At 63.8% G+C, this 57671-nt stretch carries 47 protein-coding genes, 1 tRNA gene and 1 riboswitch (1 of these 49 running past the window's edge); of the genes, 27 read left to right on the forward strand and 21 right to left on the reverse strand.

The window, feature by feature from the left end:
• From QD228_RS01490 to QD228_RS01510, 5 genes are all read right to left on the reverse strand, one after another.
• Window positions 1-360, reverse strand: the 5' portion of a protein-coding gene (locus QD228_RS01490) for a hypothetical protein (RefSeq protein ID WP_279874199.1). Its footprint begins 6 nt before the window's first position; 360 of the gene's 366 nt are visible here — the first part of the coding sequence; the start codon lies at window positions 358-360; the stop codon falls past the left edge of the window.
• Between the two features lie 35 nt (window positions 361-395).
• Complete coding sequence (folX, locus tag QD228_RS01495) at window positions 396-821, reverse strand: dihydroneopterin triphosphate 2'-epimerase (RefSeq protein WP_279874201.1); 426 nt, start codon at window positions 819-821, stop codon at window positions 396-398.
• Between the two features lie 86 nt (window positions 822-907).
• Window positions 908-1459, reverse strand: coding sequence for a GTP cyclohydrolase I FolE (folE, locus tag QD228_RS01500; RefSeq protein WP_077371842.1), 552 nt, complete (start codon window positions 1457-1459; stop codon window positions 908-910).
• Between the two features lie 269 nt (window positions 1460-1728).
• Window positions 1729-2826, reverse strand: coding sequence for a serine/threonine protein kinase (locus QD228_RS01505; RefSeq protein ID WP_279855147.1), 1098 nt, complete (start codon window positions 2824-2826; stop codon window positions 1729-1731).
• A 101-nt stretch (window positions 2827-2927) separates the two neighbouring features.
• On the reverse strand, window positions 2928-3545 hold the full coding sequence (locus QD228_RS01510) for a ComF family protein (protein ID WP_279874202.1): 618 nt from the start codon (window positions 3543-3545) through the stop codon (window positions 2928-2930).
• Window positions 3546-3873: 328 nt separating this feature from the next.
• On the opposite strand from QD228_RS01510, the gene bioB reads away from it, so the two are divergent.
• The 6 genes from bioB to QD228_RS01540 all read left to right on the forward strand — a co-directional run bounded on the left by bioB (window position 3874) and on the right by QD228_RS01540 (window position 9054).
• Window positions 3874-5052: a biotin synthase BioB gene (bioB, locus tag QD228_RS01515; protein WP_279874204.1), complete on the forward strand. Its 1179-nt coding sequence runs from the start codon at window positions 3874-3876 to the stop codon at window positions 5050-5052.
• An 18-nt stretch (window positions 5053-5070) separates the two neighbouring features.
• Window positions 5071-6402, forward strand: coding sequence for an 8-amino-7-oxononanoate synthase (locus QD228_RS01520; RefSeq protein ID WP_279874206.1), 1332 nt, complete (start codon window positions 5071-5073; stop codon window positions 6400-6402).
• Window positions 6399-7220, forward strand: a complete 822-nt coding sequence (locus QD228_RS01525; protein ID WP_279874208.1) for a hypothetical protein — start codon at window positions 6399-6401, stop codon at window positions 7218-7220. The genes QD228_RS01520 and QD228_RS01525 overlap by 4 nt, the downstream gene beginning before the upstream one ends.
• Before the next feature lies 1 nt (window position 7221).
• The gene (locus tag QD228_RS01530) at window positions 7222-8049 is read left to right on the forward strand and encodes a methyltransferase domain-containing protein (protein ID WP_279874210.1); all 828 of its coding nucleotides are present in this window, start codon (window positions 7222-7224) and stop codon (window positions 8047-8049) included.
• Between the two features lie 38 nt (window positions 8050-8087).
• On the forward strand, window positions 8088-8879 hold the full coding sequence (gene bioD / locus QD228_RS01535) for a dethiobiotin synthase (RefSeq protein WP_279874212.1): 792 nt from the start codon (window positions 8088-8090) through the stop codon (window positions 8877-8879).
• A 90-nt stretch (window positions 8880-8969) separates the two neighbouring features.
• Window positions 8970-9054 (forward strand) — tRNA-Leu (locus tag QD228_RS01540).
• Between the two features lie 392 nt (window positions 9055-9446).
• Here QD228_RS01540 and QD228_RS01545 read toward each other — a convergent pair.
• Window positions 9447-9713 carry a hypothetical protein gene (locus tag QD228_RS01545; protein ID WP_136938304.1) on the reverse strand — a complete coding sequence of 89 codons (267 nt, stop codon included), beginning with the start codon at window positions 9711-9713 and terminating at the stop codon, window positions 9447-9449.
• 332 nt (window positions 9714-10045) lie between these two features.
• A complete protein-coding gene (locus QD228_RS01550; protein WP_077371819.1) occupies window positions 10046-10372 on the reverse strand; it encodes a YnfA family protein in 327 nt (108 codons plus the stop codon).
• Window positions 10373-10588: 216 nt separating this feature from the next.
• Between QD228_RS01550 and QD228_RS01555 the strand changes: the two genes are divergently transcribed.
• Together QD228_RS01555 and QD228_RS01560 are read left to right on the forward strand one after the other, a co-directional pair.
• Window positions 10589-11041, forward strand: coding sequence for a hypothetical protein (locus tag QD228_RS01555; protein WP_077371816.1), 453 nt, complete (start codon window positions 10589-10591; stop codon window positions 11039-11041).
• A 232-nt stretch (window positions 11042-11273) separates the two neighbouring features.
• Window positions 11274-11819: an Mpo1-like protein gene (locus tag QD228_RS01560; RefSeq protein WP_205632710.1), complete on the forward strand. Its 546-nt coding sequence runs from the start codon at window positions 11274-11276 to the stop codon at window positions 11817-11819.
• A gap of 161 nt (window positions 11820-11980) precedes the next feature.
• Here QD228_RS01560 and QD228_RS01565 read toward each other — a convergent pair whose 3' ends face one another.
• From QD228_RS01565 to QD228_RS01585, 5 genes are all read right to left on the reverse strand, one after another.
• Entirely contained in the window at window positions 11981-13810 is a 1830-nt protein-coding gene (locus QD228_RS01565) for an acyl-CoA dehydrogenase C-terminal domain-containing protein (RefSeq protein WP_279874214.1), read from the reverse strand.
• 320 nt (window positions 13811-14130) lie between these two features.
• Window positions 14131-15336 carry a uroporphyrinogen-III C-methyltransferase gene (gene cobA / locus QD228_RS01570; protein ID WP_308477990.1) on the reverse strand — a complete coding sequence of 402 codons (1206 nt, stop codon included), beginning with the start codon at window positions 15334-15336 and terminating at the stop codon, window positions 14131-14133.
• Between the two features lie 196 nt (window positions 15337-15532).
• The gene (gene serS, locus QD228_RS01575) at window positions 15533-16810 is read right to left on the reverse strand and encodes a serine--tRNA ligase (protein ID WP_279874215.1); all 1278 of its coding nucleotides are present in this window, start codon (window positions 16808-16810) and stop codon (window positions 15533-15535) included.
• 135 nt (window positions 16811-16945) lie between these two features.
• Entirely contained in the window at window positions 16946-17323 is a 378-nt protein-coding gene (crcB, locus tag QD228_RS01580) for a fluoride efflux transporter CrcB (RefSeq protein ID WP_084209182.1), read from the reverse strand.
• Window positions 17324-17529: 206 nt separating this feature from the next.
• Window positions 17530-18387, reverse strand: a complete 858-nt coding sequence (locus QD228_RS01585) for a hypothetical protein (protein ID WP_077371804.1) — start codon at window positions 18385-18387, stop codon at window positions 17530-17532.
• A gap of 350 nt (window positions 18388-18737) precedes the next feature.
• Here QD228_RS01585 and QD228_RS01590 point away from each other — a divergent pair, with 350 nt between their 5' ends.
• The 5 genes from QD228_RS01590 to cobO all read left to right on the forward strand — a co-directional run bounded on the left by QD228_RS01590 (window position 18738) and on the right by cobO (window position 28758).
• Window positions 18738-21959, forward strand: coding sequence for an FAD-binding and (Fe-S)-binding domain-containing protein (locus tag QD228_RS01590; protein ID WP_279874217.1), 3222 nt, complete (start codon window positions 18738-18740; stop codon window positions 21957-21959).
• A gap of 209 nt (window positions 21960-22168) precedes the next feature.
• Window positions 22169-24136: a sodium:proton antiporter gene (locus QD228_RS01595; RefSeq protein WP_279874219.1), complete on the forward strand. Its 1968-nt coding sequence runs from the start codon at window positions 22169-22171 to the stop codon at window positions 24134-24136.
• A 282-nt stretch (window positions 24137-24418) separates the two neighbouring features.
• Entirely contained in the window at window positions 24419-25660 is a 1242-nt protein-coding gene (locus QD228_RS01600) for a NupC/NupG family nucleoside CNT transporter (RefSeq protein WP_077371796.1), read from the forward strand.
• A 158-nt stretch (window positions 25661-25818) separates the two neighbouring features.
• A riboswitch (cobalamin riboswitch) is annotated at window positions 25819-26060 on the forward strand.
• 131 nt (window positions 26061-26191) lie between these two features.
• Window positions 26192-28075 (forward strand): TonB-dependent receptor, encoded by a 1884-nt coding sequence (locus QD228_RS01605; protein WP_279874221.1) that lies wholly within the window; start codon window positions 26192-26194, stop codon window positions 28073-28075.
• An 83-nt stretch (window positions 28076-28158) separates the two neighbouring features.
• The gene (gene cobO, locus QD228_RS01610) at window positions 28159-28758 is read left to right on the forward strand and encodes a cob(I)yrinic acid a,c-diamide adenosyltransferase (RefSeq protein ID WP_077371790.1); all 600 of its coding nucleotides are present in this window, start codon (window positions 28159-28161) and stop codon (window positions 28756-28758) included.
• 15 nt (window positions 28759-28773) lie between these two features.
• Here cobO and QD228_RS01615 read toward each other — a convergent pair whose 3' ends face one another.
• A complete protein-coding gene (locus QD228_RS01615; RefSeq protein ID WP_279874223.1) occupies window positions 28774-29634 on the reverse strand; it encodes an ABC transporter substrate-binding protein in 861 nt (286 codons plus the stop codon).
• A gap of 257 nt (window positions 29635-29891) precedes the next feature.
• Between QD228_RS01615 and QD228_RS01620 the strand changes: the two genes are divergently transcribed.
• Window positions 29892-30719, forward strand: a complete 828-nt coding sequence (locus tag QD228_RS01620; protein ID WP_279874225.1) for an SIMPL domain-containing protein — start codon at window positions 29892-29894, stop codon at window positions 30717-30719.
• A 131-nt stretch (window positions 30720-30850) separates the two neighbouring features.
• Here the strand turns inward: QD228_RS01620 and pyrF are convergent, their stop codons facing one another.
• A complete protein-coding gene (gene pyrF, locus QD228_RS01625) occupies window positions 30851-31558 on the reverse strand; it encodes an orotidine-5'-phosphate decarboxylase (RefSeq protein WP_084209187.1) in 708 nt (235 codons plus the stop codon).
• 293 nt (window positions 31559-31851) lie between these two features.
• On the opposite strand from pyrF, the gene QD228_RS01630 reads away from it, so the two are divergent.
• The gene (locus QD228_RS01630) at window positions 31852-32223 is read left to right on the forward strand and encodes a helix-hairpin-helix domain-containing protein (protein WP_279874227.1); all 372 of its coding nucleotides are present in this window, start codon (window positions 31852-31854) and stop codon (window positions 32221-32223) included.
• A 764-nt stretch (window positions 32224-32987) separates the two neighbouring features.
• Here QD228_RS01630 and QD228_RS01635 read toward each other — a convergent pair.
• Together QD228_RS01635 and rfaH are read right to left on the reverse strand one after the other, a co-directional pair.
• Window positions 32988-33494, reverse strand: a complete 507-nt coding sequence (locus tag QD228_RS01635) for a peptidylprolyl isomerase (RefSeq protein WP_077371771.1) — start codon at window positions 33492-33494, stop codon at window positions 32988-32990.
• A 67-nt stretch (window positions 33495-33561) separates the two neighbouring features.
• Window positions 33562-34089 carry a transcription/translation regulatory transformer protein RfaH gene (rfaH, locus tag QD228_RS01640; RefSeq protein ID WP_077371768.1) on the reverse strand — a complete coding sequence of 176 codons (528 nt, stop codon included), beginning with the start codon at window positions 34087-34089 and terminating at the stop codon, window positions 33562-33564.
• 265 nt (window positions 34090-34354) lie between these two features.
• On the opposite strand from rfaH, the gene QD228_RS01645 reads away from it, so the two are divergent.
• From QD228_RS01645 to QD228_RS01685, 9 genes are all read left to right on the forward strand, one after another.
• Complete coding sequence (locus tag QD228_RS01645) at window positions 34355-35560, forward strand: AmpG family muropeptide MFS transporter (RefSeq protein WP_103751364.1); 1206 nt, start codon at window positions 34355-34357, stop codon at window positions 35558-35560.
• A gap of 272 nt (window positions 35561-35832) precedes the next feature.
• Window positions 35833-36189: an STAS domain-containing protein gene (locus tag QD228_RS01650; RefSeq protein ID WP_176502807.1), complete on the forward strand. Its 357-nt coding sequence runs from the start codon at window positions 35833-35835 to the stop codon at window positions 36187-36189.
• Window positions 36190-36254: 65 nt separating this feature from the next.
• Window positions 36255-37361, forward strand: coding sequence for a polysaccharide biosynthesis/export family protein (locus QD228_RS01655; RefSeq protein ID WP_279874231.1), 1107 nt, complete (start codon window positions 36255-36257; stop codon window positions 37359-37361).
• A gap of 58 nt (window positions 37362-37419) precedes the next feature.
• On the forward strand, window positions 37420-38874 hold the full coding sequence (locus QD228_RS01660; protein ID WP_176502809.1) for a hypothetical protein: 1455 nt from the start codon (window positions 37420-37422) through the stop codon (window positions 38872-38874).
• 7 nt (window positions 38875-38881) lie between these two features.
• Complete coding sequence (locus QD228_RS01665) at window positions 38882-40255, forward strand: O-antigen ligase family protein (protein WP_205700463.1); 1374 nt, start codon at window positions 38882-38884, stop codon at window positions 40253-40255.
• A 139-nt stretch (window positions 40256-40394) separates the two neighbouring features.
• Complete coding sequence (locus QD228_RS01670) at window positions 40395-41777, forward strand: oligosaccharide flippase family protein (protein WP_279874234.1); 1383 nt, start codon at window positions 40395-40397, stop codon at window positions 41775-41777.
• Window positions 41774-42856 (forward strand): glycosyltransferase family 2 protein, encoded by a 1083-nt coding sequence (locus tag QD228_RS01675; RefSeq protein ID WP_279874236.1) that lies wholly within the window; start codon window positions 41774-41776, stop codon window positions 42854-42856. The genes QD228_RS01670 and QD228_RS01675 overlap by 4 nt, the downstream gene beginning before the upstream one ends.
• Entirely contained in the window at window positions 42853-44310 is a 1458-nt protein-coding gene (locus QD228_RS01680) for a WecB/TagA/CpsF family glycosyltransferase (protein ID WP_279874238.1), read from the forward strand. The genes QD228_RS01675 and QD228_RS01680 overlap by 4 nt, the downstream gene beginning before the upstream one ends.
• A 70-nt stretch (window positions 44311-44380) precedes the next feature.
• Window positions 44381-45625 carry a hypothetical protein gene (locus QD228_RS01685; protein ID WP_279874240.1) on the forward strand — a complete coding sequence of 415 codons (1245 nt, stop codon included), beginning with the start codon at window positions 44381-44383 and terminating at the stop codon, window positions 45623-45625.
• Window positions 45626-45832: 207 nt separating this feature from the next.
• Here QD228_RS01685 and QD228_RS01690 read toward each other — a convergent pair whose 3' ends face one another.
• Together QD228_RS01690 and QD228_RS01695 are read right to left on the reverse strand one after the other, a co-directional pair.
• Window positions 45833-47659 carry an SEC-C domain-containing protein gene (locus QD228_RS01690; RefSeq protein ID WP_077371759.1) on the reverse strand — a complete coding sequence of 609 codons (1827 nt, stop codon included), beginning with the start codon at window positions 47657-47659 and terminating at the stop codon, window positions 45833-45835.
• A gap of 107 nt (window positions 47660-47766) precedes the next feature.
• Window positions 47767-48726: a homocysteine S-methyltransferase family protein gene (locus tag QD228_RS01695; RefSeq protein ID WP_240499581.1), complete on the reverse strand. Its 960-nt coding sequence runs from the start codon at window positions 48724-48726 to the stop codon at window positions 47767-47769.
• Between the two features lie 254 nt (window positions 48727-48980).
• Between QD228_RS01695 and QD228_RS01700 the strand changes: the two genes are divergently transcribed.
• The 3 genes from QD228_RS01700 (at window position 48981) to QD228_RS01710 (ending at window position 54213) form a co-directional block, all read left to right on the forward strand.
• Window positions 48981-50888 carry a hypothetical protein gene (locus tag QD228_RS01700; protein WP_077371752.1) on the forward strand — a complete coding sequence of 636 codons (1908 nt, stop codon included), beginning with the start codon at window positions 48981-48983 and terminating at the stop codon, window positions 50886-50888.
• 70 nt (window positions 50889-50958) lie between these two features.
• Window positions 50959-53073, forward strand: coding sequence for a DNA topoisomerase III (locus tag QD228_RS01705; RefSeq protein WP_279874242.1), 2115 nt, complete (start codon window positions 50959-50961; stop codon window positions 53071-53073).
• A gap of 45 nt (window positions 53074-53118) precedes the next feature.
• Window positions 53119-54213 (forward strand): 2-dehydropantoate 2-reductase, encoded by a 1095-nt coding sequence (locus QD228_RS01710; RefSeq protein WP_279874244.1) that lies wholly within the window; start codon window positions 53119-53121, stop codon window positions 54211-54213.
• A 220-nt stretch (window positions 54214-54433) separates the two neighbouring features.
• Here QD228_RS01710 and QD228_RS01715 read toward each other — a convergent pair whose 3' ends face one another.
• From QD228_RS01715 to zwf, 3 genes are all read right to left on the reverse strand, one after another.
• Window positions 54434-55096: a bifunctional 4-hydroxy-2-oxoglutarate aldolase/2-dehydro-3-deoxy-phosphogluconate aldolase gene (locus QD228_RS01715; protein ID WP_077371743.1), complete on the reverse strand. Its 663-nt coding sequence runs from the start codon at window positions 55094-55096 to the stop codon at window positions 54434-54436.
• 82 nt (window positions 55097-55178) lie between these two features.
• Entirely contained in the window at window positions 55179-55877 is a 699-nt protein-coding gene (gene pgl / locus QD228_RS01720) for a 6-phosphogluconolactonase (RefSeq protein WP_279874245.1), read from the reverse strand.
• Between the two features lies 1 nt (window position 55878).
• A complete protein-coding gene (gene zwf, locus QD228_RS01725) occupies window positions 55879-57369 on the reverse strand; it encodes a glucose-6-phosphate dehydrogenase (protein WP_077371740.1) in 1491 nt (496 codons plus the stop codon).
• Window positions 57370-57671 lie beyond the last annotated feature (302 nt).

The raw sequence follows: 57671 nt of genomic DNA on the forward strand, positions 1-57671 counted from the left end.
CCAGAACCACAACCCTGCCAGCACCAGTCCTGCCATGGCCAGCCCCGTGATCACACGCCCCATGGGCCACTCGCGTCGGCCGGATGGCTGCTTGCCGGCCCCGACAGACGACGGCGGTACCTCACCGAGCTCGCGCTCCGGCGGCATCGACACGACACGCCGCGCCTTCTGCTGCTTGACCCGCGCATTGAACACCTGACTCGCACGCCCGTCACGCACCTCGAAATCCACCGCCAGTCCCGGCCCCGGGAGACCGCGACCGCGCCAACCGACAAGATCGAACACGTACTCGGCGCCCCTGTCATCCGTGATGACACCCTCCTGGGTGGCATCATCGAACCGAGTGATCTCTCCGATCATGCTGCCCCTCCTGACATCCCGTCTCTCCTGACTGTCTAGCGTCCGACACTTTCCGTCTGGATATGGTCTTCCCGGCTGTCCGACAGGGTGATGGACACCGAATCGGAGAAGCGCAGCGCATGCGGCTTGTCGATCTCGACCTGAGCCGTCAGCACCTGCTCATGCTGCATCACGATATCCAGCACTTCCCGCGTCATGCGCTCGAGCAATGCGAAACGCCCGTCCTCGACATGCGCGATCAGCTGCTTGGTGATGGTGCGATAGTTGAGGGCTTCGCTGATGTGGTTGAACTGAACCGCACGCGCGGCGCGGTAGCGGATCACCACATTGATCACGACATCCTGACGATTCTGGATCTCGTCATCGTTGATCCCGATATAGGTGCGCAGACGCAGGTTCTTGATGCGAATGGTGGCAAGATCATGATCGAGATGTTCATCGTGCAAGGCATGCATCGGCATCGACGGGGACTCCTGAACAAGAGATGTCAGACAAACGACTCACAGACGACGACGCCGCCTCGAGAGGCGGCGTCGTGGCTATCGGATCAGCTGATCAGGGTCAGGAATTCCTGACGGGTCGGCTGATTCTCGCGGAAGGCCCCCAGCATCACGGAGGTCTTCATGCTGGAATTCTGCTTTTCCACGCCACGCATCATCATGCACATGTGGCGCGCCTCGACCACCACCGCCACACCCCGTGCGCCGGTCACCTGCTGGACCGCCTCAGCGATCTGCTTGGTGAGGTTTTCCTGGATCTGCATGCGGCGCGAGTACATGTCGGTGATGCGCGCGAACTTGGACAGCCCCAGCACCTTGCCCGCCGGCAGATAGGCGATATGGCACTTGCCGATGAACGGCAGCATGTGATGCTCGCACATCGAGTAAAGCTCGATGTCCTTGACCAGTACCATCTCGTCGGTGTCCGAGGTGAAGACGGCGCCGTTGACGATCTCCTCCAGCGACTGATGATAGCCATGGGTCAGGAACTGCATGGCCTTGGCAGCACGCATGGGCGTGTCCTGCAGGCCCTCGCGCTGCGGATCCTCACCCAATGCAGTGATGATCTGGCGGTAATGGTTGGCAATCTCTTCGGTCATCCGTCTGCCTATGGTATCGGTCAGGGGCGCGCATGAGCGCACGCATAGCAGGGGTAAAGCACATAACTTATACAATATTTTAACGTTGAATTGATATTGTATAAGTTAGTGTTCAATGTCAGCGCAGATTCTACCTCAGGCCCGCCTCCAACGCAGGCCTGATCACGTCTTTCCCGCAAGGCCGCAACGACGACGCCCTCAACGCAAGGCGTCGAGGGCGTCGGGTCATGGGACTCAAGAATGGCCCACCGGTCTCCGGCGCGGGCGGCTCACGCCAGCCAGCGAGGAGCATCAAGCACGACTCGCTGCTGCTCAAGACTGCGGATGTGGTCATCCCAGTACCCCAGGCTCGCGACATGCGAGAAGGCCTGCGGGAAGGCGGGGTCCGTCCAGCGCCGTACCACCCAGGCACTGTGACGCACCATGCGCAGCGTACGCAGTGTCTCGATCCACTTCAGCTCCCCGCGATTGAAGTCGCAGTGCTGCTCATATCCTTCCAGCACCTCGGACAACTGCATGTGGAGCTCGGGGTCACTCTCTCCCGTCAACAGCATCCACAGATCCTGAATGGCAGGCGCATTGAGACAATCATCGAAATCCACCAGCGCGAAGCTGTCATCCCGCCCCAGCATGTTGCCGATATGGCAGTCACCATGCGCACGCAGCAAGCCACTCTGCGGCCAGCTCTGCTCCGCCACCAGGGGGCGCAACGCCGCGATGACACGCTGATAGCTTTCACTCTGACGCTCACTCAGCCAGTCGGAGGCCAGCACGCTGTCACGACTCTCCTCGAGGATGCGCAGTGGCGTGAGCGTTTCACGCTCCTGGAAGAGGCCTTGACGTCCGACGGCGTGCACGCGACCGATCAGCTCTCCCAGATGGTAGAGGTGCTCGGGAGATTCGAGTTCGGGAGCCCGCCCGACCACATGGGGAAACAGCGCGAAGTCGAAGCCTTCGTGATGATGCAAGGTCTCACCCCTGGCATCCGCCCAGGCGGGCGCACCGGGAACGCCCTCGGCTTCCAGCTCGGCCAGAAAGGCGTGCTCCTCGAGGATCTGGGCGCGGCTCCAGCGATCCGGACGATAGAACTTGGCGACCCAGCGCCGCCGGTCATCATCGGCCAGGTGATAGACCCGATTCTCATAACTGTTGAGCGCGAAGGGCTCGCCGGGCAACCAGAAACCAAGCGACTCGACGGCGGCCACGACACGATCCGGCGCAAGCGCATCAAAGGGATGTGAACGCTTGTCCAGTTCGCCTTCCCGGGATGACGCAGCCTCCCAGGTGTTGCCGTTGGCGCGCTCATCAAGCTCGCGCGAGGTGCCGGATGATTGCGAATCAGCAGGTGTAACAGGATCAATAGGCATGGCAATTCCTCGGGCATGGACCAGCAAACGGCTGCCGGACCTTGCATGCTATGAGATTAGACCCTCACACCGCCAGTCCCGCAGGCCATAGACCAATAGCATCATGGCGAACCAGGCGGCGTACGCGCCAGCACACAGGCGGCGACCTCTCGAGCCCCCGCCCGCTGACAGGCCTGCGCCAGGCTGTCGAGGGTCGCGCCACTGGTCATGACATCATCGATCAACAGCACGCTTTCCGGCAGAGGAGCGCTGATGTCATAACGTCCGCGTTGCGCCTTCAGACGTCCGCGCCGCCCCCGCAGACGCTGATCCTCATCGGCCGCATGTCCCGAGCGAATCCGCACCACGTCACCGCGTTGTCGTTCACGCACCCGCAGACCACGCGTCAGCTCCACCAGCACCTCATGCCCCCGCGTTCGTCGCCGTCGCGAATCCCCCGGCACCAGGATGACCCATGCCTCGGGACGTGCTGCCAGCCACTCCCGACAGAACGGGGCCAGCTCTCGCGTCATCAATTGGCGCAGCAGGAGCCCGGCACGCCTCTGATGCTGGTCCTTGTAACGCTGGAAGAGACCCGCGATCAGCCCCTCATAGCGCAATGGAGCGTACACGTGCTGATAGGCCGGTGGCGTCCGCAGACACCGTGCACAGGCCACCTGACTCAATGCCTCGGAGGCCACCGGCTCGGCACAGCACGGGCAGGCATGACGATTGCGCACGATCCGCTCTTCACAGGCCTCGCACCAGTCGCCATGGCGACCCCTCGGGCGCCTGCCATGCTCATGCCCTCGTTGCTGCTGCAGGCAGAAGGCACAGGGGCGTGACACACGCCTCCTGTCAACCAGCAGAACTTCCAGCGTTGACAGCACTCGCGAAAACTCTATCATTTCAGTCAACCCTCATTCATGAATCGCGTTGACTGACCGACAGCCGTCGCTCGCGGGACTGAATGGCGGCGTGCGCCTGACCCGAAGACACTGGCGATCGTCCGGCGCTGACTGCCACCTGACGCGTCTCACTGCCTGCCTGAAGAAGGATCTCACTCCCATGACCGTAGAAGCCCCGAGCGTGACCACGCAAACCTCGCACGACGAACGGACCAACGCAGATGGCGAGGTACGTCACGACTGGCGCGTCGAGGAAATCGAAGCGTTGTTCGCCCTACCCTTCAATGACCTGCTGTTCCGGGCCCAGCAGGTCCACCGCCAGCACTTCGATCCGAATGCCGTCCAGGTCTCGACCCTGCTGTCGATCAAGACCGGCGCCTGCCCGGAGGACTGCAAGTACTGCCCGCAGTCAGGCCACTACAACACTGGCCTGGGCAAGGAAAAGCTGATGGAGATCCAGAAGGTGGTCGAGCAGGCCCGCGCCGCCAAGGATGCCGGTGCCAGCCGTTTCTGCATGGGTGCCGCCTGGAAGAGCCCGCGGGAGCGCGATCTCGAGGTGGTCACCGAGATGGTGCGTCAGGTGAAATCACTCGGACTGGAAACCTGCATGACGCTGGGAATGGTCGATACCGATCAGGCCAGAAAGCTCGCGGATGCCGGCCTCGACTACTACAACCACAATCTGGACACCTCACCGGAGTACTACGGCGAGATCATCACCACGCGCAGCTACAGCGAGCGCCTGGACACCCTGGCCAGCGTGCGCGAAGCCGGCATGAAGGTATGCTCCGGCGGCATTCTCGGCATGGGGGAAACCACCACGGATCGTGCCGGCCTGCTGCGCCAGCTGGCCAATCTGCAACCACAGCCGGAATCGGTGCCGATCAACATGCTGGTCAAGGTGGCGGGCACACCGCTGGAAAATGTCGAGGATCTCGACCCCATCGAGTTCATCCGTGCCATCGCCGTGGCGCGCATCATGATGCCGAAGAGTCACGTGCGCCTGTCCGCCGGTCGCGAGCAGATGGACGATTCCACCCAGGCGCTGGCCTTCCTCGCCGGTGCGAACTCCATCTTCTATGGCGAGCGCCTGCTGACCACCGGCAATCCGCAGGCCAACCGTGACCGCGAGCTGTTCGAGCGCCTTGGCCTGCACCCGGAAACCCGCCAGGAAGTCGCCAGTGACGATGTGCGGGAAGCGGCGCTCAAGGCGGCCATGGAAGAACAGGCGCGCGCCAACGTCGAAGGCAGCCTGTTCTACGATGCCACCCGCGAGGCGACGCCCGCCAGCGATGAAGGCCACGTCCGTGAACGCAAGCCCTGCGGTCTGGTGGTCTGATCTCACGTGGCCACCGACATGCCCACCCGCTCACGCACGCGCTCCAGTGGCGGCGCAAGCTTCGCCCACCTGGACGACCTGCTCGCCAGACGCGAGCAGGTCGGGCGCTATCGCCGGCGCCTGACACTGGATTCGCCACAGGGGCCCCACGTCAGCCTCGCCGGACAGGCAGCAGGTGAAGAGGCACGTCCGCTGCTCAACTTCACCGCCAACGACTACCTGGGACTGGCCAACCACCCGGCACTGGTCGAGGCCGGCTGTCGCGCGGCGCATGAATTCGGTGTCGGCAGCGGCAGTGCCCATCTGGTCAATGGTCACCAGACGCTTCATCACCGACTGGAAGCCCGTCTGGCCGAATTGACCGGACGCCCGCGTGCGCTGTTGTTCTCCACCGGCTTCATGGCCAATCTCGGCGTGATCGATGCGCTCGCGAGCGCCTCGCGCGAGGCCGGGCGCACTCTCGAGATCTTTCATGACCGTCTCAACCACGCCAGCCTCCTCGATGGCGCGCGGCTGGCATCCTCCGGCAACTCAACCGTGCGCTCGCGCCGCTTCCATCATCGCGACCTCGAGGATCTCGAGCGCCAGCTGGCACGCTCACAGGCCGACGACAGACTGGTGATCAGCGATGGCGTGTTCAGCATGGATGGCGACTGTGCCGATATCACGGGCCTCGCTCGGGCATGTGCTCGCCATGGCGCCTGGCTGATGATCGACGATGCGCATGGGGTGGGCGTGCTGGGCGAGCACGGCGAAGGACTGGTCGGACGGGACACTCCGCTGGCCGAAGTGCCGGTATTGGTGGGCACGCTGGGCAAGGCCCTGGGCAGCGCTGGCGCCTTCGTCGCCGGCAGCGAGGCATTGATCGAAAGCCTGATCCAGCTGGCCCGCCCGTATATCTACACCACGGCGCAACCCCCGCACGTCGCTGCCGCCACCCTGGCAGCGCTGGATATCGTCGAGCAGGAACCACAGCGACGCGAGCACCTGGCGGCGCGCGTACGACAGTTTCGCGAGGGGTGTGCAGCTCTGCTGGCATGCAGTGGTCTGGCGCTCGGCCTGCCCCCGGTGACGGCAGGCACCCCCTCACCCCTCACTGACCCGATGACACCGATCCAGCCACTGATACTCGGTAGCGAGACTCGTGCCCTTGCCTGGAGCGCGGCACTGCGCGAGCGAGGCATTCTGGTATCTGCCATTCGTCCCCCGACGGTCCCTGCCGGCAGTTCACGCCTGCGCTTCACCTTCAGTGCCGCGCACAGCGAGAACGATGTCGAGACTCTGCTGGCCGCCCTCAGGGAGGTGCTGGAATCGAGCACTACCAGACCCACCACGGGGGCCGAGACATGACGCGATTGACACGTCTGGTGCTGTTCAACGGCTGGGGTATCGATGCCCGCATCTGGCAACCCTTGAAGACGCGACTGGCCGAGCGACAGCAAGCTGCCGAACGAGAGCGGACTGCCGGACCTGCGACACGCCCGATCGAGATCGTGACGGCAGACTGGCCCCTTGCGGCGCCTGACGATCCCGAAGCAGCTCCTTCGCACCTCGGCGGAGCGGACACGCTGTGGCTGGGCTGGTCATTGGGGGCGCTACGCGCCGAGGCACTCGCGACTGCGCTGCCGATGGACCAACGGCCCGCGGCACTCATCGCGTTGGCCATGGGGCCGGCGTTCATCACGCCGGATCACGCGACTCCCGAGACGACTCTTGCTCATCGCAGGTCCCCGGCGCCCCTTCCGGCACTGCCCAGCACCACGCTCACCACTTTCCAGACAGCCTTTGCCCGCTCTCCGCTCGCCAGCTGGCAGCATTTCCTGCGCTGGCAGGCCAGTGGCGAGCCTGACCCGCGCGACTGCCTGCGGCAGTTGCGTGAATTGATCGGCACTCGCCCTGAAAGCTCTGTCGATGCACTCTCGGCAGGGCTCGAGGAGCTGGCCACGCGGCGAATGTCACTGACACGAGCAGTTCCGAATCTCGAATTCTGGCTGGGCCGGGATGATCCATTGCTGGCACCGGGACTTGCCGAGGCACTGCGTGATCACGGCCATCAGGTGGTGGAATATTGCGGCGGACATTGTCTGCCACTGAGTCACCATGATGACCTGGCCGATGCCCTGCTGACTCGCATGGGCCATGTCGTCGTTGCAAGGGAAGAAGGCTGAGATGCAGATGGTGACCCTGCCCCACGCGTCGTCGCGCCAGCGTATCGCTCAGGCCTTCGATCGCGGCGCGAGCGAATACCTCACCCTGGCACGCGCCCAGCATGTCATGGCCAGCCGATTGTTCGAGACCTTGCCGACAACGCTTCCAGATGCTGCGGTGGTACTGGATCTGGGGTGCGGCCCCGGCCAGTGGACACGTGAGCTGGCGTGCCACTACCCCACCGCACGTTGCCTGGGGCTGGATCTGTCGATGGCCATGCTCAGAGAGGCCTCGAGATCCCCCGACACGCCGCCTCGGCACATGACACCGGGCAACGCGCAACCTCCTATCCACTGGTTGCGCGGCGATGCCGAGCGCCTGCCAGTGGCCGACAACAGTCTGGACCTGGTGTTCTCGAGCCTGGCAGTGCAATGGTGCCCCACCCCCCGCCACTGGCTGGGGGAGCTTGCGCGTGCACTGAAGCCGGGTGGCAGGGCGCACATCAATACGCTCGGACCAGGCACATTGGCAGAGATCCGCCATGCCTGGCAGCGACAGGATGACTCGGTCCGACACTTTCCCTCCCGAGAGCAGCTGATCGACTGGGCACGGCGCACTGGCCTCAAGGTGCATTGCCAGACACATCGTCATGTATTCCATTATCCTGACGTCTCGGCCGTCATGCGCTCCATCAAGGGAATAGGCGCCCAGACAGCGAGCGGGTATCGCCTGACACGTGCGGATCTGGCCCAGGCGACCGCCCGACACGAGGCGCTTCGCACATCGCAAGGATTGCCTGTAAGCTATCAAGTCATTGAACTTGTCATGGAAAAATCAGTCACAGACTGACAGACATCAACGCGAACACTTTGCAGAAAGATAACGAAATGCCATCAGCGCACTTGAGCAATACCAGCCAGCCTTCCGCCTGCCATGACACCCCCCACGGTATCGCGGCCTTCGTGACCGGCACCGACACGGAAATCGGCAAGACCTTCATCGCAAGCGCCTTGCTGGCTCGTGCCCGCATGCGAGGCCTGAGCACTCTCGGGCTCAAGCCCGTGGCGTCAGATTGTTTCGAGAGTCACGACGGGCTGGTCAATGCCGATGCCCTGTCGCTGCAGGCACAGTGCGAGCCGCCCGCGGATTACGAGAGCATCAATCCCTGGCGATTCGCTCCGGCCATCGCGCCACACATCGCCGCACGCCAGGCAGGCGTGAGTCTCGAAGTGGCCAGAATCTCTCGACACATTCGTCACCAGCGCGAGAGGGCCCCGCGTGACCTGACCTTGATCGAGGGAGCAGGCGGCTGGCGCGTTCCGCTCAATGACGAGGAAGATTTCTCGGATCTGGCCATCGCCTTGGGGCTACCGGTGATCCTGGTGGTAGGCCTGAGACTCGGGTGCATCAATCATGCACGTTTGACCCTGGAAGCCATCGAGCGCGATGGGCTTGAGGTGGCAGGCTATGTCATCAACCATCTGGAAGCCGACATGGAAGTCAGTGAAGACAACATGGCGACGTTGTCGCGCACGCTGAAAGCGCCCTGTCTCGGCGTGGTGCCTTGGGTGCGTGATGATGACCTCACTGACAGCCGCCATGCGGCAGAACGCGCCGCGAGCTATCTGCAATTGCCCTGCGGACTCGAGTCACGCAGCCAACATGGCCACCATGACTGACAAGCCGTCGCTGTGGCCTCCCTCAAGGGATAATTGGCCACAAGCGATTGACTTGAAAGGCATCGCAGGTAAAATGCACGCCAGCTTCTCGCGGAAGTGGTGGAATTGGTAGACACGCCAGATTTAGGTTCTGGTGCCGCAAGGTGTGGGGGTTCGAGTCCCCCCTTCCGCACCATCAGCACATCCTGCTGATGCCCTCTCGAAGCATCCTCTCTGTCTTTCCTGATCTATCCCCTGCTCCATCAGTCCGCTGTCCACATGATGCGACGTGCTGTGTGATGCGACCTTTCATGGGATACGACTTTCCATGTGCTGCGCCCACGCGTATCGCTTCTCTCGTCGTGGCTTGCCACACGCTGCATTCCCATGGCGTCGGGCTTGTGTACTCCGTCATTTCCCCTTGCCGTTCTCGCTAGCCGTTTCCCCCTGGCTTCTCCCTCTGTCGTCACACTCCAGTCGTTTCCCTGTCGGATTCAGCGCCCCCTTTCAGCGCCCCCTTTCAGCGCCCCCTTTCAGCGTCCAACCGCTTGCATCGAGGAAACGACATCCTCTCTGTTCTTGTCTGGCTCAACGAGGCCTCAGCCTGTCCTGCAGCGTCGCCAGCGTCAGGCGCGCATCGTCCAGAAGTGCCTGTTGCTCATGACGATCATGATGCGCCTCACCGGCCGCTGCCAGTTGCAGATTCAGATACTCGACACCGCTGGTGAAGCGATAGAACGCCTTGTGCGAGGCCACGGCACGGAATGCCTCGAGCTGATCTCCGGGCACCTCAAGCGGTCTGCCGGCGATGACCTCGGGCTCAGCCTCGCGAAGTGTCGCAAGCAGTGGCCTCACGGCAGCATTCCACTCGTGACGACGCGGTAGATGGCGTGCGAGCAAGAATCCGACGAGGCCGCCAAGCACTATCCCACCAAGGCCCCACAGCAGTTCACTTGTCATGTTGGTGTCTCGGTGCATCCATCAGTGATCCAGCATCCTGGTAATAAAGCATGAGTCCTTCTGATACTAACGCGCTGGTGCGCACGGAGTGTAGCGCCTTGACGGAATCCTCCATTCCCGACATCCGTCATGAGACCTTCGTCCTACAAGATCGGCCTGCTGCAGCGGACGATCATGCCATCAGGGCCAGGCGTTCAGGGACCGGCTCAGCGAGCCCGCCCGCGGACTCACTGCGCCCGCCCTCCCCACAGAATCAGCGCACTGCCCAGCAGGCAGACCAGCGAGCCGAGCAGATCCCAGCGACCCGGCACCTGTTGCTCCACCAGCCAGAGCCAGAGCAGCGAGGTGACGATATATACCCCACCATAGATGGCAAAGGCTCGCCCCGCCTGATCGACATCCACCAGCGACAGCAACCAGGCAAACGCACCGAGGCTCATCATGCCCGGGATCAGCCACAAAGGGCTGCGATCCAGTTTCCACCACGCCCAGAAGGCGAAACAGCCGGCAATTTCCGCCAGTGCCGCCAAGGGATAGATCCATACGATTGCCATGACGATATCCTTGCAGGGAAAGATGACAGCGCCTCATCACCTGTCGTGATCAGACGACTCCCCTGTACGAGAAAAAGCGAATAGGATTGACCTGCGGCTGACAGGAACCTCGGGGCCACCCGGACGCCAACCGCTTCCCACGAAAACAATGCCAGGATTGGCGACGTCTTGCGGCGCAGCATAGCGCGACGCGACGTGATGACAAGGAACCTGCAGATGACTCGGCCACGTCTGATCATCAACCGTCTGGATGCGGATCGCATTCAGCGCCTGATCGATAGCCAGCAGCATGATGACGAGCTGGCAACCCGCCTGGAAAGCCGCCTGATTCAGGCGGAGATCGTGCCACCGGATGACTTCCCGAACAATCACGTCAGCATGCGCAGTCATCTGCGCCTCACCGGCTCTCGCTCTGGCCATCATGAACTGATGCTGCGTTATCCAGACCCCGCAAGCGAGGAGTGCATTCCGTTCGCCTTCGGCTCCACCGCGCCTTCCCTTCAGCCGGCCATAGCCCCGCTATGCATCATGTCCCCCCTGGGGATCGCCCTGCTGGGACTGGCTGTCGGCGAGCAGATCACCCTGCCCTGCGAGGATGGCCTGAGCGACATCATCCGTGTCGATGCCATCCTGCATCAGCCTGAGGCCTGTGGTCAGTTCCACCTCTGAATTCGCCGCCAGCGCTGTCGCCTTCTCGCCCGCGCTGGCGCAACAGACCCCAGACCGGCCAGGCTGACAGCCGCGCTGTGCCCTGCCGGCCGACACGATACGCTATGATGAAAGTGAGCAGGGTTGCCGGACCTTGCTGCATCACGCCAATGCTCTCTGACCTCCCCACGCCACCTATCCCGCTGCGCACGCGCCAGCCGGGCACTCATCATGTCTGTCAGGAGATCTTCACATGGGCATCTCATCGCACTCGCACATGGGTCTTGGCGCTCAGGCGCGCCTCAAGGAATCGCTGGCCCACTACTCGGCCAGCCATCGGCACCCCGACAATATTCGTCTGCATCTCATCTGTGTACCGCTCATCTTCACCGCGACGCTGATCCTTGTCTGGCGGCTGCTGGGGGGCCAGGGGATGTCCAGCGAACCCGGCGCGGGACTGTGGATGCTGCCCGGCGGCCTGCTGACCCTCGCTGCGCTCGGGTTCTATGCCCGACTCTCGTGGCGCGCATCGCTGGTGATGCTGGTCTGGAGCCTGATCAGTCTTGCCGCGATGTTCGCGATGCTTGGCCTACGCTGGCCAGTGGTCCCGTTGATGGTGGCAATCTTCCTGCTTGCCTGGGTCGGTCAGATCATCGGCCATCGGCTCGAGGGGCGAAAACCCGCATTTCTCGATGACCTGCGCCAGCTTCTCATCGGTCCGCTGTTCGTACTTGTCGAACTGTTTCCCGACCTGCGCGACTGGCTTCTCGCATCCAAATCCTCCTCTGACGACGCCTGAGTCCGCCCTCTGCCATGCAAAGGTCTGCAATGCAAAGGCCTGAAACGCAAACGCCTGAAAGCAACGCCCAGCGATCCGGAAGGATCGCTGGGCGTTGCTTTCAGAATGTGACGAATGAGCCGTTGCCCGAATCATCGCATGGCTCGCCGTACCGGCACGGCTCACTGCGCTGGATCGAAATCCTGGAGACGGAAGGCCATCAGCGGTGCAGCACCTGCCGCGATCTGGGCTTCCAGCGCGACGGCGCGCGGCAAGACCCGCTGGACGAAGTAGTTGCCCATGGCCAGCTTGCGACGGTAGAAATCCTCCCCGCTGGCTCCCGATGTCGCCAATCCCTGTACCGCGGCGCGCGCCATGCGCAACCACAGATAGCTGTAGACACACAGCCCGGCCAGGTCGAGGAAATCGCAGGCCGCTGCCCCCAATTCCTCGGGATTGTCATCCGCGCGGGCCAGCAACTGCTCGGCGACACGCTCCAGGCGCGCCAGTTCCTGCTGGCAGGCCTCGGCGAACGGCCGGGTCCGCTCGTCGTCATCCTGCCCCTCAAGCTCGGCCCTGACCTGCTCGGCAAAGCGTGCCACGTACGCCCCGCGATTGCGGTAGAGCTTGCGTCCGACCAGATCCATCGCCTGGATCCCATTGGTGCCTTCGTAGATCATCGCGATGCGGGCATCGCGCACGTACTGCTCGGCACCCCACTCCACGCAATAACCATTGCCGCCATAGAGCTGTTGCGCCATGACGGTGGCATCGAAGCCACGATCCGTCAGCAGCGCCTTGGCGATCGGCGTCAGGAATTGCACCAGTGCATCCGCATCAGCCTTCACCGCTTCATCGGCGTGATACTTGACGCGATCCAGCTGCTGACCGACGAAGACGGCAAAGGCCCGTCCGGACTCGTTCCAGACACGGGTTTCCAGCGCCATGCGGCGAACATCAGGGTGAACCAGAATCGGATCAGCCGGCTTGTCTGGTGCCTGTGCGCCCGTCGGTGCGCGGCTCTGCAGACGTTCAGCAGCGAAGTCCATCGCACTCTGATAGGCCACTTCCCCCAGTCCCAGCCCTTGCAGGCCGATGGAGAGGCGCTCGTAGTTCATCATGGTGAACATCGCCGCCAGCCCCTGGTGCGGCTCGCCGATCAACACCCCTTCGGCACCATCGAAGTTCATCACGCAGGTCGCGCTGCCCTTGATGCCCATCTTGTGCTCGATGGACCCACAGCTGACCGCATTCGATGCCGCGGGCTGTCCCTCGGCATCGAGCAGTTGCCTGGAGACCAGAAACAGCGAGATGCCGCGGGTGCCGGAAGGCGCATCCGGCAGCTTGGCCAGCACCAGATGCACGATGTTGTCGACCATGTCGTGCTCGCCACCGGTGATCCAGATCTTGGTGCCGGTAATGCGATAACGTGGCAGCCCCAGCAGTGGGTCATCACCCTCGAGGGGCTCGGCACGAGTGCGGATCATGCCCAGGTCCGTCCCGCAGTGAGGCTCGGTCAGACACATGGTGCCCAGCCAGTCGCCGGCGTACATGCGCGGCAGAAAGACCCGCTTGACGGATTCAGGGGCATGACTGTCCATCGCCAGACAGGCCCCGGCATTCAGTGCCGGGTAGAGCGCGAAGCTGGTATTGGTGGCGTAGAGCATTTCCTCGAAGGCCACGGTGAGCATCTTTGGCATGCCCTGACCGCCGTATTCAGGGTTGCCACCCAACCCCATCCAGCCACCCTCGGCGAGCACCCGATAGGCTTCCTTGAAGCCCTTGGGCGTGGTGACACGCCCCTCTTCGAAGCGCGCGCCCTCGGCATCACCACTCAGGTTCAGCGGCAGCAGCTCTGCCTGGGTCACGCGCGCGCCTTCCTCGAGTATCGCCTCGGCCAGTTCCGCATTCACCTCGGAAGTGGCCTCCATGGTCGCCCATTCCTGCTCGGCCGCGAATACCTCGTTGAGCACGAAACGTGCATCCTTGAGCGGTGCCTGATACTTGGCCATGTGACTCTCCTTGCAGGTCTCTTCCGACGACGTCTTGCAACGGCGTGGTTCGTGATGGCGTGCTGTCGGCCGCGAGCCTTCCGTCGTGACACTGCAATACCGTGACACTGCGCCGCTGGAGCGCTGACAGGGTCCGACCCGCGATTCAAACGATTGCTTGAAACAATAGGCGCAATCGCTGTCTGCGTCATCTCGACCTTGGCCCAAGGCGTACCGCGCGACGCTCGCTGCGCGCCACGGGACCTCATGACACAAGACGCCGCCCCGGCAGGAACCGGGGCGGCGTCTTGATTACTTGAATGCTCGAAGCCTCACCTCTCTCAGGCAGTGTTCACCTGGGCCAGCGGCGTCGGGTGCTTGCCATCTTCCCAGCCAAGGCTGCTGTCGGCTGTCGGCGAGAACCACTTGAGGGAATCATGCAGCCTGACGACATCCCCGACGATGATCAACGTCGGCGGCTTGAGCCCCTGCCCCGCCACCTGTGCCGGCATCTCCGCCAGAGTCGCCACATGCACGCGCTGACGCGCGGTAGTGCCCTGCTCGACCAGCGCGATCGGCGTGCTGGCCGCCAGACCATGGTGGATCAGCTGCTCGCAGATCAGCGCCAGACTGCCCAGCCCCATGTAGAACACCAGGGTCTGGGCGGGACGTGCCAGCGCCTCCCAGTCAAGGTCACAGCTGCCATCCTTGAGGTGCCCGGTGACGAAACGCACCGACTGGGCATGATCTCGGTGAGTCAGCGGAATCCCGGCGTAGGCGGCGCAACCGGAGGCCGCGGTGATACCTGGCACCACCTCGAAACTGATCCCGGCATCCGCCAGCGTCTCGAGTTCCTCACCACCACGCCCGAAGATGAAGGCATCGCCGCCCTTGAGGCGCACGACGCGATGACCAGCGCGCGCATAGTCCACCAGTGCCTGATTGATGCCTTCCTGGGGCACGCTGTGGTCACTGCGCGCCTTGCCGACATACAGCCGGCGGGCTTCAGGCCTGGCCAGTGCCAGAATCTCGTGACTCACCAGCCGATCATGGATGATCACGTCGGCCTGCTGCAGATGACGCAATGCCTTGAGGGTCAGAAGCTCCGGGTCGCCGGGGCCGGCGCTGACCAGCGCCACCTGACCATGCGTGCCGGTGAAGCGATCCTCCTCCTTCACCGGCAACACCGCCTCGCCCGCGACCAGCCGGGGCGGAAGACGCACGCTGGAGTCCGCTGGATGACGCGGCGCAAACACCATGACATGCTGCTCACGCGCGTGGCGCAGGATACCGCGGTCCCGGCCCTCGCTACCCGTGACGACCAGCCACAGCTGGCCGGGTGCAGGCACCGGCAACAGCGTATCGGCCACTTCCCAGCCCTCTTGACCGCACAGTCTCTCCAGCGCCGGCATTCGGGCATCGCCGTAGACACACAGATCCGCCCCCAGGCCGGCAAAGCGCTCGGCCAGCGCCAGCGCCTCTTGGCCACCGCCGATCAGGCACAGCTGGAGTCGTGAAGGATCACAAGAGAGATTGAGAAATTCCATGGGCATATCCACAAACGGGGCGAGGCTGGGTAGCAGCCTTCGATGAACGGCATTTTAGAGCATAAGAAACACTCTCTAAAATAACCAATAAGCATAACGACCCCGAAGGCACGTTGTAGCAGAGCCGCAGACGAAAAACCCCCGCTTCCGGCAGGAAGCGGGGGTTCGGGGCGCGAGCGGAGCTGCGCGGCGGGCCTCAGACGTTGAGGGTGTCCACACCGCCCATGTAGCTGCGCAGCGCCTGCGGCACGCTGATGGAACCATCCGCATTCTGATGGTTCTCGAGCACCGCGACCAGACAACGTCCCACCGCCAGGCCGGAGCCATTCAGTGTGTGTACCAGCTGCGGCTTCTTCTGTCCTTCGACACGGGCGCGTGCCTGCATGCGACGTGCCTGGAAGTCTTCGCAGTTGGAGATGGAGGAAATCTCGCGATAGGTATTCTGGCTCGGCAGCCAGACTTCCAGGTCATAGGTCTTGGCCGCCGCGAAGCCCATGTCGCCGGTGCACAACGTCACGGCACGGTACGGCAGCTCCAGCGCCTGCAGGATGGCCTCGGCATGGCCGCGCATCTCTTCCAGTGCGTCATAGCTCTTGTCCGCCTCGACCACCTGCACCATCTCGACCTTGTCGAACTGATGCTGGCGAATCATGCCGCGGGTATCGCGACCATAGGCACCCGCCTCGCTGCGGAAGCACGGCGTATGCGCGGTGAACTTGAGCGGCAGATCGCTGGCGTCGAGAATCTCGTCGCGCACCATGTTGGTCAGCGGCACTTCGGCGGTCGGGATCAGGAAGAATTCGCGATCGTCATTGAGCTTGAACAGGTCTTCCTCGAACTTGGGCAGCTGGCTGGTGCCCATCAAGGATTCACGGTTGACGATGTAGGGCACGTAGAACTCTTCGTAACCGTGCTCGAGGGTCTGCTTGTCGAGCATGAACTGCACCAGCGCACGATGCAGGCGTGCGATGGAGCCGTGCATGATGGCAAAACGTGAACCGGTGATCTTGGCGGCGAGCTCGAAGTTGAGCTGCCCCTTGAGTTCCCCGAGGTCAACGTGATCACGCACCTCGAAATCGAACTCACGCGGGGTGCCCCAGCGATGCAACTCGACATTGTCATTCTCGTCGGCGCCTTCCGGCACGTCGGCGTTGGGCAGGTTCGGGATGCTGGCGGCCATGGCCTCCGCCTTGCTCTGCAGCTCGGAGAGCTCTTTCTTGGCGGCGTCGAGGCGCTCGCCCAGATCACTGACTTCCGCCAGCAGCGGTGCGATATCTTCACCGCGAGCCTTGGCATTGCCGATGGACTTGGAGCGAGTGTTGCGCTCGTTCTGCAGCGATTCGGTCTCGATCTGCAGATCACGGCGACGCGCTTCCAGGGCGGCGAAGGCCTCGGTATCCAGCTGATAGCCACGACGTGCGAGGCGCTCGGCGGTCGCGTCAAGATCGGCGCGCAGAAGTTTCGGGTCCAGCATGTGGGAAGGCTCTCTCGTCAGTTCACTCAGGCCGCATCGCGGCACGGTAAGGTCATGCGCACTAGTCTACCTCAGCCACGCCCCGCTTCGCAGCCGCCGCAATGCCGAGGCAGCCACCCGGGGGCAGGCCGTCGCTCACAGCAGGGCGCGGGCGAGCTTCATGCCGAGCGCCACCATGCCCAGACAGGCCACCACGCTCACCGCGACGTAGATCAGCCCTGCCAGCATGCGCCCGCTGATCATCAGATTGAGCGCTTCGAGGGCGAAGGTGGAAAAGGTGGTGAAGGCGCCGGTGAAGCCGGCCACCATGATCGCCTGCCAGACAGGCGCAAGCTTGAGCTCCTGGGTGACCCAGATGAACAGGAAGCCCATCAGGCAGCTGCCGAGGAGATTGACCCCGAGCGTCCCCCAGGGGAACCCTCGACCCGCCGTTCCCGTGATCCAGCCACTGACCAGATAACGTCCAAGAGCGCCGATGGCGCCGCCCGCTGCTACTGCCAACCAGGTTCCCATGTCTCGCATCTGCCTCATGTCATGAGCCGCCAACGGCTCGTCCAGCTGTCGAAATACAAGACCATGCCTCAGGTACGCAGCCGCACCTGAGGCATGTCATTGACTGCCAGTGTAAGAAAATCGCGGGACGCGGGGAACTCGGGTCACGGGAAAGACGGGTTCAGCAAAGCATGACTCGCCGCCCGTGATGACCGACGGCCATGGAATCAGTTCAGCTCGCTTCTCAGCCCATCCAGCACTTGCTGCCACCGATGGTGGGCACCGTCCTTGCCGCCCAGTTGCTCAAGCCCGCGTGCCGTCCAGGTGCCGGGCGTGCCGATGCGCGAGGCAAGCTCGCCCGGCGGGGTATCGGGGTGGGCTTCCATCAGGGCAAGGGCATCACGCATCTGGGTCATCAACAACTGGCGGGCCTGCGGCCCGGTGATGCCGGGGACAGTCTGGAACCAGTCAAGCAGCGCCTGCTGCTGGGCCAGCTGCCAGGCATTCACGCAGACTGCCAGCATGCTGGCCTCGAAGGCGGCCTCTTCCTCGAAGGCAATCACCTGCCGGACTGCCGGACTGAGCAGGTCCCGCGTGAGGGGGTCTTCCGGATAGAGCGTGAGCGCGCTCTGCCCCTCGGACACCGCCAGCCCCGTCATTACGCGCACCACCCTGGCCGGCGCGAACCAGCGCTGCAGGTTGGCGAGTGAGACACCGGCCGCCATCACCATCAGATGATGGTCCTTGCTCAGAGCGCGGCTTTCACGCAGTTCCATGGCCAGCGCTTCCAGCTGCTGCGGTCGGACCCCGACCAACACGCAGAGGCTGGCTTCGCATACCGCGACGTTGCTGGCGTGGCGGACGGCACCGAAACGCCAGCCCAGACGGTGGCTGCGGACATCATTGCGCGGCGAGAGGTGGAACTCCAGATCATGCCGCGAGCGCCCATCGCGCAGGCAGCCTCGCGCCAGCGCGACCAGAAGAGACTCCGCCAGTTCTCCCACGCCCAGCACCCCCAGTCGCGTAGGAGGCTGACGGGATTCGCGATGGCAGGTGGAGGTCGAGGGATAGGATGACGATGCCATGGAACGGCTCCTGCTGAGAGAAAGGAAACGAGCAAACCACAAGGGTGTCGGTCGATGGTGCCTCTGCCGATATCCTGCATCGGTAGCTCCTTCACGGCAGAGGATGCGGCAAGGGGGATTGCCTCGAGAAGCTCCCGCATGAAGGGGCGTGCCACAACGAGACGTGGCGGGAACTTCCCGGCGATCTAGCCCCTTTCTAGCGTAGTCAGTCCTGACTCGGATGACCGGATTATCCTGACGGAACAGCGCAGGATGCCCCTTGATGCTGGGGCCACGCCTTCAGCTCAGGTAAGCTTAGGCACATCGGCCCACGTGGCCTGCCTGACGCGACTCACTGCCCGAGCGAGATCATGACCGAACGCCTGCTGGATACGCCTGCCCCCGTCGATGCCCTCTACCTGGACTTCCTGGCCGCCCTGCGCGATGCAGGCTTTGCCGGTGACATCAGTCCGGACTACGCCAACCGTACCGTGTTGTCGACTGACAACTCACTGTATCAGGTACTGCCTCAGGCCGTGGTCTATCCACGTCATGCCGAGGACATCCAGTGCATCGCGCGGCTGTCCAACGACCCCCGCTTCGCGGCGGTCACCCTGGCACCGCGTGGCGGCGGTACCGGCACCAATGGCCAGTCACTCAATGATGGTGTGCTGGTGGATGTGTCGCGCCACATGAACCGCATTCTCGAGATCGATGTCGAGAAGCGCCGCGTACGGGTCGAGGCCGGCGTGGTGAAGGATCAGCTCAATGCCGCGCTCAAGCCGCATGGTCTGTTCTTCGCCCCGGAACTCTCGACCTCCAATCGTGCCACCATCGGCGGCATGATCAATACCGATGCGTCCGGCCAGGGGAGCTGTGAATACGGCAAGACTCGTGACCACGTGATCACGCTCGACAGCGTGCTGCTGGATGGCACGCGACTGGCGAGCCATGCCATCGACGATGCCGAGCTCGAGACACTGTGTGCGCGTGAGGATCGCGTCGGTGAGATCTACCGCACCGCGCGCGCCATCGCCGATGAGCGTGCCGAGGAAATCGCCGACATCTTCCCGCCGCTCAATCGCTGCCTGACCGGCTACGACCTCGCCCACCTGCGCGAGGCCGATGGGCGCTTCAACCTCAACAGTCTGCTGTGCGGCGCCGAGGGCACGCTGGGCTTCGTGGTCGAGGCCGAACTGAATGCCCTGCCCATCGCGCCCTGCTCGACGCTGATCAACCTGCGCTACGCGAGCTTCATGGACGCGCTGCGCGACGCCAAGACGCTGATGGCGGTCGAGGGCAACCGTCCGACTTCCATCGAGACGGTGGATGACACCGTGCTCAACCTGGCCATGCAGGATTTCGTGTGGGACAGCGTCGAGGAATTCTTTCCGGCCAGTGCCGAGGGCTCCCCGGCCATCGGCGGCATCAACCTGATCGAATTCAATGCCGACAGCGAAGCGGCACTGGACGCCAAGGTGGCCGCCTTCAGCGAGCATCTGGCCAGTGACACCAGCGTCGAGCGCCTCGGCTTCACCGAAGCGCGTGGGCGTGCGCAGATCAGTCGCGTCTATGGCATGCGCAAGCGCTCGGTGGGCTTGCTGGGCAATGTCGAGGGAGAAGCCCGTCCGCTGCCCTTCGTCGAGGACACGGCCGTTCCGCCGGAGCATCTGGCGGACTACATCGCCGAATTCCGCGCCGCTCTCGATGCCCGCGGCCTGCGTTATGGCATGTTCGGGCATGTCGATGCCGGCGTGCTGCACGTACGCCCGGCACTCGACATGAAGGACCCCGCCCAGCAGGCGATGATTCGCGAGATCTCCGACGAGGTCGCCGCCCTCACCCACAAGTACGGTGGCCTGCTGTGGGGCGAACACGGCAAGGGCGTGCGCTCGGAATATGCCCCCCGCTTCTTCGGCAGCCTCTATGGGGCGCTGCAGGACGTGAAGGCGGCCTTCGACCCGCGCAATCAGCTCAACCCGGGCAAGATCACCTCGCCCCGCCTGTCAGTGACGCTGGTCGATGACGCTGGCGCCAGCGAAGGTGGGAGCGAGAGCGAGAGCGACAAGCGTGATCACGCTGACAGCGCCGTCGAGGCCTTCGACCCCCACCTGATGCGCATCGATGACGTGACCATGCGCGGCGATCTCGATCGTCAGATCGATGAGCGCGTGTGGCAGGAATACGCCAGCGCCGTCTACTGCAACGGCAACGGTGCCTGCTACAACTACGACCCCAACGACGCCATGTGCCCGTCCTGGAAGGCGACGCGTCAGCGCATCCATTCGCCCAAGGGACGCGCCAGCCTGATGCGTGAATGGCTGCGCCTGGAAGGCAATGCCGGACGGGACGTGATCGCCGAGGCGCAGGCCGCCCGGACGCCGGGCCTCAAGGGGGCCGGCCTGTGGCTGGCGCGTCTGCCGACCCGCATCGGCGCTTCGCTGAAGGCGCGTCGTGGTGGACAGACGCAGACTAGCGCTCAGGAGGCCGGCTTCGATCAGCAGGTCTATCAGGCGATGGCCGGCTGTCTGGCGTGCAAGTCCTGCGCGGGCCAGTGTCCGATCAAGGTCAACGTGCCGGACTTCCGCAGCCGCTTCCTCGAGGTCTATCACCATCGCTATCAGCGTCCGCTGCGCGATTACCTGATCGGCAGCCTCGAGTTCGTGCTGCCGTGGGCCGAGCGCGTCACCCCGCTCTACAACGGCCTGCTGTCCAATCGCCTGGTCAGTCGTCTGCTGGAAGGCCCGATCGGCATGGTCGATGCCCCACGCCTGTCGCGCGCCAGTCTGCGCAGACAGCTCAAGAGCTGGGGCGTCTCGGAGGCGACCCCGACCCAGCTCGGCCGCCTGACCGAGTCCCAGAAGGCCAGAAGCGTGATCCTGGTGCAGGACGCCTTCACCAGCCACTTCGAGGCCCAGCTGGTGATGGACATCATCGAGCTGCTGTCACGACTCGACATTCGGGTGTTCGTCGCGCCCTTCGCCCCCAATGGCAAGCCGCTGCAGGTACAGGGCTTCACCGGCGCCTTCCAGCGCACCGCGCGCGCCCAGGCCAAGCGTCTCAAGGCGATCGCCGATTTCGGCGTGCCGCTGGTCGGCATCGACCCGGCGATGACCCTGACCTATCGTCAGGAGTATGTGAAGACCCTCGGCCCGGACGCCGTGCCGGATGTCCTGCTGCTTCAGGAGTGGCTGATCAGCCTGCGCAAGCTGCTGCCGGTGGGTGTCACGAAGACGGTGCTGGGCAAGATGGACCCGGGCCTGACACTCCTGAGCCACTGTACCGAGAGCACCAATGCGCCGGGGTCCGCCAAGGCCTGGCAGCAGGTGTATGCCGCCTTTGGTCTCAGCCTCGAGACACTCTCCACCGGCTGCTGCGGCATGTCCGGCACCTATGGTCACGAAGCGCGCAATCTCGAGACCTCACGTGCCATCTATGAGCTGTCGTGGAAGGCGGTGGTCGAGGACGAGGCCAATCAGGGCAAGCTGGTGGCCAGTGGTTATTCCTGTCGCAGCCAGAGCAAACGCTTCTCCGAACGTCAGCTGCCGCATCCCCTCCAGGCGCTGCTGCCACTGGTGCGTCGCGCGCAGTGACAGCCAGGGGGCCCAGTGGCCGTGCAGGAGGAATGACATGAGGGGAGCGCGATAAGGCAACGCGACGTTGCATACCACGGAATCAATCGCTAGTCTGCGCCCTTCCGGCCAGCCGTGATGTTGGCACCTGGCCGAGACAAGACGATTCGATGAGCGGTGACCGCGTCAGTGGCACCGCTCATTTTCGCTGACTCCAAGGAAGCTTCCCGATGACGGAACCCGCACTGGCCCTGACCCTGATCGGTCTGATGGCTCTCGGCTGTCAATGGCTGGCCTGGCGCATGCGTCTGCCCGCCATCCTGCCGCTGCTGATCGTTGGCATCCTTGCCGGCCCCGTCACGGGCTGGCTCAAGCCGGATGAACTGCTGGGAGACCTGCTGTTCCCGCTGGTCTCGCTGGCAGTGGCGGTGATCCTGTTCGAGGGCAGTCTGACGCTGGACTTCAAGGACCTGCGGGGACACGGGCACATCGTCAGACGACTGGTGACCACCGGGGTGGTGATCACCGGCGTGATCGGTACCGTGGCGGCGCATTATCTGCTCGACATGCGCTGGGAGATGGCCGCCGTGCTCGGGGCCCTGCTGGTGGTGACAGGCCCGACCGTGGTGATGCCATTGCTGCAGACCCTGCGCGCGCGCGGCAACCTGACCCAGATCCTGCGCTGGGAAGGCATCATGATCGACCCGGTGGGCGCGCTGCTGGCGGTACTTGTCTATGAGTACGTCGCGCTCGGCATGACCGGCAATGCGGTGTCACATACCCTGGTGCTGTTCGCCCAGACCGTGGGCCTCGGCCTTGGCATGGGCGCGCTGGGCGGCTGGTGCTGGGGGCTGGTGCTGCGCCACTTCTGGCTGCCCCAGAAGCTGCACAACTTCGGCACCCTGATGGTGATGCTGGGACTCTTCGCCATCTCCAATACCCTGTTTCACGAATCCGGACTCCTGACCGTGACCGTCATGGGGGTATGGCTGGCCAACATGCGCGGCGTGCCTACCCAGCAGATCATCGAGTTCAAGGAGACGCTCACCGTCCTGCTGATTTCCGGGCTGTTTCTGCTGCTGGCGGGGCGCCTGACCGTCGAGCAGCTTTCGCTGCTGTCCTGGCCGGCATGGGTCTTCCTGGCCGTGTTGATGTGGGTCGCGCGCCCGCTGACTGTCTGGCTGTGCACCCTGGGCAGCGAATTGACGCTGCGCGAGAAGGCGCTGCTGGCCTGGCTGTCTCCTCGCGGTATCGTCGCGGCCGCCGTGGCCTCGCTGTTCGCGCTCAAGCTCGAATCCCAGGGCATCGAAGGCGCCGAGATGCTGGTCCCGATGACCTTCCTGGTCATCATCGGCACGGTGGTGATCCAGAGCTTGCTGTCACGCCCCATCGTCAAGGTGCTGGGTGTCGGTGAGCCACCGCCCTCGGGCTTCCTGATTCTCGGGGCCAACTCGGTGTCGCGCCTGGTCGCCCGCGAGCTGGTGGATGCCGGCTTCTCGGTACGCCTGACCGATACCAACTGGGACGCGGTACAGGAAGCCCGCATGGCAGGCCTGCCGGTCTATTACGGCAACCCGCTGTCCGAGCATGCCTCACAGCATCTCGAGTTGACGGGCATCGGCCATCTCATGCCGCTCTCGCCCTATCGAGAGCTCAACAGCCTCGCGGCGCTGCATTTCGAGCACATTCTCGGCCACGGCCGGGTCTTCCGGCTCGCCGAGGACAATGGCAAGAATGCCAAGCGCCAGCAGGACCAGGCGCTCGGCCACCTGCCACTGTTGTTCGATGGTCAGATCACCTACGCCAAGCTGGCCAGCCTGCTGTCACAGGGGGCGGAGTTCCGGCGTGCCCGCATCAGCGAGAACTTCAGTCTCGAGGACTATCGCCGGATTCATGATGACCGCCTGCTGACCCTGTTCTGCATCAGCAGCCAGGGCCGGATTCGCATCGCCAATTCCGCCGTCGCACTGGAACCCAAGGCCGGTGAGACGCTGATCAGCCTGATCTATGCCGACTCGCCTGAGCTGACCCGACCGGCACAATCGAAGGCGGACAAGGCCGAATCGAGCAAGTCATCCCAGGCCGCAGAAGGGGCAGGCTCTGACGCGAGTTCCTCCACCCGCTCCACCGCGAATCCCGGCACCGCCACGGGCTCCGGCCCCCTGCCCGCCAGCCGTCTCCCCGGTGGCCGAGCCTGATGACGGCTTGAATGCATCCCGAAAACGGCATGCGCGCAGACAGCACGGCGCCCGGAGATGATGCCAACCCCCTGACCACGAGGCCCGCTTCCTGCGGGCCTCGTGGCGAATGGCGCACAGCCGCGAAGCGGGATTCACAAAAAATGCCTAAAACGTTAGTGGCAGACTCCGACAGCCGCCCAAAATGCTGGTAGAGTACGCGCCAGTTTTGGCAGCCCTGTCCGGCAGCCAGCGCTATTGCCTTGTCCTCAACGTAACACCTACGCATTCAGGAGCTGCTTGATGCAGATCGTCATGGGCCTGGTGGGCGTCTTAGCCCTCCTGGGGATCGCCTTCCTATTATCTGAAAACCGACGCGCCATCAGCTTGCGCACCGTACTGGGGGCCTTTGCCATCCAGGCATTGCTGGGGGCATTCGTACTCTACGTTCCCGCCGGCAAGAGCATGCTGCTCGGTCTCAGCGAAGGGGTTCAGGCCGTCATGTCCAGCGCCAACGTGGGCATGGACTTCCTGTTCGGTGGCCTGGTCAGCGACAAGATGTTCGAAGTCTTCGGTGGCGGTGGTTTCGTGTTCGCTCTGCGCGTGCTGCCGATCATCGTGTTCTTCTCGTCATTGATCGCGGTGCTCTACCACCTGCGCGTGATGAACGTCGTGATCAGTGTGCTGGGTGGTGGGCTTTCGAAGATTCTCGGCACCAGTCGTCCCGAATCGCTGTCCGCCGCGGCCAACATCTTCGTCGGCCAGACCGAAGCACCGCTGGTCGTGCGTCCGTTCATCGCCGGCATGACCCGCTCGGAACTGTTCGCGGTGATGACCGGTGGCCTGGCCTCCGTGGCCGGTTCCGTGCTGGTGGGCTATGCCTCGCTGGGCATTGACCTCAAGTACCTGCTGGCAGCGTCCTTCATGGCAGCCCCGGGTGGCCTGCTGATGGCCAAGATGCTGATCCCGGAGACCGAATCCAAGACCCAGAGTGTCGAGGAAGCCCTGGGCAAGGACATCGATCGCCCGACCAACGTCATCGATGCTGCCGCGTCCGGCGCAGCATCCGGCGTGCAGCTGGCCATCAATGTCGGCGGCATGCTGCTGGCCTTCATCGCCTTGATCGCGCTGGGCAACATCATCATCGGCTGGGTCAGTGGATTGTTCGGCTATCAGGACATCACGCTGCAGCTGCTGCTGGGCTACGCCTTCGCGCCGGTCGCCTGGGTCATCGGCGTGCCGTGGCATGAAGCCATCCAGGCCGGCAGCTTCATCGGTCAGAAGCTGGTGCTCAACGAGTTCGTCGCCTTCGCCGACCTCGCCAGCCATCAGATCAAGCTGTCCGAGCATTCCGAAGCGATCATCATCTTCGCGCTGTGTGGCTTCGCCAATCTGTCCTCCGTGGCCATCCTGATGGGCGGCCTGGGACTGATGGCACCGAACCGCCGCAGTGACATCGCGCAGATGGGCATGAAGGCGATTCTCGCCGGTACGCTCTCCAACCTGATGTCAGCCAGTCTTGCCGGACTGTTCCTGTCGCTGTGACGCTCATCGCAAGCCTCGCATGCGAGTGAGACACGCCGTCAGGTGACCTCTCGACAACGCCCGCCCAGTGCGGGCGTTGTCGTATCCAGCCCGCGTCACGAGCCAGCGAACGCCAGACCGGCATACGACATGGCCTGCCGATTGACTCCCTGTCGCCCTCCCCAGACAATAGCTCGGGTAGAAGCCTGGGTGCTCGGGAATCGGGTGAAAGCCCCGTACTGCCCCCGCAACGGTGATCGCAACGCTCATGCCGGTCGAGATGACCAGCCACTGCCTCCGGGACGTCCTCGTGACGACCCTCAAGGGAAGGAGGTGGGAAGGCGCATGAGGGGGTGAGACGTTCCAACAGGACGTCCGCCAGGCGTCAGTCCGGAGACCGGCCCTCGCTTCCACACTGGTTGATGCGGAGGGCCTCACCAGTGGCAAATTCGTCGGGATGTCCTTTTTCAAAGGGGCACGCCGCGACGATGTGCATCCACGCACCCTGTCACGCCTGTCCTCCTCATTGCGTCTGACGCTTGAGGATCATTCATGAATACTTACAAGACCCGTGGTCGCGCGCACGCGCAGGCCAAGTACACCCTCGTGGGCAGTCTACTGCTGACACCTCCTGCCCTGGCGGCACAGGAGACCACCGCCCCTTCATCGGATAGCCTGGAGACCGTTCAGGTCACCGCCAATCGCATCCCCCAGCTGCAGAATGATGTGCTGGCCAGCACCGACGTCATCACGCGTGACGAGATCGAACGCCTGCAGGCCAGCTCGCTGGTGGACCTTCTGCAGTCGCGCAATGGCATCGAAGTCGCGCGCAGCGGTCCGATGGGGAGCCAGACCAGCCTGTTCATGCGCGGCACCGAGTCCGATCACACCTTGATCCTGGTCAACGGCCAGCGCATCGCCAACAGCGCCGATGGCCTGGCGCACTTCGAATTTCTGCCGCTGTCTGCCATCGAACGTGTCGAGATCGTGCGGGGGCCGCGCGCCAGCGTCTACGGCGCCGATGCCATCGGCGGCGTGATCAACCTGATCACGCGTGGCGGCAGCGAAGTCGGCCAGCACGCGGAAGTCACGCTGCGCGCCGGCAGCGACGGCACCTTCCGCCAGAACGCCCAGTTCAGCTCGGTGGAAGATGACACGCGTCTCTCCGCCAATCTCCATCATGATGAAAGCGATGGTTTCTCCGCCCGCGATACCGGCAGTGAAGATGATGGCTACGAGGCCACGGGCGCCGAACTGCGCCTTGGGCACGACTTCGGCCAGCGAGCCACGCTGTCTCTCGGCGTCGCCAAGACCGACACGGACTACGATTACGACGATTGCTACGACAGCAGCTTCAGTGCCTCTGAAGACTGCAGCGGAGAAGGTAGCCAGCTGGTACTGGATGCCAGCCTGCTGACCCACCTGAACCCGAACTGGGACATGACGGTCAGCGTGGCGCGTACGCGCGACGAGTACGAGAACACTGAAGCCGGCAGCGATGCCGGGCGTGTCGCCAGTGCCCGCAACGAGATCGGCCTGCGCCACGACTTCTACACCGACCTCGGCACGCTCAGCCTGGGGGTGGATCACCGCGAGGAAAGTCTGGACGCCGATGGCCCCTACTTCACCGCCGACGGCTATGAAGTGGACAGCCGCTATGCCACGGGGGTCTATGGCAGCTGGCAGCTCCAGCAACAACGCCATCACGTCACCACCAGCCTGCGGTATGACGATGACAATCGTTATGGTCATCAGATGACCGGTGGCTCCAGCTATGCCTATGACCTGACTCAGGCACAGCAGCTCGGCGCCAGCTACTCGAGCGCCTTCAAGGCCCCCAACCTGATCGATCTCTACAGCCCTTACGGCTCAGGCAACCCGGATCTGGATGCCGAGACCTCCACCACGGCCGAACTCTTCTGGCGTCTGCAGGAGCAGCGGTGGCATGTGGGCGTCAATGCCTTCCAGACGGATATCGACAATCTGATCAGCTACGAAGGCGCCGACTTCACGCCGATCAATATCGACCGCTCACGCATCCGTGGCATCGAGCTGAGCAGTGGCTGGAAAGGTGACGCGCTCAGCGTGAATCTCGCCATGACCTGGCAGGACCCGGAAGACCGCGAGACAGGAGAGCAGCTGAAACGTCGGGCCAAGCGCTTTGCGCGCCTGGATGCCGATTACGCCCTCGCCGACTGGAGCTTCGGAGCAACGCTGCGTGGCAGTGCCAGCCGCAGCGATACCGATGCCGATACCTACACGGACACTCGCACCGCCGGCTATGGCGTCTTCGACCTGCGCACCAGCTGGCAGGTGATGCAGAACGTCAAGCTGAGCGCCAAGCTGGAGAACGTCTTCGATCGTGATTATCAGCTGGTCAACGGCTACGACACCCAGGGGCGTTACGTCGAAGGCGGCGTGACCTTCTATTTCTGAGCACCTATGACTGACGACGGGCCACACTCCTCACTGCGCCGCCCCGAGAGCGGCGCAGTGACAATGACTGACGGAGCACACGCATGACGGACCGCAATACCCGCCACAAGACGGCAATGGAAAAGCTCAAGTCACATGTCGACGACAAGGTGGCACAGGCCAATGAGGAGCGCGGCCAGCTGCTGGTCTTCACCGGCAACGGCAAGGGCAAGACGACCGCTGCATGGGGCACCATCACCCGGGCACTCGGCTATGGCTACAAGGTCGGTGTCATCCAGTTCATCAAGGGACTGTGGGAGTGCGGGGAGCGTGAGCGCCTTGCCGAGGATGCCAATCTGGAAGTCCACGCCATGACCACCGGCTTCACCTGGGACACCCAGAATCGTGACGCCGATACCGCGGCCTGTCAGGCGGTGTGGCAGGAAGCGAAGCGCCTGATGCGCGATGAAAGCGTCTATCTGGTCGTGCTTGATGAACTGACCTACATGGTCAAGTTCGGCTACCTGCCATTGGAAGAGGTGATGACGGCGCTGGAAGGTCGCCCCGAGGAGCAGACCGTCATCATCACCGGACGCAATGCCAACCGCGAGATCGTTGCCTGTGCCGATACCGTCACCGAGATGACCGAGATACGTCACGGCTTCAATCATGGCCTCAAGGCGCGCCGCGGCATCGACTTCTGAGCAGCTCGACCCACGTCACCGCGCTGCGCGCTGCACCGAGATGGCATGGCAGATCTGCGCCATCGCCTCGACGCTGCGCGGCCCCGGACGGCTGACCGGGTCCGGATCCAGTCCGACAAGCGCCACCGAGGCCAGCGGGCCACCCCTGGCTCGCCAGGCTGCCTTCCAACGCTCACGGGGGGCGCCTGCGGCCACCGGATGCAGAATCAGCCGAGGCCCTGCCAGCCACAGCGCTTCACGGCGTATCTGAGGCACCACGGTGGGGGCGTCAGACAACAACGGCTCTCCCCCGCAGCGGCGAATCAATTCATTGACCAGATGCCCTCCTGCCAGAGTCGTCATCGGGCTCTCGCCCAGCTGGAAGAAGACCGGCAAGGGCGCGTCGCCCTCCATGCCATCGCGTGCCTCCAGGTGACTGATGCGCTTCTCGAGACGCGCCACGTAGGCCTCTGCCTCGGGCCGGGTGCCCATCAACACCCCCAGGCGCTCGATATTGGAGAGTACCTGCGCCAATGTCCTGGGCTCGCTGAGGAAGGTCGTCAGCCCCAGCGCCGCCAGGCGCGCCTGCATTTCCGCGGACAGCCCGCTGCCCCACGCCACGATCAGCGCGGGTCTGGTCGCCAGCACCGCCTCCAGATTCGGCCCTTGATAGCTCGCGACACGCGGCAGTGTCTTGACCTGTGGCGGGTAATCACTGCCCTGGCTGACGGCGACCAGATGTGCAAGCCCTCCCGCCGCCGCGACCAGCTCCGCGGCATGGGGCGCCAGGGTGACCACACGATGAGCGGGCCGGGAAAGCGTCACCGTCTCGCCACCATCATCCACGACGGAAAGACTCGCCGCCCAGGCGAGCGACGGCATTGCGGTGAGCAGCAACGCTGACAGTCCCCCGAGGAGCGCGCGTCGCCCCTGAGATAGCGTGACGGTATTGATGGTATCGCTCCTGTATGACCGCGACGTCCCTGACGCCATGAGATGCCTGATCGAGGCACACGATCGCTTCAGCGCGTCTCGTGCGAAGTGCTATCGTGATCCACGCGATGTCGGACGTTCACGCCATCATTCTGTGTCAATATCGACATATGAAAATATCACCATATGACAATATCGCCATGTGCCAAAAAGGAGTTTCCATGCCCCGCATCCTGCCATCCGTAACTGCCGACGCGAGTTCAGGCGTCCAGCATTCCTTCTTGCGGCTAGGGCTGGTGCTGGCACTGAGTGCCGTCAGCGCCGTAAGTACGGCACAGGCTGACCAGACACCTGCACCGGCGCTTGTCCATGTCAGTGCCAGTGCCAGCATCGAAGCCGCGCCGGACAAGGCCAGCATCGAGGCGCGTCTCTGGGAGAAGACACCGGCCAGCAAGGTGGACGACAAGGCACCGGACAGTCAGAAGCAGGGAGAAGCCGCGCGCCAGGCCCGCCAGACACTGGAAGGCCGCATGAGCTCGCTGATCCAGGCACTGGAAAGCGCCGGTATCGAGAGTCGCCTGATCAAGGCGGGCAGCCTGACCCTGCGACCGGAGCGCTACTACGAGCGCACTGCCAATGATCAGAACCCGCAGCAATGGCAGCGTACCCATCTCGAGCGCCCGATCAGCATTTCGCTGAAGAATCTGGACCAGGTGCCGGAGGTGATCGACCTGCTGTTGGGAGCGGGGGTGAATCAGCTGGCGGGCGTGCAATATCAGCTCAGTGATCGTGCAGCACTCGAGGACAAGGTACTGCAGCAAGCCCTGACCAAGGCACGCCACAAGGCCGAACTGATGGCCGAGACGCTGGGAGCGACACTGGGTGATGTGCAGTCGATCAATGAATCTTCCCAGAGCCCTCGCCCGCCGATGATGGCCATGCGCGCCGACATGGCAGAAGGCAAGAGTGGTGGCAACGAGTATCGTCCCGGCGAGCTGTCACTGGAAAGTGATGTGCAGGTCAGCTGGGGACTGACATCAGCCGACTGAGCGTCGACACCCCGAACGCCACTCTCAAGACGCCAGCCGCTTGTCCAGAGCCGCTGGCGTCCACGCGTGACATGAAGTTCGGCCTATCTCGAGAGTGACACCCCGCGATTCACATCCCCTCGGGCGCTGACTTACGCCCGGCCACCAAGCTCCGTCTCGATGGCGGCAAGCGCTGCCATGGGATTCTCGGCCTGAGTGACCGGACGCCCGATCACCAGGTGGGTGCTGCCAGCCGCCATTGCCTCGCCCGGCGTCATGGTGCGTCGCTGATCACCGGCCTGGGCAAAGCTCGGGCGGATACCGGGCGTCACCTTGAGGAAGTCCGGCCCACACAGCGCCTTGAGACTGGGTGTCTCGCGCGCCGAGCACACCACACCGTGCATGCCGCTTTGCTGGGCAAGGCTCGCCAGACGCTCGACCTGGGCCAGTGGCGTGACATCCAGACCGATACCCGCAAGATCACTCTGCTCCATGCTGGTCAGCACGGTCACGGCAATCAGGCGCGTCTCGAGCTGGCGCGTGGCCAGTGCACTGGCGGCGGCTTCCATCATGCGCGCGCCACCACCGGCGTGCACGTTGGTCATCCAGACACCGTGCTCGGCAGCCGCCAGCACGGCCTGCGCGGTGGTATTGGGAATATCGTGGAACTTGAGATCCAGAAAGACCTCGAAGCCGCGCTGATGCAGCGCCTTGAGGATGTCCGGCCCTACTCGCGTGAACAGCTCCTTGCCCACCTTGACGCGGCAGCGCGTCGGATCCAGCTGGTCCGCCATGGCCAGTGCGGCGGCCATATCCGGGTAATCGAGGGCGATGATCAGGGGGGAAGTCGTGGCAGGCATCCGGGCTCCGGGCAATGAGACTAGGCGCGATGACAGGGGGTCATGGGCTCGGGGCGACATTATAGCGCCCACCAACGCACCTGTAAGCTCAGAGAAAGCCGAATCGAATCAGCTCGCTATTCGCGCTAGCACTTTCGCGCGTTGAGCGCTGAAGCGGCCCCAGGGATGAGGAACCGTTTAATTCTTAATGACTACAAAACTCATCCTTCAGCCACAGTGATTCACGTGCTGGGCACAGGGCATCACGGCCCGACCGGACGCCCCGACAATCATCATGAAACAAGGAAAAGCTCATGAAAACTCTGATGGGATCACTCGTCGTCGCAGGCCTGATGGCTTTCACCCCTCTGACGCAGGCTGCCGAGATGAACATCAACACCGCCACCCCTGAGCAACTGACTCAGCTCAAGGGCATCGGTGACAAGAAGGCACAGGCCATCGTCGCCTGGCGCAAGGCCAATGGCCCCTTCACCAGCGTCGATCAGCTGGCTGAGGTCAAGGGCATCAGTGCCAACACGCTCGAACGCATGAAGACCACACTGACGCTCGACAAGACCGGCAACAGCGCCATAACGACGGGTCAGCCGGTCAGCGACAAGGCCGCGCCGAAGGTCAAGACATCCGGTGAGGCGACGCCCAGGGAGATCACCAGCAACCAGAGCTGACCAAGACGGCCGAGGTAAGGTCTCGACTCCCGCCACCCTGCAGGTGGTGAGAATCCACCGGCGAAAGACCAGCCTGGCCAGCGGCAGGGGAGTTCCGACAAAAGCAGCGCCGCAGACTTCCTGCGGCGCTGCTTCATCGTCGGGGTCAACACGACGGTGCCCGAGAAGCACGGCTTACATGAGGCGTTGCTTTCCTGCCACGAAAAAAAGCCGACCCGAAGGCCGGCCAGCGGGGTTTCCCCCTCCCCTGACGGTGAATCGGGCACCTGCATGCCCGATTCTGGCAGTGAAGCCATCCCTGGCTTTCCCCTTCCCCAAGGGGCTTCCTCAAGCGCCTGCCTCTGCCGGCAACCGACGCCCTGCAACTCCTCCCTGACCAGACGGTGGCCTGCGCCGCTTTCCGACACCTCGAAGAGTATCTCCCCCGAAGCATGATGCCCCATGCGGCATCCTCGTACGCCGCCCGTCTCGACATGAGCACTCTATCGCGATCATCGGCAGGCGAAGATGACATGCGTCAATTTCGTGAGCCTGGGTGGCATCATGCCGCTGCCTTCATGATCCACGTCAATTCATGGGCGCTTCGCTCCCATGAATCCGTCCCGGAATGACACGCAGCAGACCCGAAACGAAGCAGACCCGAAACGAAGCAGACCCGAAACGAAGAAGGCGCCTTCGATCATCATCGAAAGCGCCTTCCTGATCAGCGACAGGGAGACCCCTGAAGCGACATGCGGCATGCGGCATGCGGCATCAGCGCGACTTCAGCGACGCACCTTCTTGTCTTCCACTTCGGTATGGCTCACCTCAAGCCCCAGCGGATGGCCTGCTGCCAACTCGGCCCGAGTGGCATCGCGCACTTCCAGCACCTCGACATCCCAGCTGAGGGCCTGACCGGCCAGGGGATGATTGGCATCGACCTTGACCTGCTGATCACCGACTTCCAGTACGGTCACCGAGCGCTGCCCTTCGGGAGTTCGCGCCTGGAAGCGCATGCCCGGTGCAAGCTCCCCCGGGCCGAAGGCATCACGCCCGAAGTACTGGACCAGCCCCTCATCCCGCTCACCGAAGCCTTCCGCCGGCGTCAGGTTGACGACCTTGCTGTCGCCGACGCTGCAACCTTCAAGCGCGGATTCCAGAGCGGCAAGTATATTGTCATGGCCATGCAGGTAATCCATCGGTTCCCGATCACGAGAAGTGTCCAGGACGGTGCCATCTGCGGTACGCAGCGTGTAGTGCAGGCTGACCACCTGCTGAACGGTAATCGACATGAAACAACTCCAGAAATGACAAGTGCGGTGAGCTCACGCCCTCCCCGGAGGGCGCAGGCACCGAGACTCAGGATTCGCGACGACGCAGCTGACGACTGGACAGCTCGACGCGCTGCTGCTGATTGATCAGATTGAGCAGCACGATGACGCGCTCATCGCCCTTGGCACTCTCGAAGACACCACTGAGCGAACTCAGCGGCCCATCGATGATCTCGACCTGCTCGCCGGCACGGAAGTAGAGGTTCTCGGCTGGCTGCTCCTGGCGTTGCTCACCATTGGCGATCAGCGCCTCCACCAGCGAGGTGGGGACCGGTGTCGGGGTCGTGCCGAAGCTGACCAGCTTGAGCACGCCACGTGTCGAGCGAATCGGGCGCCAGTTGTCGTCCACCTGATCCAGACGGATGAACAGGTAGTAGGGGAAAAGGGGCTCTTCCACCCAGCGCAGCTTGCTGCCGCGCTTTCTTTCCACTTCCAGCAGGGGGTGGAAGACGTGAAATCCCTGATTGGTGAGGTTCTCCGCCGCACGGAAGGACTCTCCACCCTTGCACTGGATCAGATACCAGTGCGCCTTGGCAGCGTCTCGGACTTCACTCATGATGACCTCTCATTGCCTACCTGCCCACAGGGGCCCGACGCAAGCCCTTCATCACGCCAGCCAGCTGATGGTCAGCGGCACCTCAGGACAATGCATGGCCCTTGCGCTCAGGCAGTGCGACAATCCCGCCATTGACGATGCATGTGGCGCATGGCCATGGGTCACGCGCGACTCCCGCGCGGATACACTCTCTGCAAGGACAGGCAAGGCTTTGACTTCAAAGGATTTACGCTTACTCGTTGGCCGTCATGGTATCACGTTCCTGATGGGATTCGCCTCAGGCCTGCCGCTGCTGCTCACCGGGAGTGTCCTGCAGGCCTGGATGACGGATGCCGGCGTATCACTGGACGCCGTGGGCCTTCTGGCACTGGTCGGCCTGCCCTATACCCTCAAGTTCCTGTGGGCCCCCTTGCTGGATCGCATCATGCCGCCCGCACTGGGGCGGCGACGCGGCTGGCTGATGATCGCGCAGCTGGCCCTGACCGCGCTGATCGCGCTGCTGGCCCTGCAGGACCCGCACATGTCGCCGCTGACCATGGGGGCCATCGCGCTTTCCGTAAGCTTCTTCAGTGCCACCCAGGACATCGTGATCGATGCCTACCGACGTGAGCATCTGCCGGACAACGAACTGGGGCTGGGCTCCAGCTTCTATGTCTATGGCTATCGCATCGGCATGCTGATGGCCTCGGCCGGTGGCCTGGTGCTGGCAGACATGATCGGTTTCCGCATGACCTACCTGATCATGGCCGCGACCCTGGGAGCCTGCATGCTGGTGACCCTGCTGGCGCCGGAACCCGAGGCACAGGCAGCGCCGCGTGCCCATCACCTGCACGAGATCCTCTGGGACCCCATCCGCCATTTCATGAAACGTGATGGGGCCATCTGGCTCTTGCTGTTCATCCTGCTCTACAAGCTCGGCGATTCCGTGGCAGGCAATCTGACGACGCCTTTCTACAAGGAGATCGGCTTCAGCAACTCACAGATCGGCGCGACCGTGAAGCTGTTCGGCCTGTGGCCATTGCTGGCAGGCACCTTCTTCGGCGGCCTGATGATCATGCGAATCGGCATCTACCGTGCACTGTGGTGGTTCGGCATCCTGCAGATGGTGTCCACAGCCGGCTTCATCTGGCTGCATCACGTCGGTGACTCGCTGGCCTGGCTTGCCGGAGTGGTGGCATTCGAGAACCTGGCGGCCGGCATGGGCAGCGCCGCCTTCATCGCCTTCATGGGCGCACTGACCGACAAGCGTTTCACCGCCGGCCAATATGCCATGCTCTCCTCGATCATGGGCTTGCCACGCGTGGTGATCGCCGCCCCCTCGGGCTATCTGGCCGATGCCGCCGGCTGGGACAGCTTCTTCTGGATCTGCACCCTGGCCGCCATCCCGGGGCTGTTGTTGCTGCTGCGCTTCCGTCATTGGGGAGCCATGCTGGCAACGCCCCACAAGGCGCCAGCGATGTCGGGAGATTGAGAGACAAGCTCCCTGAACTGTCTCGGCCGTCGACAGGCTGAGCCGGAAGAAGAGAAAAGCAGGGAAGGATGAAAGAAAGGAAGATAGGAAGGGTGAAGAAAGGAGAAGAAACCAGACATCTCATCAGTCAGGACTGAGACAATTCCCGTCATGTCGTTGACACCGCGACGACAGGCAAACGATGCTTGTGCGGCATAGTGCATAAAGATAACAAGTCGCACCGCAGGCCCGACATGGCGCCAGCCGGTGACGGCAGGCACAGGGAATTCGCCATGCCCATCACCACCAGAATTGACCAAGGCACCATGATCACGCCGCCGGCTCAGCTGACAGGCGAGGTCGCGCGCTATTTCCGCGAGGAGATGCTCGCGATGATCCCTGACCACACCGGCAAGCTGGCAGTGGATCTGAGTCATGTGACAGCCATCGATGCCGACGGACTTTCCGTGCTGGTCAGCCTGCATGATGCTTTGTCACCGCAGGCTCTGATCGTGGTGGAACCCTCTCCCATCATGCAGACCGAGCTGGAACGCGTGCGCCTGTTCGAACTCTTCGACATCTACTATCAGCGCGACCCGCTATTGGTGCCAGATGCCCACGCGCCAGGGTCTTCTCGCGAGGTAGCCTGATGACGTCTTCCCTGGCACGCCTCACCTCATGGACCCAAGTCTCACGCCGCCTTTCAGGGATTGCCATGCTCGCCGGTCTGATCAGCGGCTGCACGCCGCTGATGCTGGACGACACTCCGGCCAAAGAGCACTGGCAACAGGTGACCTACTGGCCCCTGGAGCTGCCCACGCCGCAGGCCGATGATCGCTTTTCCCATCGGCCTGCAAGCGATGACCAGCGCCTGGCCGCCGGCGATCGAGTGAACGTCAGGGTCGCCGGCAGCGAGCTGTTCGATGGCAGCTACGAGGTGGATCACGATGGGCGTCTGCGCCTGCCCTGGCTCTCGCCGGTCGATGCCTCCAACCAGACCATCGATGCCCTGGCACGTGAGATCACCGAGCGTCTGATACAGGAAGAGCTGATCCGCCCGGGGCTGGCCCATGTCAGCGTTCGTCTCGAGGAATGGGCGCCGTTGGCGGTCGCCGTCTCCGGGGCAGTGTTCTTCCCGGGCGAAGCCGTCGTCAATGCCCGCGAACCGGAAGAGCGCATGGTGCGTCGCGACTTTGCCGGAGGCGATGCCAGCCAGCAACGGCGGCTGTCAGCGGCCTTGACCACGGCTGGCGGCGTGCGGCCGGACGCGGATTTGAGCCACGTCGAACTGATTCGCGACAACCAGACACAGATTCTCGACATGCGCGGCCTGATCGATGGCGAATATGCCGCCAACCCCTGGCTGCGTGAAGGGGATCGCATCCATGTGCCCTCCAGCGGTGCCTTCCAGGCAGCGCTGATGCGCCCGTCCCCCATCACCGCGCCGGGCATCGTCATCTATGCCTCCAACCTGACCACACCGGCCAACAACAACAATGTCAGCAATTACACGGTGCTGCGCTCCCAGGTGCCTTACGGCGTGCGCATGTTGCAGGGGGTGATCAACGCCAACTGTGTCGGTGGTATCCAGGCGACGTCCGGTTCGCGACGCGCCGTGCTGGTCAGCACCAATCCGATGACGCATCAACCGGTCGTGGTGGATCGCGGCATCGACGACCTGCTGGCCAATCCAGCGGACGTGGGCGTCAACCCGTATCTGATGCCGGAAGATGTCGTCGGCTGCTATGACTCAGGTGTCACCAACATCCGGGATATCGCCAGAACGCTGACGGACCTGCTGACGCCGGCCACTCTGCTGTAACGCTTCGCCTGTGCGTTGCCGGAAGGCAACTGATCACTACCACGCGACAAGGATGTGCATGACAGAGTCCCGCTCACCCGACACGCCGCAAGACACGGCGAAGCCCTCACTGGGGCGTCGAATGCTTGGCGTATTGCTGGGCTGGGCAGCTCGTGGCTCCAGCATGCGCCCGCGCACCCGCCGCGCGGCCTATCTGTTGTTGACCACCGCCATCCTGAGTGTCATCTGGGGGCTGACCATCGCCTTCATCGCCGTGGCACCCGTCACCTATACCACCAGCTGGACGATGATCCTGCCGGGTACCGGCTCGGGGCTTTCGGTGAACTTCGAGAGCATCGGCCAGGCCAGCACCAGCGCCAACTCGTCCTATTCCAGTTCCTCGCTGGACCCCAAGGTCAACTACCGCGCCATCGCCGAGAGCCCTGCCGTGCTGGAGCGTGCCGCCAGGACGGTCGACATGCATCCCGACGATTACGCCAAGCCCAAGATCAAGCTGACCGACCAGACCGCCCTGATCGCCTTCCAGACGAGCGCACCGAGCGCCAAGGCCGCGCTTGAACGCGCCAATGCGCACATCGATGCCTTCAATGAGGTGATCGAACAGCTGCGCAACGATGAACAGGCGCGACGCGAAGCCGTCATCCGTCGCTCGCTCGAGACCTACGATCGCACGCTCAAGGACACCCAGCGCAAGCTGCTGGACTTCCAGTCCACGTCAGGCCTGGTCTCCATGGAGCAATTCAAGGAGCTGACACTGAGTGTCGAGGAGTTCAAGGACACCCTCGAGATGCGGGATGGCGAGCTGTCGGCGCTGAACGCCCGCCTCACCACCCTGTCCAGCCGACTGGGGCTCGATGCCAGTCAGGCGGGGGGCGTGATCGCACTGCAGCGTGATGCTCGCTACCAGGCGCTGCTGACGCAGGCAGCGGAGCAGGCAGCCAGTCTCGATGAAGCGCGCGGCAAATGGGGCGAGCGCAACCCGGAAGTCATCAATCTGGCCGCGGGGCTCGCTTCACTGGAACGCTCGCTGGCCTCACGCATGCGGGAGTTGCTGCCCCGCCAGACCTCACGCAACCAGAATGCACTGCGGGCCGCCGCCGGCCATGCCAACCAGGACAGCCTGGTCGGTGAGCTGATCACCCTGGACACCCAGCGGCGCGGCGTGATCAGCGAGCTCGAGACCGGACGCGCCAATCTGGCAGCTCGCCAGCAACGACTGGACAACAGTGTCGCCAAGGCGGCCCAGCTGCAGGACCTGCTGCGCGAGCAACAGGTCGCCACGGCGGTCTACACCACGGCACTGGCCAAGATCGACATCGGCCAGATCGACCCCTTCGCCAGCTACCCGATGCTGCAGATCCTCGACCCGCCGCCACTGCCCGAGAAGGCTGACTCGCTGGGCATCAAGCTGGCCATCGTCGGTGCGCTGGCCGCGAGCGTCTTCAGCATCATCGGCCTGATCCTCCTGTGGATCAGAAAACCCTACCTGCTGCGCTTGCAGCAAAGCGTGTGAGCCGCCGATGTTTTCCCTGAAGGCCGGGCCAGAGGCGGATGTCCGCCCCGAGACCCCGGAAGAGCGCATCATCTGGTTCTCGATCACCGCGACCTACCTGTTCTACCTGATCGGTGGACTCTACGTACTGGCCCCGGTGCTGGCCTGGTCTCTGGTGATGCGCGCCGCCTGGCTGCACCTCAAGGGCCGTCAACGCTTTCCGCGCCTCCCCTGGCCACTGTGGGTATGGATCATCGGCATGCTGGTGATGGAATTCTCGCTGCTGGCCGGCCATCTGATCGAGAATCTGGGCACCGGCAAGCTGATCAAGTCCTCCATCGGCTGGGCCAAGGGCTGGGCGCTGCTGGCGGTCTTCCCGATCATCGGCTGCCTGGCGATCCGCCCGGCGGTGATCATCCGCGCGGCCATGCACGTCTGCCTGCATACCATGCTGTTGCTGCCGGTGTTCGTCGGCGCCTGGCTGGCAGGGCTGCCCCAGGTGCCCTTCGTCTCGCCACTGCAGGCCATCGGGGGGCCGGGACCGGAATTCTTCGCCGTTTCCCTCTACGAGATCGACCCCGGCAGCGGCATGCCACGCTGGCGACTCTTCACCCCCTGGGCACCGGCGGTGGGCTTTGTCGCCAGCATCTATTTCGCCTGCGCCCTGCTGGAAAAGCACCCGATATGGAAGGCGATCGGCATCGGTGGCAGCGTTCTGATGATCCTGATGTCCGGCTCGCGCATGGCGCTGGTGTCGCTGGTGTTGATCAGCGCCGGGATGTTCCTGCTCAAGCGCCTGCACAAGCCGTGGCTGTGGTTCAGCTTCTCCGGCGCGAGTCTGATCGGCGGCTTTCTCGGCGCGCCGATTCTGGAAGCCATCGACAATTTCATCGCCGCCTTCAAGGGCTCACGGGCGGACTCGACCCGCGTGCGCGCCGCGCTCGGGCGCATCGCGGTGGATCGCTGGCGCAACGAGGCACCGTGGTTCGGTCACGGCATCGTCGAGCGCGGCCCGCACCTGGTGGAGTACATGCCGATCGGCTCGCACCACAGCTGGTATGGACTGCTGTTCGTCAAGGGCATCTTCGGTCTGTTCGCGCTGTTGATTCCGATGCTGGTCAGCCTGTTGCATCTGCTGCGCTTCGTGGTCGGCCGGCCTGTCGTGCAGCTGGGACTGATCATGGTCGGGCTGCTGTTCGTCTACTCCTTCGGCGAGAACCTGGAGATCCTGGCCTATCTGATCTGGCCGGGGCTGATCCTGATCGGCAAGGCACACCAGCTGGCGAGCCTGCCCGCCAGTGAGGGGCATATCCACAACAGGGGGCCGGTGGATGTGGAGGCATCTCATCCCGAGCCCGATGCCCACCCCGCCAGCGCAGGCAACGGTGATGCAGCGAAATGACCCGATAGTGGAACAGGACTGCGTCAGATCACGCCAATTCATCAGTCCATTGCGCTAGAGTGGGGACACAAGTCATCAATCCGCATGACTGACAAGATCAGATGCCTGCACAGGGCACGACAAGGCAGGGAGCCAGGCGATGGGAGTGATCACGCGACTCAGGACACGCCTGTCAGGTGGCGGAGAAGGCGGCAATGGCCGACTGATCCGCAACCTGGCATGGATGGGCATGTCGCAAGGGGTTCACCGCATCGCCCGGCTGGGTGCCACCCTGGTGGCCGCACGCATGATCGCGCCGGAATCCTTCGGTATCGCCGCCATCGTGCTCACCGCACACGAGATCATGCACGCCATCTCCAATGCCGCCGTGGTGCCTGCCCTGGTGCAGGCCGGTCGCGACGGGTATGAGCGTCTGTGTCGCGATGCCTACTGGTTCAATTGGGTGGTGTGCCTTGGCCTTATGGTGCTGCAGATGTTACTGGCCCCGCTGCTGGCCTACCTCTATGACGCTCCCGATCTGACCTTGCCATTGATGGCGCTGGCCCTGATCTTCCCGATGTTGCCCCCCGCCGCCATCAATGCGGCGCGCATCCTGCGCAGCAACCGCCTGCACGTCACGGCGCGCATCGAGATGGGCCAGAGCATCGGCGAGGCACTCGGCGTGATGCTGCTGGCCGCCATGGGAGCCGGGTTCTGGGCGCTGATCCTGCCCAAGCTGATCGTGACGCCCATCTGGACATTGAGCTACCGCTGGTGCGAGTCATGGCGCATCGATGAGCGCCCCTCCACGCTGTGGTCGCGTCCGCTGATGCGCTTCGCGCGCCCGATGATGGGCGTCGAAGTGGTCTCGGTGCTACGTCAGCAGATGGATTACCTGCTGGTCGGCGCCCTGTTCGCCATGGACGTGCTCGGGGTCTACTTCTTCGCCTTCAATGCCGGACTCGGTATCAGCCTTGGCCTCCTGCGCGCCTACTCCACCGCCATCTTCCCGCAGCTGTGTGGCGACATGACCTCGCGTGAGCGACTGGCGCGCATGCACCACGGCATGCGCCTGTTCGCGCTGGTCGCGGTGCCCGCCATCATCGCCCAGAGCCTGCTGGCGCCCTGGTACGTGCCGATCCTGTTCGGGGAGGCCTGGGTCGAGCGTGGTGCCCTGCCGATCCTGATCCTGATCTGCCTCTCGGCCCTGCCGCGCATTCTGCTCGACAGCTGCGGCCAGCTGCTGCGCGCCCAGGGCATGCCCGGGGCAGACCTCAAGCTGCAGATCTTCATGACGCTGATGCTCGGCGCCGGCATGTTCGCTGGCGTGCCCTTCGGCATCAACGGCGTCGCGGCCGGCATTCTGGTCGGCATCAGCCTGGCCGCCCTGCCCGGCTATCTGTGGACACGCCGACTGATCCTCGCTCAGGACGGCTTGATGACACATACATCGACCCAGCCACCAGACTCGCCAGACACACCTCACGCAGCATCCACCGCATCGCTTCCCCCAGACAGGGACGTCCAGGAGGCCAGACCATGACCCCGACCTTTTCGGTCATCATGCCGATCTACAACGTCGAACGTTTCGTCGCGGCCGCCATCGACAGCGTGCTGGCGCAGGAGGATGGCGATCTTGAACTGCTCATCATCGATGACTGCTCCCCCGATGGCAGCCGGGCGATCTGCGAGGCCTATGACGACCCACGCATCACTCTGATCCCTCATCCGGTCAATCGCGGGCTGGCCGGGGCCCGCAATACCGGCGTGCGCGCCGCACAGGGCCGTTATCTGGCCTTCCTCGACTCCGATGACATCTGGGAGCCCGCGAAACTTGCGCGCCACCGCGAGCACCTCGAGGCACGCCCCGGGGTAGGCCTGTCCTTCTCGCGCTCGGCCTTCATCGATGCCGACGGCGCACCGCTGGACTACTACCAGATGCCAAGCCTGACCGACATCACGCCGGGGCTGCTGTTCTGTCGCAACCCGGTGGGCAATGGCTCGGCGCCAGTCATCCGCCGCGAGATTCTCGAGGCCATCGCCTTCGACTGCGAGGTCAAGGGAGGTGGCGTGCTGCCCTGCTACTTCGATGAAAGCCTGCGTCAGAGCGAAGACATCGAGTGCTGGACACGCATCGCCCTCAAGACCGGCACCACGGTGGAAGGCATTCCCGAGCCGCTGACCCGCTACCGCCTCAATGAAGGCGGGCTTTCCGCACAGCTGGAGCGCCAGTACCAGAGCTGGCTGGCGATCGTCGAGCTGACACGCGCCTATGCGCCCGACTTCATCGAACAATGGTATCCCCGCGCCCAGGCCTACCAGCTGCGCTATCTGGCACGCCAGGCGATTCGACTGCGTGACGGCAAGGCCGCCTGGGATTATGTCCGCCGCGCCATCAAGGCCTGGCCAGGCATCTGGAAGGCCGAATTCGGCCGCACTGCGGCCACGGCAGGCGCCGCACTGATGCTGCGCGTGATGCCCGAGCGCCTTTATCTGCGCTGTGAAGGGCTCGCCCAAGGCATCATCGGCAAGGCCCAGAAGAAGAAGATCGACAATGATCCACGCCCACGGTCCGTCACGCCAGAACGCCAGCAGGACGCTCACGAAGCGGAGTCGCCATGATGAGTCAATCCATCGATCAGACGCTTTTCACCACTGAGCACGTCAGGACACTGCCACACGTCAAGGTGCTGGGCGTGCCCTTCGTCAACACCAGTCTCGAGACCTGTCTGCGCCTGCTCAATAGCTGGATCTGCGACCCGCAGCCGCGCACGGTCAATTTCGTCAATGCGCACTGCCTGAACGTGGCACAGCATGATCGGTATTACCTGCAGGTACTGCATGACAGCGACCTGCTGCTGCCGGATGGCAGTGGCGTGAAGCTGGCCTGCCGCATGCTCGACCAGGAGCTGGAAGCCAACCTCAATGGCACCGACCTGCTGCCGCATCTGTGCGACATGCTGGTCGCGGATGGCAAGCGGCTGTTTTTGCTCGGGGCCGCGCCAGGCGTCGCCGAGCGGATGGCGGAGAAACTCAAGGAGCGCTGGCCAGATCTGGAGATCAGTGGCGTGCACCATGGTTTCATCGGGCCGGAAATCATCGAGGACGTTCTGGCACAGATCAATCAGGGCACTGACCTGCTGCTGGTGGCGATGGGCGTGCCCGCTCAGGAAAAATGGATCGCTGCACACCGAGAACGCCTCGAGGTACCGGTGGTGATGGGCGTCGGTGGCCTGTTCGACTTCTATTCGCAACGCATTCCGCGTGCGCCAGGTGTCGTGCGCAAGCTTGGCATGGAGTGGGCCTGGCGTCTGCTGATGGAGCCACGCCGCATGTTCAAGCGCTATGTGCTTGGCAATCCGAGCTTCCTGCTGAGCGTGCGCAAGTATGGCGAGGAGGCCATCCCCGGCCGAGGCCTGTGGATGAAGTCACGCTCCAACTGGCGGCATTTTCGATGGCGAGTGAGCAACTGGCTGACCCCACGCGCACGCCGCACGATGGACATCGTCGGCGCCAGCGGTGTGCTGCTGGTGCTGTCACCGTTGCTGCTGGGCACTCTGCTGGCCATTCGCCTGGAATCCCCCGGGGCCATCCTGTTCGGACAAGAGCGCATCGGACGGCATGGCAAGCCTTTCAAGCTGTGGAAGTTCCGCTCGATGTATATCGACGCGGAAGAGCGCCTGCGTGAACTGCAGGCCGCCAACGAGAGTGAGGGCGGTGTGCTGTTCAAGATGAAGCAGGACCCGCGGATCACGCGGGTGGGACGCGTGATCCGCAAGCTGTCCATCGATGAACTGCCGCAACTGTGGAACGTGCTGCGCGGCGAGATGGCGCTGGTGGGGCCGCGCCCCGCGCTCGCCCGCGAGGTGGCGTTGTATGAGGCTCGCGCCCGCATGCGCCTGGACGCCACCCCGGGGCTGACCGGCCTGTGGCAGGTGTCCGGACGCTCCGATCTGTCCTTCGAGCAACAGATTCATCTGGATCTCTTCTACCTGCACCGTCAGGGCATCAAGGAGGACATCAAGCTGCTGTTGCGCACGATTCCTGCCGTCCTGACCAGTCGCGGAGCCTATTGATGCGTGATACCCACCTCGCCACGCGCCCTGCAGCGCGTCACTCTCACGACGCATGCCAAGGAGGTCTGCGATGCATGTGATCCTGTTGGCAGACCGCCTCGGTCAGGAGATCGCGCCGATTGACCGCCGTTATTCTCCGGCCCTGCTGCCGATCGCCGGCCGCAGCGTGCTGGAACGCAATCTCGATCTGCTGGTCGGGCGCGGCGTGACGCATATCAGTCTGATCATCGCCCGTGACCCCGAATGGTTCCGGGCACGACTCGCCGATGGCTCACGCTGGGGGATCGAGCTCGACATCCTGCCGATGCCCGGGGAGCGCGACCCGCGTGAGCAGCTCAAGCGCCTCGGGGCCATGGCGGCCCTGCCCGCCCCGGTATTGCGCGCCGATGTACTGCTGATGCCGGAGTGGTTCATGCCCGACAGTCTGGACATCAGTGAGCTGGCCATGACGCTTGAGGCACCGCTTTGCCTGCCATCCTCTCTCAAGGACCCGGCCCTTGGCCGACTGCATTGGCGTGATGTGCGCGACAACTCCCGGCTGGGGCCAGCCCTGCTGGGCTCGCTGTCGCATTACCACGCTCTGGTGATGCAGGCTCTGGCGACCGACGACACACGCCTGTCACCCCATGGGGAGCGCGGTGTGCTGCCCGGCGAGCAGGACCTGCACCACGTCTATTATGCCGCCGGCGCGACGCGCCTGGATGAATCGCGCCTCAGCGGAGGCTTTGCCGGCATCACCACCCATGTGGAGCCCGGCGTGCTGCTGCAGGGACGCTGCTGTGTCGAGCAGGGCAGCTATGTGGAAGAAGGCGCCATGCTCGAGGACTGCGTCATCCTGCCCTTCACCCGTGTGCATGGTGGTCAACAGATGACCGCCGGCATCCTGTTTGAAGGGGAGGCACTCGATGAGCGCGCCCCCCACTGGTTCAAGGACCGACGCCAGGCGGGAGCAGCCTCTCAGCGTGGCGTGGCCTATCGCAACCCGGCACGTCCTCAATGGCAGGAACGTCTCCTGGCCGGCTTGATCAGCGTGGCGGTCCGGCCTCTGGGAGCGCGCCACAAGGCGCTCGTGCATCGTCTTCGCCAGGTACAGAACGGTCACATGCGCTTGCTGGGCATACTGCCGGAGCATGCCCCGCCCCCACTGGACCGAGTCGGCGTCAGCAGCGCCGGGGCTCTCCAGCCTCCTGACTGGCGTGCCACACCGGACGCCTTCGCCGCGACGCTGGAGGCCATTCAGGTCGGGCAGACCCCGGGCCTGCGCGCAGCCTTGCGGGAAGCCTGGCGGCTGCGCCAGCAAGGCAAGCAGCAGTGATCGCCCCCCTACACGCATCCCCCTGAGCCCGCCTCACGATACGAGGCGAGGTACAAAAAACCCCCGCAGTGCCTAAGCACTGCGGGGGTTTTTCCTTCGGGCCTCGTCATACGGGACCTTGGCATACGGGACCTTGGCACACGAGGCCTTGTCATGTGAGCGCTTGCGATCACTCGCCAGGCAGCATGAGCGCCCCTTGACACCGGCTCAGCGGTGCTTGGCCAACCAGGCAAGTGCGCCTTCGCTGCGCTTCCACTGATCGCGCATCAGGGTGCGATACTGCCAGGCCTCGCCTCGCGTGCCGGGCTCCGGAGCTTCCACCGCCAGACTCACCGGTCGCGGGTGCTCCGCCACCAGCAGGCTGATCAGATGGGAGTTGGCCTCGCGCACGATCACCAGTGCCTCTTCGGCATCCGCCTGACGTCCCAGACGATAGAGTGCCAGCACATGCCCCATCAGAATGCCCAGCAACGGCATTTCATCCTCGAGGGCACGGCGTGAGATATCGTGCTCCGCCAGGGTGACGGCCTCATCATCGCGGCCTTCGCGCAGCAGCTGATCCAGCACCAGCTCGCGCAGACCGAGACTGTCTTCCTCGTCCAGCTTGAGCAGGCGCTCCGCCAGCTGACGTGAGCGCTCGCGCTCACCGCGCTCCATGCCGATCACCAGTCCCAGGCCACAACGCAGCAACTGGGCGTTGTCACCATCCTCCCAGCGCAGCAGGCCGCCGGCCTGTTCGATCTGGTCGAGCCAGCGCTCGAAACGACGCGCCAACGGCACGAAGAAGGTGTCCGACATCCACGGCAGACTGCCGAAACGACTGGCCAGCGCCAGGATCAATCCCTGACAGACCGCAGGAACATCCAGCCATTCGGGACTGGCACACAGCTGTTGCAGCCACTCGTTGGGGTCCTGGGTTTCCCACGGGTCGACATCCAGCGCCAGCGCTGCCTCTTCCTCGATCCGCGCCGGGAATACCGCTTCCCAGAGCCCCAGTGTCACCGCCTGCTCGGCATTCTGACGAAACAGCAGACTGCCGTCGTCCTGAGTCTCCAGCGCCAGACGCGACGGGTGCTCGATCACCTCGAACAACGCCTGCAGCGAGGCCAGTGAATCCGATAGTGACTCGTCGGAATTGACCATCTGCTCGGCGAGCGTCGCACGCGGGTTCTCGGCCAGATCAGCCAGGAACTCCAGCTGCCCCGGTTCGATATCCTTCTGCTTGGAAAGACGCCGCCACCAGAAGCGCGCACGTTCCTGCGCCTCTTCCGGCTGCCCTTCATGCAGCAGCAGCATGGCTTCGATATAGGCCAGCGTCGGCGAGTCCGGCAGGGTCTGCTGCGCGCGGACGAAGGCGGCTCGCGCCGAGCCGAGGTCATCACTGTCCAGATGCAGCAGGCACTGATGCTCCAGTGCCACACCGCGCAGGAAGGCGGGACCACGCTCCAGCACCTCATCCAGCAACAGGGCCTTCTTGCGGGTGAAGCCGCGCTCCTGATAGAGATCCAGCAGCAGCTCGAAGCCAGGCTCGGCCTGCTCCGGAAGGCGCGACCAGTCACTGGTGTCAAACAACGCTTCCATGATCTGCTGGGCACGCCCGCGGCTACCGGCCTCGGCACTGATCAGTCCCGCCTCCAGCAGCGCCTGAGCCGGCGCGAGCCGCGAAGCCAATGCGGCCTTGAGCTGCTCGCCCTTGAACTCGCGCAGCGACAGCATCCACATCAGGTGCTCCGGTATCGGCGGCAACTGGACCTTGTCACAGCACTGCTTGTACTTGCGGCCGGAATCGCACCAGCAGGGCTCGTTGCGACCGGGCGGTGCCAGCGGCTCGCAGGCGAAATCGAGGCGTACCAGCGGCGTCTGGCTCCACAGCACCGGTGCCAGTGCTACCGCCAGCGCCTCATCACCACCGCTGTAATTCACCCCCTCCGAATGCGCCCACTGCATGAAGGCAGGAAAGGATTCATCAGAGCGGATGGCATCAAGTGCCCCACTGGCGTAACTCAAGAGCCGTTCGACCCACTCGGCAAGCATGGCATCTCCCTAGAAAAAACGTTTCACGGCCCCGCGGACATGGCGCCCGACGGGGCCTGCGAAGCAGGAGGCGGAGTCTATCACGATGATGCCTCACGCCTCATCGTTCACTCCCCCAGTCGGGAGACACAGCGATGACCGGCCGCCTTGAGCTGCTCGGACAGGCACGCGATGTGCGCCGGGCCGACCTCGCAGCAGCCGCCGACGATACGCAGTCCCCGCTGCACCCAGCCCAGCGCATGGGCCGCATACTGCTCGGGCCCGAGATCCTCGCGCGCCTTGAGGTCCTTGACGGTACCGCCGGGCTTGAGCGCCGCGATCGACGTGAAGCCGTTGGCATAGGCGCCCGCCGGCAGCGAACTGCCAAGCAGCGTGTCAAGGCTACCCTGTATGGCCTCCGGCGCACTGCAGTTGATCAGAATGGCATCCACGCCGAGCGCTTCCAGCATGGCGACGGTGTCCGCCAGCGGCTCACCGCTGCGCAGGGTGGCATTCAGATCGTCCTTCACGGTCAACGAGACCCACACCGGCAGGCCACTTTCCAGCGCTGCAGTGGCGGCGGCCTGTGCCTCGTCATGCGAGGACAACGCTTCGCAGAGCAGCACATCGACCAAGGGCGCCTGCAGCGCCACCAGGGTGCGATAACTGGCCAGCGATTCTTCCTGATCCGGTGCGACATCGGGCCGATAGGTCGCGACCAGCGGCGGCAGACAACCGGCCACGCGGATATCCGTCTCGCCACTCAGGGCGATGGCATCCCGCGCCGCCTTGCCAGCGGCCGCATGCACGGCGCCGATGGTCTCGCCGACTCCCGCCAGCGTCAGGCGTTGGGGCGTGGCCGTATAGGTATTGAGCGTGATGACCCGGGAGCCGGCACGAATGAAATCCAGATGCAGATCACGCACCAGCTCGGGCTGATCCAGCATGACCTGGGAGGACCACAGCGGTGTCGGCTCACGACCGCTGCGACGCACCAGCTCCTGCCCCATGCCGCCGTCCAGCAGCACGACATCCCCGGCGCGCGCCCCTTCCCCTGCTGGCGCCCCCGTTACTGCGACTTGTTCCACACGACCTCCTGAGCGATTCGATGTCTCTGCAGCATCTGAACTGATGAACTGGCGGCCTACGCCTGGCTGTCAGCCGCGGCGAAATTCTAGCATGGTCAGGCGCGTGACGGCGTGCCGCTCACTGGAGCGAAATGGGTCGCCAGTGCTACTGTTAGCAGCGCCTTTCGCCAGCGATCCCTTGCGCTGCCCCTGCCTGCCCCGCAAGCCCATGCCGCGTCTCGCGGACGTGCCCCATTGATTGAAGGAAGTCTGTCTTGTTGCTGCCGAGTCTCTTTCGTCCCCGCGCCAACCCAGCCAATGATGCACCCCAGGTGCGTCTTGAGCGTGAAGGCCGGGACGAGATTCGCCGCATCACCCAGGCCGTCGAGCGCGTGCCATGGTCAGTGAGCCTGATGCAGATCCTGTGGACGGCCGGCCCGGTGACGCTGATCGGTGCCTGGGGGGGCTATCTGCTCGGGTATGGCAAGGAACCCACCTTCGAGAACTACATCTTCTTCATCTCCTACACCGTCATCACCGGTGTCGCGGGGATCGTGGCCAACATCGCCCACAACCTGACCAGTTCTCGCCGCTATGACCGCACCGAGGCCAAGATCGAGCGCGTCATCGATACCGTGCCTGAGCTGATCCTCGCCACGCGCAACCTGATCGTCGAGAGCCTGGAAGGCGATGCCCGTCGCCGCGAAGCCGCTGCCATGCTGCTGCGCAAGCAGGATCTCGCACCGGAAGGCGTGGAGCTGGCGGCGCTGGAGCTGCTGGATGATCGTGATGCCGCCCGCATCATCAGTCAGATCGACGTCTATCGTCGCATCGGTCTGCACGCCCGTATCCGCGACATGAACACCCTGAACCGCGAATGGCTCGAGCCCCAGTTCAATGAGCTGGCGGAGCTGGCGCCCGAGGCCATCGGCCTGCTGCGCGAGCGCTTCGAGGGCCGAGCGCCGGATCTGCACAAGGGCGTGCCTCGTGACGAGAACTTCATCGAGCGTGTGCTGGCCGCCATCGAGCAGGACAACGACCTGCTGATGACGATGCAGGACGTGGAGGAGATGCTGATCCTGGCCTTCGAGTTGATCAGCGGACGCAAGATCCCGCTGCTGACCTTCGAATATCGTGGACGCTGGAAGCTGGCTCGCACGCTGGACAATCTCGAGCACGCCCGCTCCCGCTACCGCATCCGCCAGGCGACGGGGCTGTCACGTCTCAAGGCCCTGACGGTCTATCTGGCGGAGCAGTCCGGCACTCTGGTGGAAGATGCCGCCTCCGGGCTCAGGGCCGAGGTACTGCTGGAGCGCTCCACCCAGGCCATGGACGCGCTCGCCGAGCAGGTGACGCACCTGGCGATCGCCGTCAACGAGGGTGACCGTGAACATCGCAGCGCCCTGCGGACGCGCGCCGACATCCTCACCAACGCCATTCGCCTCTACAAGACGGTCACCAGTGCCTATGAGCAGGTCGGTCGCAGCCACGCCGTCTTCCTCAAGATGTCCAAGCGCTGGGAGAATATCTCCTCGCAGATGTCCGACGATGCCACGCGCCTGCGTGTCGGGCCGGGGCGGCGCGGTCTGCGCATCCAGGAAAAGACCATTGCGCTGGATGACGAGGCCAAGGCGGAGGTCTGCAAGCACCTCGCGGATCACCTCAGCAAGAGCCACATCAAGCGGGTCGACAGCGAGATCGCCTCTCAGGCCCGCGAGACGATCCTGCGCGTCGGCGTCGACAAGGCAAAGGCCATGGCGATCGAGATCGCTCTGGCGCTCGAACCGCACATCCACCTCTCACGCCCGGCCGTCCAGCGCGCCATCAATGGCTCGAATGCCGCCTACTTCGGCCAGCTGGAGCCCAACCAGTCCGCCGCCGCCAAGGCGGCACTCGGCAGTGCCATGGTGCGCGAGATCGACGACGACCTGTCACGTACCGCCGAATCGCTGGCCATCGCGCTGGTGCGTCACTATCGCGTTGAACTGGAACCGCTGGCGATCGACTTCCTGCGCGACACCTTCGGGGCGCGGGAGGCGACGCTCAACATGCTCAGCAACTACCAGCCGGCGGATCACCACCCGATCAGCTATCTCTCCAACCGCCCGCCGCTGATCCAGACCGCCAACCGCGACTGGTATCGTGCGCTCGTTCAGGCACGCCGTGCCCTCGACGACGATTGATCCCCGCGCCGTGCCAGCGGCATACTGTATGGATCACCATGCAACGTGCCACTGACCGCCAGGATGACCGATGCGCCTGATCATCGCCGAAAAGCCCAGCCTCGCCCGCGCCATCGCCGAGGCCCTGCCCGGGCGCAGCAGCAAGCGCGACGGCTATATCGATGCCGGAGACACTCGCGTCACCTGGTGTATCGGCCACCTGCTCGAACAGGCGCCGCCGGACGACTATGACGAGCGCTTCAAGCGCTGGTCACTGGATCACCTGCCGATCATTCCAGCACAGTGGAAACTCAAGCCACGCAGTCAGGCACGCGGCCAGCTCAAGACCATTCGAGAACAGCTCAAGCTGGCTGACGAGGTGATACATGCCGGCGACCCGGATCGCGAAGGCCAGTTGCTGGTGCAGGAAGTGCTCGAGCACATGCGCTGGCGTGGGCCGGTCAAACGCCTGTTGATCAGCGACATGAACCGCCCCGCCGTCACGCGTGCCCTCGACAAGCTGGATGACAATCAACGCTGGCAACCCCTGTACGAAGCCGCGCTGGCTCGCCAGCGCGCCGACTGGCTGTATGGCATGAATCTGACACGCGCCTGGACATTGACGGGCCGTCAGGCCGGCCATGATGGCGTGTTGTCGGTGGGGCGCGTGCAGACACCGCTGCTGGGGCTGGTGGTGCGTCGCGACGAGGAGATCGAGGCCTTCGAGCCGCGTGCCTTCTTCCCGTTGTGGATCGAGGCCGGCGTGGCGACCGGCAGCTTCAAGGCCTGGTGGCATGCCCCCAGCTCCCCGTGGCTGCAACGGCTCGCGACCAAGGGCACTCAACTGCCACTGGATGACAAGGGCCGCCTGCTGGACAGCCGCCCCGCCGAGCGCCTCGCCCGCCACCTGGCGACACTGAAGACCCCGGGCGATGGTCACGTCGAGAGCGTCGAGGCCAGCGACAAGTCCCAGCCCGCGCCGCTGCCCTACTCGCTCTCGGCGCTTCAGGTCGATGCCGCTCGCCGCTATCGCCTGCCGGCCCAGAAGGTGCTCGACACCTGCCAGGCCCTCTACGAGCGACATCAGCTGATCACCTACCCGCGCTCCGATTGCCGCTACCTGCCCCGCGAGCATCATGCCGGCATGGCCAATCTGATGATCAGTGCCTGCAGTGGCGATGATGAGCTTGAGCGTTTCAGTGGCGGCGCGGATTTCAGCCTGCGCTCACGCGCCTTCAATGACGCCAAGGTCAGCGCCCACCATGCCCTGGCACCGACAGGGCGCGAGCCGGACTACGCACGCCTGTCGCGTGACGAAGCTAACCTCTACCGCATGATCACCCGCAACGTGCTGGCCCAGTTCTATCCGGCCTACCGCTATCGTGAGGTCAAGGTCGAGCTGCGTTTCGCCAAGGAGCCCTTCCGCGCCAGTGGCCGCAGCGTCATCGACGAAGGCTGGAAGGTGCTGTTCCAGCGCGCGGCACAGGCATCCGACGACAAGGCCCCGGCAGACGACAAGGCCCCGCCTCCTCTGCCCGCCTTGCAGGAAGGCGAGCCGGCCTGCGTACTCGACTGCGGTATCGAGGAGAAGGAGACCCGCCCGCCGGAGCCCTTCAATGATGCCAGTCTCATACAGGCGATGATGAACATCGCCCGCTACGTGGAAGATGACGCGGTACGCCGGACGTTACGTGATGTGGATGGCCTGGGCACCGAGGCGACACGTGCGGGCATGCTGGAGACACTGATCAATCGCGGCTACCTGGTGCGCGATGGCCAGGCCATGCGCTCCACGCGTATCGGTCGCGCCCTGATCCATGCGCTGCCGGACGCCGTCTCCCGCCCCGAACGTACCGCCCTGTGGGAGCAGCGCCTGAGCATGATTCACGAGCAGGGCGATCCGGCAGCGCCTTTTCTGAGCGAGCTGGTCGATGACCTGCGTGCCCTGCTGGCTGACAGCTCGGCCAGCCGCCTGAGCGCTGCACTGGCCAGTGTGGGTGGCGCGACACCGCGCAAGAATTCCGGGGCACGCAAGGGCAATGGTGCGCGGCGCAAGAGCGGAATCTCTCGACGCAGCAAGACCGGCACGAGCAAGACCAGTACGAGCAAGACCGGCACAAGCAAGGAAGCCGGCTCCGGTAGCACCCGACGCTCTAGCGGCACTCGCAAGCCGGCCGGCTCCCGCCGCAAATCCCCCAGCCAATGAGCCACTTCGCCTCTGTGCCCGCTCACCCATGATGAGAAATCACGCATGACGACTTCCACGCCGGCTGACGACAATCACACACTCTCGACGGCTTTCGATTCACTTTCCCAGCGTCCTGCCGCTGCAGGCGATTGGCTGTGGATCGTCGGCCCCGGGGCCATCGGTCGATTGCTGGCGGTCACGCTCGCTCACGCCCGCCTGCACGAAATGGCAACGCAGGGAAGGAGCACATTGCCAAACCTTCTGTTGGTGGGTCGCCGAGCATCCGTCAGCGAGATGGTGACGATCGATATGACCTCACCAGAAGGCCAAGCTGTTAGCGCAGAGATAACTTATGCCTCGATTGACCAGCTGAAAATCTCTCCATATCCGCCACCTGCCGCGATCTGGCTGACCACCAAGTCACATGCCATCGAGTCCGCCTGGGCACACGTCGCGCCGCTGATAGACTCACGGACACCGGTTACCTGTTGGCAAAACGGGCTGAGCGCACAACCCTGGTTGGCAGAGCAGCACCCTCAACTGCTGTGCGCCAGTACTACCGAGGGTGCCTGGATTCCGGAATCGACCGCGCTTGCCACGCACACTCTCCCAGAACGCCTGGCCGTGCAACACGCCGGCCATGGCCAGACCTGGCTGGGCACCTGGTCATCGCAGGCCGACCCGACATCCTCCTCCTCTGCCATGGCGGCCGCAGAAAGGCAGGTTGCCTGGCTGCAGGCGGCTGGCCGTGAGTGTGACCTCAGTGCCGACATCGGCACTCGCCTATGGCACAAGCTGGCGGTCAATGCCGCCATCAATCCACTCGTGGCACGCTTTCGGATTCGCAATGGACAGCTGCGTGATCGTCCCTTTTCCCTGATGGTGCGCCAGGCCGTCGACGAGATCACTCGTGTGCTGGAAGCCGAGGGTATCGCCCCGCCAACGAATGGCTGGCAGGCCCTGGTCGACCAGGTCATCCGTGCCACGGCGAACAACCGTGCCTCGATGCTTCAGGATGTGCTGGCAGGTCGCACCACGGAAGTGGAGGCCATCCTTGGCCCGTTGCGACACGCTGCCCTCCGTCACGGGCTGTCACTGACCGATGACCTGCCTTTGCTCGAGCAACTCCACACTCACCTGAGCAGTCAACAGCCCTGAGCGCTTAGCGCTGGATCCCCGCCCCCTCCTTAGCCATAGCCTCAGACCTGTGACTGCTGGCCCGCCTCGACGTCATTCTCTGGCATTCGGCCAAAAAAAGACCCGCCTCGCGAGAGACGGGTCACAAGCAACAGCCAAGCTGTCGAGAGAGAGCAGCAATGTTCGGTCTTGCGCGTCAGGCCACCGATTGCCGTATGGCAACCCGCTGACCTGACGAAAATCAGTGGTGGAAACGCTCGGACGCTTCGCGCGCCAGCTCACGAATGCCATCCCAGTCGCCTGCATCGATCAATTTCTGCGGCGCCACCCAGCTGCCGCCGACACACATCACGTTCTTGAGTGCCAGATAGTCACCGGCATTGTTGAGCGTGATGCCGCCGGTCGGGCAGAAGCGTGCTTCGCTGATCGGGCCACCGAAGGACTTGATGGCATTCACGCCACCCGCGGCCTCGGCCGGGAAGAACTTGAAGCGGCGGTAGCCGTACTGCCAGCCGGTCATCAATTCGGACACGGTCGCGACGCCCGGCAGCATCGGCACGCTGCTGGTCACGCCATACTGATAGAGCGCTTCGGTGGTACCCGGCGTGACCACGAAATCGACGCCCAGCTCTTCCACCTTGCGATACTGTTCCGGCGTGAGCACGGTGCCGGCACCGATGCTGGCATTGGGCAGCGCTTCACGCATGCGGCGAATCGCCTCGAGAGCGCAGTCAGTCCGCAGGGTGACCTCGAGAACGGTCAAGCCGCCTTCATAGAGCGCCTTGCCCAGCGGCACGGCGTCCTCGATGCGCTCGACGGCGATCACCGGCAGCACGGAAGCCTTCTGGCAGATGCTGTCGATCTCGGTCGTGCGCGTCGAGGGAAGTTGTTTTTCGAAGCTCATGGCGTTCTCCTTGCGCCGCAGCGCTGATGTTGTCTAGTACGCCACGGCGCTGATGTGGTTGATAGCGCCGTGGCCGATAGGATCAGGGGGCCCAGTACAGCGCCAGGGGCGCGGACAGGAAGGCGCGGATCGGCAACTCGCTGACGGCTTCGACATCGCCCAGCGCACGTGACAGCACGGCCTGCTTGTCGGTGCCCGTCAGATGCAGCACGGTACGGCGCGTCTGGCGCAAGCGCTCGAGGCTCAGGGTGATGCGCGCCTGCGGGACGCTGGGGGCACGCATCGGCACACAGCAATCACGGCTGGTCAGCGCTTCCTGCAGGCGATCCCCATCCGGGAACAGCGAAGCCGTGTGACCATCGCCCCCCATGCCGAGAATCACCGCGGAGGCCGGCCAGGAGAGTGCCGCGATGCGAGCACTCACTTCCTGGCAACCCGCCTCTGGCTCTGCTTCGGCGTTGGTCAGAGGATGGAAGGTCGCGGCAGCGGCTGCGCCCTTCAACAGATGCTCACGCACGAAGCGGGCATTGCTGTCGTCGGCGTCTTCACTCACCCAACGCTCATCCGCGAGGGTGATGTCCACGCGCGACCAGTCCAGCGGCTTGTCACGCAATGCGGCGAACAACGGCTTGGGCGTCGAGCCCCCGGAGACCACCAGCAGTGCGCGAGCCTCAGGCGCCGCCAGGTCAGCGGTCAGTGCTGCCGCGAGATACTCGGCCAGAGACTCGGCAGTTTGCTGGCGCGGGTCCTGGGTGGTGCTCTGTGTCATGTCGACAGCCATCTCAATACTCCTCATACCAGCTGCGACCATCACGCGTGATCATCGCGATGGAGGAGACCGGCCCCCAGGAGCCCGCCGGGTAACGACGCGGCGTGGCAGCGCGCGACTCCCAGCCATCGATGAGGGTATCGACCCAGCGCCAGGCGTGTTCGATCTCGTCACGACGCACGAACAGATACTGCTGACCCTTGATGACCTCGAGCAGCAGACGTTCGTAAGCTTCCGGAATCCGGCGCTTGGGGAAGGCGCTGTTGAAGTCGAGATCCAGCGGACCCGGACGCAGGCGCATGCCCTTGTCGAGACCGGAGTCCTTGGTCAGCACCTGCAGAGAGATGCCTTCGGAGGGCTGGAGACGAATGATCAGCTTGTTGGCCGCCAGCGAGCGCTGGTCCGGATCGAAGATGTAGTGCGGCTGCTGACGGAAGTGGATCACGATCTGTGACAGCTTCTCGGGCATGCGCTTGCCGGTACGCAGGTAGAACGGCACGCCTGCCCAGCGCCAGTTGGACACTTCGGTCTTGAAAGCCACGAAGGTCTCGGTGGAGGACTCGGTATTGGCGCCCTCTTCTTCCAGATACCCCGGCACGTGCTGACCATCGACGGCACCCGCGATGTACTGACCACGTACCAGATCAGTGTTCAGACGCTCACCGGTGATCGGGCGCAAGGCCTTGAGCACCTTGACCTTTTCATCGCGAATGGCATCGGCGTCCAGATTGGACGGCGGGTCCATCGCGATCAGGCACAGCAGCTGCAGCAGGTGATTCTGCACCATGTCACGCAGCTGACCCGCCTGATCGAAGTAGCCCCAGCGTCCCTCGATACCGACCTTCTCGGCCACGGTGATCTCGACGTGAGAGATGTGGTTCTGGTTCCACTGATTGCCGAACATCGGGTTGGCGAAACGCAGTGCGATCAGGTTCTGAACGGTTTCCTTGCCCAGATAGTGATCGATGCGATAGATCTGCGACTCGTGGAATACCGCGCCGATGGCATCGTTGATGACACCGGAGCTTTCCAGGTCGGAGCCGATCGGCTTCTCGACCACGACACGCGAGTTCTCATCCAGACAACCGGCGGCCTGCAGGTTGTTGCTGATGTCACCATAGATGCGTGACGGCACGGAGAGGTAGATCATCAGCGGGCGCGGCGAAGGCTTGCCCTTGGCGTCAACCCGCCAGTCGGCGATGGCCGAGTAACCTTCCACCGTGCTGAAATCCAGCGCGGCGTAGCTGATACGGGCGAGGAAGCGCTCGATGGCAGCCTTCTCGAAATGCTCCGGCTTGACGCGCTCCTTGAGCGAGGCCTGCACGGTTTCCTTGAAGGATTCGAGGCTGACGTCCTGACGCGCCAGGCCGATCAGGCGAGTTGCCTTGTCGAGCAGACCATCGCGATCAAGGTGATAGAGGGCTGGATACAGCTTGCGCTTGGCGAGGTCGCCCAAGGCGCCGAACAGGGCAATATCCACGCCCGGAATGGTGTCGGAACTCATGCAGCCGATTTCTCCCGTCGAAACTGCCCTGCATGCCTGGCTGGCCGATACGGTGGTGCCCTCCCTGAATCTCCGATAGCGCGACGCGAGGGGCGCAGCACGCAGGATTTCAAGAGGCATGTGGGACACCGGGACGGCTGTGGCGATACATGGCTGGTTATATTAACAACAAATGTAGCGATAACGTCGCGCTCTCTCAAGACAAATCGCCCAACAAGTAGGTAAACTTACCTAAAAGTGGTAGCCGGCGGACGTTTCACTGAGCTTGGAGCATCGTCCGAGGCAAAGGGATGCTTGGCCTG

The organism is Cobetia sp. 3AK (assembly GCF_029846335.1).
GTDB lineage: Bacteria > Pseudomonadota > Gammaproteobacteria > Pseudomonadales > Halomonadaceae > Cobetia > Cobetia marina.

Coding starts and splice junctions, on each gene's coding strand:
- folX (WP_279874201.1), bottom strand. CDS start 821: ATGCCGATGCATGCCTTGCACGATGAACATCTCGATCATGATCTTGCC.
- folE (WP_077371842.1), bottom strand. CDS start 1,459: ATGACCGAAGAGATTGCCAACCATTACCGCCAGATCATCACTGCATTG.
- QD228_RS01505 (WP_279855147.1), bottom strand. CDS start 2,826: ATGCCTATTGATCCTGTTACACCTGCTGATTCGCAATCATCCGGCACC.
- bioB (WP_279874204.1), top strand. CDS start 3,874: ATGACCGTAGAAGCCCCGAGCGTGACCACGCAAACCTCGCACGACGAA.
- QD228_RS01520 (WP_279874206.1), top strand. CDS start 5,071: ATGCCCACCCGCTCACGCACGCGCTCCAGTGGCGGCGCAAGCTTCGCC.
- QD228_RS01525 (WP_279874208.1), top strand. CDS start 6,399: ATGACGCGATTGACACGTCTGGTGCTGTTCAACGGCTGGGGTATCGAT.
- QD228_RS01530 (WP_279874210.1), top strand. CDS start 7,222: ATGCAGATGGTGACCCTGCCCCACGCGTCGTCGCGCCAGCGTATCGCT.
- bioD (WP_279874212.1), top strand. CDS start 8,088: ATGCCATCAGCGCACTTGAGCAATACCAGCCAGCCTTCCGCCTGCCAT.
- QD228_RS01550 (WP_077371819.1), bottom strand. CDS start 10,372: ATGGCAATCGTATGGATCTATCCCTTGGCGGCACTGGCGGAAATTGCC.
- QD228_RS01555 (WP_077371816.1), top strand. CDS start 10,589: ATGACTCGGCCACGTCTGATCATCAACCGTCTGGATGCGGATCGCATT.
- QD228_RS01560 (WP_205632710.1), top strand. CDS start 11,274: ATGGGCATCTCATCGCACTCGCACATGGGTCTTGGCGCTCAGGCGCGC.
- QD228_RS01565 (WP_279874214.1), bottom strand. CDS start 13,810: ATGGCCAAGTATCAGGCACCGCTCAAGGATGCACGTTTCGTGCTCAAC.
- cobA (WP_308477990.1), bottom strand. CDS start 15,336: ATGGAATTTCTCAATCTCTCTTGTGATCCTTCACGACTCCAGCTGTGC.
- serS (WP_279874215.1), bottom strand. CDS start 16,810: ATGCTGGACCCGAAACTTCTGCGCGCCGATCTTGACGCGACCGCCGAG.
- crcB (WP_084209182.1), bottom strand. CDS start 17,323: ATGGGAACCTGGTTGGCAGTAGCAGCGGGCGGCGCCATCGGCGCTCTT.
- QD228_RS01585 (WP_077371804.1), bottom strand. CDS start 18,387: ATGGCATCGTCATCCTATCCCTCGACCTCCACCTGCCATCGCGAATCC.
- QD228_RS01590 (WP_279874217.1), top strand. CDS start 18,738: ATGACCGAACGCCTGCTGGATACGCCTGCCCCCGTCGATGCCCTCTAC.
- QD228_RS01595 (WP_279874219.1), top strand. CDS start 22,169: ATGACGGAACCCGCACTGGCCCTGACCCTGATCGGTCTGATGGCTCTC.
- QD228_RS01600 (WP_077371796.1), top strand. CDS start 24,419: ATGCAGATCGTCATGGGCCTGGTGGGCGTCTTAGCCCTCCTGGGGATC.
- QD228_RS01605 (WP_279874221.1), top strand. CDS start 26,192: ATGAATACTTACAAGACCCGTGGTCGCGCGCACGCGCAGGCCAAGTAC.
- cobO (WP_077371790.1), top strand. CDS start 28,159: ATGACGGACCGCAATACCCGCCACAAGACGGCAATGGAAAAGCTCAAG.
- QD228_RS01620 (WP_279874225.1), top strand. CDS start 29,892: ATGCCCCGCATCCTGCCATCCGTAACTGCCGACGCGAGTTCAGGCGTC.
- pyrF (WP_084209187.1), bottom strand. CDS start 31,558: ATGCCTGCCACGACTTCCCCCCTGATCATCGCCCTCGATTACCCGGAT.
- QD228_RS01630 (WP_279874227.1), top strand. CDS start 31,852: ATGAAAACTCTGATGGGATCACTCGTCGTCGCAGGCCTGATGGCTTTC.
- QD228_RS01635 (WP_077371771.1), bottom strand. CDS start 33,494: ATGTCGATTACCGTTCAGCAGGTGGTCAGCCTGCACTACACGCTGCGT.
- rfaH (WP_077371768.1), bottom strand. CDS start 34,089: ATGAGTGAAGTCCGAGACGCTGCCAAGGCGCACTGGTATCTGATCCAG.
- QD228_RS01645 (WP_103751364.1), top strand. CDS start 34,355: ATGGGATTCGCCTCAGGCCTGCCGCTGCTGCTCACCGGGAGTGTCCTG.
- QD228_RS01650 (WP_176502807.1), top strand. CDS start 35,833: ATGCCCATCACCACCAGAATTGACCAAGGCACCATGATCACGCCGCCG.
- QD228_RS01655 (WP_279874231.1), top strand. CDS start 36,255: ATGCTCGCCGGTCTGATCAGCGGCTGCACGCCGCTGATGCTGGACGAC.
- QD228_RS01660 (WP_176502809.1), top strand. CDS start 37,420: ATGACAGAGTCCCGCTCACCCGACACGCCGCAAGACACGGCGAAGCCC.
- QD228_RS01665 (WP_205700463.1), top strand. CDS start 38,882: ATGTTTTCCCTGAAGGCCGGGCCAGAGGCGGATGTCCGCCCCGAGACC.
- QD228_RS01670 (WP_279874234.1), top strand. CDS start 40,395: ATGGGAGTGATCACGCGACTCAGGACACGCCTGTCAGGTGGCGGAGAA.
- QD228_RS01675 (WP_279874236.1), top strand. CDS start 41,774: ATGACCCCGACCTTTTCGGTCATCATGCCGATCTACAACGTCGAACGT.
- QD228_RS01680 (WP_279874238.1), top strand. CDS start 42,853: ATGATGAGTCAATCCATCGATCAGACGCTTTTCACCACTGAGCACGTC.
- QD228_RS01685 (WP_279874240.1), top strand. CDS start 44,381: ATGCATGTGATCCTGTTGGCAGACCGCCTCGGTCAGGAGATCGCGCCG.
- QD228_RS01690 (WP_077371759.1), bottom strand. CDS start 47,659: ATGCTTGCCGAGTGGGTCGAACGGCTCTTGAGTTACGCCAGTGGGGCA.
- QD228_RS01705 (WP_279874242.1), top strand. CDS start 50,959: ATGCGCCTGATCATCGCCGAAAAGCCCAGCCTCGCCCGCGCCATCGCC.
- QD228_RS01710 (WP_279874244.1), top strand. CDS start 53,119: ATGACGACTTCCACGCCGGCTGACGACAATCACACACTCTCGACGGCT.
- QD228_RS01715 (WP_077371743.1), bottom strand. CDS start 55,096: ATGAGCTTCGAAAAACAACTTCCCTCGACGCGCACGACCGAGATCGAC.
- pgl (WP_279874245.1), bottom strand. CDS start 55,877: ATGGCTGTCGACATGACACAGAGCACCACCCAGGACCCGCGCCAGCAA.
- zwf (WP_077371740.1), bottom strand. CDS start 57,369: ATGAGTTCCGACACCATTCCGGGCGTGGATATTGCCCTGTTCGGCGCC.